The sequence below is a fragment of the Cyclobacterium roseum genome, assembly GCF_010119225.1.
Lineage (GTDB): Bacteria > Bacteroidota > Bacteroidia > Cytophagales > Cyclobacteriaceae > Cyclobacterium > Cyclobacterium roseum.
The window spans coordinates 1-57,671 of record NZ_WNKF01000002.1; the positions used below are offsets into that span (position 1 = coordinate 1).

43 protein-coding genes are annotated in these 57,671 nt (G+C 47.0%); 24 read left to right on the plus strand and 19 right to left on the minus strand.

Annotated features, from left to right (window positions below; all coding sequences use genetic code 11):
- Positions 1-389: 389 nt before the first annotated feature.
- The 4 genes from GJQ68_RS02770 to hmpA all read left to right on the plus strand — a co-directional run bounded on the left by GJQ68_RS02770 (position 390) and on the right by hmpA (position 6,093).
- Positions 390-1,535, plus strand: a complete 1,146-nt coding sequence (locus GJQ68_RS02770; RefSeq protein WP_162415797.1) for a Gfo/Idh/MocA family protein — start codon at positions 390-392, stop codon at positions 1,533-1,535.
- 78 nt (positions 1,536-1,613) lie between these two features.
- Positions 1,614-2,123 (plus strand): DUF2911 domain-containing protein, encoded by a 510-nt coding sequence (locus GJQ68_RS02775; RefSeq protein WP_162415798.1) that lies wholly within the window; start codon positions 1,614-1,616, stop codon positions 2,121-2,123.
- A gap of 78 nt (positions 2,124-2,201) precedes the next feature.
- Entirely contained in the window at positions 2,202-4,676 is a 2,475-nt protein-coding gene (hrpB, locus tag GJQ68_RS02780) for an ATP-dependent helicase HrpB (RefSeq protein ID WP_162415799.1), read from the plus strand.
- Between the two features lie 211 nt (positions 4,677-4,887).
- Positions 4,888-6,093 (plus strand): NO-inducible flavohemoprotein, encoded by a 1,206-nt coding sequence (gene hmpA, locus GJQ68_RS02785; protein WP_162415800.1) that lies wholly within the window; start codon positions 4,888-4,890, stop codon positions 6,091-6,093.
- 42 nt (positions 6,094-6,135) lie between these two features.
- Here hmpA and GJQ68_RS02790 read toward each other — a convergent pair whose 3' ends face one another.
- Positions 6,136-7,464: a Gfo/Idh/MocA family protein gene (locus GJQ68_RS02790; protein WP_162415801.1), complete on the minus strand. Its 1,329-nt coding sequence runs from the start codon at positions 7,462-7,464 to the stop codon at positions 6,136-6,138.
- 169 nt (positions 7,465-7,633) lie between these two features.
- Positions 7,634-9,748 carry a right-handed parallel beta-helix repeat-containing protein gene (locus GJQ68_RS02795; protein ID WP_162415802.1) on the minus strand — a complete coding sequence of 705 codons (2,115 nt, stop codon included), beginning with the start codon at positions 9,746-9,748 and terminating at the stop codon, positions 7,634-7,636.
- Between the two features lie 382 nt (positions 9,749-10,130).
- On the opposite strand from GJQ68_RS02795, the gene GJQ68_RS02800 reads away from it, so the two are divergent.
- Positions 10,131-10,370, plus strand: a complete 240-nt coding sequence (locus GJQ68_RS02800) for a hypothetical protein (RefSeq protein ID WP_162415803.1) — start codon at positions 10,131-10,133, stop codon at positions 10,368-10,370.
- A 55-nt stretch (positions 10,371-10,425) separates the two neighbouring features.
- Here the strand turns inward: GJQ68_RS02800 and GJQ68_RS02805 are convergent, their stop codons facing one another.
- Together GJQ68_RS02805 and GJQ68_RS02810 are read right to left on the minus strand one after the other, a co-directional pair.
- Positions 10,426-11,565: a BamA/TamA family outer membrane protein gene (locus tag GJQ68_RS02805; protein ID WP_162415804.1), complete on the minus strand. Its 1,140-nt coding sequence runs from the start codon at positions 11,563-11,565 to the stop codon at positions 10,426-10,428.
- Between the two features lie 41 nt (positions 11,566-11,606).
- On the minus strand, positions 11,607-12,467 hold the full coding sequence (locus GJQ68_RS02810) for an arylamine N-acetyltransferase family protein (protein ID WP_162415805.1): 861 nt from the start codon (positions 12,465-12,467) through the stop codon (positions 11,607-11,609).
- A 232-nt stretch (positions 12,468-12,699) separates the two neighbouring features.
- On the opposite strand from GJQ68_RS02810, the gene GJQ68_RS02815 reads away from it, so the two are divergent.
- Positions 12,700-14,271, plus strand: coding sequence for a hypothetical protein (locus GJQ68_RS02815; RefSeq protein ID WP_162415806.1), 1,572 nt, complete (start codon positions 12,700-12,702; stop codon positions 14,269-14,271).
- Between the two features lie 75 nt (positions 14,272-14,346).
- The gene (locus tag GJQ68_RS02820; protein ID WP_162415807.1) at positions 14,347-17,325 is read left to right on the plus strand and encodes a PVC-type heme-binding CxxCH protein; all 2,979 of its coding nucleotides are present in this window, start codon (positions 14,347-14,349) and stop codon (positions 17,323-17,325) included.
- Here the strand turns inward: GJQ68_RS02820 and GJQ68_RS02825 are convergent, their stop codons facing one another.
- Together GJQ68_RS02825 and GJQ68_RS02830 are read right to left on the minus strand one after the other, a co-directional pair.
- Positions 17,326-18,330, minus strand: coding sequence for a S41 family peptidase (locus GJQ68_RS02825; protein ID WP_162415808.1), 1,005 nt, complete (start codon positions 18,328-18,330; stop codon positions 17,326-17,328).
- Complete coding sequence (locus GJQ68_RS02830) at positions 18,324-19,112, minus strand: hypothetical protein (protein WP_162415809.1); 789 nt, start codon at positions 19,110-19,112, stop codon at positions 18,324-18,326. Before GJQ68_RS02830 ends, GJQ68_RS02825 begins: the two co-directional genes overlap by 7 nt.
- 131 nt (positions 19,113-19,243) lie before the next feature.
- Here GJQ68_RS02830 and GJQ68_RS02835 point away from each other — a divergent pair, with 131 nt between their 5' ends.
- A complete protein-coding gene (locus tag GJQ68_RS02835; protein WP_162415810.1) occupies positions 19,244-20,578 on the plus strand; it encodes a DUF5723 family protein in 1,335 nt (444 codons plus the stop codon).
- On the opposite strand, the gene GJQ68_RS02840 is transcribed toward GJQ68_RS02835, so the two are convergent.
- Positions 20,561-20,701 (minus strand): DUF2256 domain-containing protein, encoded by a 141-nt coding sequence (locus GJQ68_RS02840; RefSeq protein ID WP_162415811.1) that lies wholly within the window; start codon positions 20,699-20,701, stop codon positions 20,561-20,563. The genes GJQ68_RS02835 and GJQ68_RS02840 overlap by 18 nt on opposite strands.
- A 204-nt stretch (positions 20,702-20,905) precedes the next feature.
- Here GJQ68_RS02840 and GJQ68_RS02845 point away from each other — a divergent pair, with 204 nt between their 5' ends.
- The 5 genes from GJQ68_RS02845 (at position 20,906) to GJQ68_RS02865 (ending at position 27,932) form a co-directional block, all read left to right on the plus strand.
- Complete coding sequence (locus GJQ68_RS02845) at positions 20,906-22,423, plus strand: DUF4301 family protein (protein ID WP_162415812.1); 1,518 nt, start codon at positions 20,906-20,908, stop codon at positions 22,421-22,423.
- Between the two features lie 94 nt (positions 22,424-22,517).
- Complete coding sequence (locus GJQ68_RS02850) at positions 22,518-23,252, plus strand: 3-keto-disaccharide hydrolase (RefSeq protein ID WP_202927874.1); 735 nt, start codon at positions 22,518-22,520, stop codon at positions 23,250-23,252.
- 90 nt (positions 23,253-23,342) lie between these two features.
- A complete protein-coding gene (locus GJQ68_RS02855; RefSeq protein ID WP_162340614.1) occupies positions 23,343-23,531 on the plus strand; it encodes a hypothetical protein in 189 nt (62 codons plus the stop codon).
- 119 nt (positions 23,532-23,650) lie between these two features.
- Positions 23,651-26,737: a PVC-type heme-binding CxxCH protein gene (locus GJQ68_RS02860; RefSeq protein WP_162415813.1), complete on the plus strand. Its 3,087-nt coding sequence runs from the start codon at positions 23,651-23,653 to the stop codon at positions 26,735-26,737.
- Between the two features lies 1 nt (position 26,738).
- The gene (locus tag GJQ68_RS02865) at positions 26,739-27,932 is read left to right on the plus strand and encodes an FG-GAP repeat domain-containing protein (RefSeq protein WP_162415814.1); all 1,194 of its coding nucleotides are present in this window, start codon (positions 26,739-26,741) and stop codon (positions 27,930-27,932) included.
- Positions 27,933-28,241: 309 nt separating this feature from the next.
- On the opposite strand, the gene GJQ68_RS02870 is transcribed toward GJQ68_RS02865, so the two are convergent.
- The 4 genes from GJQ68_RS02870 to GJQ68_RS02885 all read right to left on the minus strand — a co-directional run bounded on the left by GJQ68_RS02870 (position 28,242) and on the right by GJQ68_RS02885 (position 34,065).
- Entirely contained in the window at positions 28,242-29,624 is a 1,383-nt protein-coding gene (locus GJQ68_RS02870) for an aminopeptidase P family protein (protein WP_162415815.1), read from the minus strand.
- Between the two features lie 88 nt (positions 29,625-29,712).
- A complete protein-coding gene (locus GJQ68_RS02875) occupies positions 29,713-30,630 on the minus strand; it encodes a dihydrodipicolinate synthase family protein (RefSeq protein ID WP_162415816.1) in 918 nt (305 codons plus the stop codon).
- Between the two features lie 85 nt (positions 30,631-30,715).
- Positions 30,716-32,944 (minus strand): S9 family peptidase, encoded by a 2,229-nt coding sequence (locus GJQ68_RS02880; protein WP_162415817.1) that lies wholly within the window; start codon positions 32,942-32,944, stop codon positions 30,716-30,718.
- Positions 32,945-33,189: 245 nt separating this feature from the next.
- Positions 33,190-34,065, minus strand: coding sequence for an AraC family transcriptional regulator (locus GJQ68_RS02885; RefSeq protein ID WP_162415818.1), 876 nt, complete (start codon positions 34,063-34,065; stop codon positions 33,190-33,192).
- A gap of 176 nt (positions 34,066-34,241) precedes the next feature.
- On the opposite strand from GJQ68_RS02885, the gene GJQ68_RS02890 reads away from it, so the two are divergent.
- Both GJQ68_RS02890 and GJQ68_RS02895 read left to right on the plus strand, forming a co-directional pair.
- Positions 34,242-35,810: an L-serine ammonia-lyase, iron-sulfur-dependent, subunit alpha gene (locus GJQ68_RS02890; protein WP_162415819.1), complete on the plus strand. Its 1,569-nt coding sequence runs from the start codon at positions 34,242-34,244 to the stop codon at positions 35,808-35,810.
- A gap of 154 nt (positions 35,811-35,964) precedes the next feature.
- The gene (locus tag GJQ68_RS02895) at positions 35,965-36,207 is read left to right on the plus strand and encodes a hypothetical protein (RefSeq protein WP_162415820.1); all 243 of its coding nucleotides are present in this window, start codon (positions 35,965-35,967) and stop codon (positions 36,205-36,207) included.
- Between the two features lie 8 nt (positions 36,208-36,215).
- Here the strand turns inward: GJQ68_RS02895 and GJQ68_RS02900 are convergent, their stop codons facing one another.
- A complete protein-coding gene (locus tag GJQ68_RS02900) occupies positions 36,216-36,470 on the minus strand; it encodes a DUF7218 family protein (protein ID WP_162415821.1) in 255 nt (84 codons plus the stop codon).
- A 12-nt stretch (positions 36,471-36,482) separates the two neighbouring features.
- The gene (locus GJQ68_RS02905; protein WP_162415822.1) at positions 36,483-36,707 is read right to left on the minus strand and encodes a hypothetical protein; all 225 of its coding nucleotides are present in this window, start codon (positions 36,705-36,707) and stop codon (positions 36,483-36,485) included.
- 170 nt (positions 36,708-36,877) lie between these two features.
- On the opposite strand from GJQ68_RS02905, the gene GJQ68_RS02910 reads away from it, so the two are divergent.
- From GJQ68_RS02910 to GJQ68_RS02935, 6 genes are all read left to right on the plus strand, one after another.
- On the plus strand, positions 36,878-38,143 hold the full coding sequence (locus GJQ68_RS02910; RefSeq protein ID WP_162415823.1) for a Gfo/Idh/MocA family oxidoreductase: 1,266 nt from the start codon (positions 36,878-36,880) through the stop codon (positions 38,141-38,143).
- Positions 38,144-38,172: 29 nt separating this feature from the next.
- The gene (locus tag GJQ68_RS02915) at positions 38,173-41,586 is read left to right on the plus strand and encodes a DUF1080 domain-containing protein (RefSeq protein WP_235941018.1); all 3,414 of its coding nucleotides are present in this window, start codon (positions 38,173-38,175) and stop codon (positions 41,584-41,586) included.
- Between the two features lie 620 nt (positions 41,587-42,206).
- The gene (locus GJQ68_RS02920) at positions 42,207-43,364 is read left to right on the plus strand and encodes a hypothetical protein (RefSeq protein WP_162415824.1); all 1,158 of its coding nucleotides are present in this window, start codon (positions 42,207-42,209) and stop codon (positions 43,362-43,364) included.
- 6 nt (positions 43,365-43,370) lie between these two features.
- Positions 43,371-45,266 (plus strand): OmpA family protein, encoded by a 1,896-nt coding sequence (locus GJQ68_RS02925; protein ID WP_162415825.1) that lies wholly within the window; start codon positions 43,371-43,373, stop codon positions 45,264-45,266.
- 19 nt (positions 45,267-45,285) lie between these two features.
- Positions 45,286-45,999, plus strand: a complete 714-nt coding sequence (locus tag GJQ68_RS02930) for an SIR2 family NAD-dependent protein deacylase (RefSeq protein ID WP_162415826.1) — start codon at positions 45,286-45,288, stop codon at positions 45,997-45,999.
- A 37-nt stretch (positions 46,000-46,036) separates the two neighbouring features.
- On the plus strand, positions 46,037-46,663 hold the full coding sequence (locus tag GJQ68_RS02935; protein ID WP_162415827.1) for a hypothetical protein: 627 nt from the start codon (positions 46,037-46,039) through the stop codon (positions 46,661-46,663).
- Between the two features lies 1 nt (position 46,664).
- Here the strand turns inward: GJQ68_RS02935 and GJQ68_RS02940 are convergent, their stop codons facing one another.
- The 3 genes from GJQ68_RS02940 to GJQ68_RS02950 form a co-directional block, all read right to left on the minus strand.
- On the minus strand, positions 46,665-47,462 hold the full coding sequence (locus tag GJQ68_RS02940; protein ID WP_162415828.1) for a hypothetical protein: 798 nt from the start codon (positions 47,460-47,462) through the stop codon (positions 46,665-46,667).
- Between the two features lie 182 nt (positions 47,463-47,644).
- Positions 47,645-48,664 carry an L-glyceraldehyde 3-phosphate reductase gene (mgrA, locus tag GJQ68_RS02945; protein WP_162415829.1) on the minus strand — a complete coding sequence of 340 codons (1,020 nt, stop codon included), beginning with the start codon at positions 48,662-48,664 and terminating at the stop codon, positions 47,645-47,647.
- A 45-nt stretch (positions 48,665-48,709) separates the two neighbouring features.
- The gene (locus GJQ68_RS02950; RefSeq protein WP_162415830.1) at positions 48,710-50,083 is read right to left on the minus strand and encodes an exonuclease domain-containing protein; all 1,374 of its coding nucleotides are present in this window, start codon (positions 50,081-50,083) and stop codon (positions 48,710-48,712) included.
- Positions 50,084-50,255: 172 nt separating this feature from the next.
- Here GJQ68_RS02950 and GJQ68_RS02955 point away from each other — a divergent pair, with 172 nt between their 5' ends.
- Positions 50,256-50,795 (plus strand): DinB family protein, encoded by a 540-nt coding sequence (locus GJQ68_RS02955; protein ID WP_162415831.1) that lies wholly within the window; start codon positions 50,256-50,258, stop codon positions 50,793-50,795.
- A complete protein-coding gene (locus tag GJQ68_RS02960; RefSeq protein WP_162415832.1) occupies positions 50,796-51,371 on the plus strand; it encodes a sugar O-acetyltransferase in 576 nt (191 codons plus the stop codon).
- Here GJQ68_RS02960 and GJQ68_RS02965 read toward each other — a convergent pair.
- Positions 51,368-53,050 carry an AMP-binding protein gene (locus GJQ68_RS02965; RefSeq protein WP_162416192.1) on the minus strand — a complete coding sequence of 561 codons (1,683 nt, stop codon included), beginning with the start codon at positions 53,048-53,050 and terminating at the stop codon, positions 51,368-51,370. The two genes, GJQ68_RS02960 and GJQ68_RS02965, sit on opposite strands and share 4 nt — an antisense overlap.
- A gap of 203 nt (positions 53,051-53,253) precedes the next feature.
- Here GJQ68_RS02965 and GJQ68_RS02970 point away from each other — a divergent pair, with 203 nt between their 5' ends.
- Complete coding sequence (locus tag GJQ68_RS02970; RefSeq protein ID WP_162415833.1) at positions 53,254-53,868, plus strand: DUF4230 domain-containing protein; 615 nt, start codon at positions 53,254-53,256, stop codon at positions 53,866-53,868.
- A gap of 531 nt (positions 53,869-54,399) precedes the next feature.
- On the opposite strand, the gene GJQ68_RS02975 is transcribed toward GJQ68_RS02970, so the two are convergent.
- Positions 54,400-55,317, minus strand: a complete 918-nt coding sequence (locus GJQ68_RS02975) for a DUF4249 domain-containing protein (RefSeq protein WP_162415834.1) — start codon at positions 55,315-55,317, stop codon at positions 54,400-54,402.
- A gap of 5 nt (positions 55,318-55,322) precedes the next feature.
- Entirely contained in the window at positions 55,323-57,671 is a 2,349-nt protein-coding gene (locus tag GJQ68_RS02980; protein WP_162415835.1) for a TonB-dependent receptor, read from the minus strand.

Genomic DNA, 57,671 nt, shown 5'->3' on the forward strand with positions numbered 1-57,671 from the left:
TTTTGGAGAAAAAAAACAACTAAATTAGAGGCTGCCCGACTTTTCGGACAGCCTCCTGGGGGGAGGTGATTTGATGCCATTCTTAAATTTATTTAATATGTTGACTTTTAGATAGTTAAAAATAAATACCGTCATCCCGATTTCTGCGTTTTTTAAATGTTAATTCTCGCAGTGACGGTACGATTCCCCAAATCACCACATCCTCACATCCCCACATCATCAATAACTGAGCCTGTCGAAGGGAGCAGCAGGTCCTGAAAAAGAATCTCTAATCCAACAGGTTCTCCCTCCTGCTTGCAGGCACCGCCAGCAGAAAAGGAAATTACCATTGAAAAATACAAAAGTACCTTCTATCTTTAAGGCTAATCTTTTAAAATAAACCTAACATCATGGAAAAAATTAACGTAGCGGTGGTCGGCACCGGATTCATTGGTCCTGCCCATATTGAAGCTCTGAGAAGAAACCCTAACATTGAAGTGGCTGCCCTTTGCGAGGTCAACGAGGAGCTAGCCAAAGCCAAGGCGACCCAATTGGGAATCGAGAAAGCCATGGTATTTGAGGACATGCTCAAAGATTCCTCGATTCAGGCGGTCCATATTTGTACCCCAAATTTCCTCCATTATGCCCAATCCAAGGCAGTGCTGGAAGCGGGTAAACATGTAGTCTGCGAAAAACCCCTGGCCACAAAGATAGAAGAGGCGGAGGAACTCGTCGCGCTGGCAAAAAAAACGGGCTTGGTGAACGCCGTACACTTTAACCTACGCTATTACCCCATGGTCCGGCAGATGAAAACCATGCGGGAAAGCGGAGAACTGGGAGACATTTACTCTATCATGGGATCCTATTTACAAGATTGGCTATTTTTACAAACCGACTACAATTGGAGACTGGAACCAGACAAGTCCGGTGATTCCCGGGCCATCGCTGACATCGGATCCCACCTATTGGACCTGACTGAATACGTAACCGGACTGAAGGTAACCGAAGTGATGGCGGATTTTTCTACCGTACACAAAACCCGGCTAAAGCCCCTCAAGGCCATCGAAACCTACAGTGGTAAAATGCTGAAAGAATCGGATTACGAAGAGGTACCCATCAATACCGAAGACCACGCTACGGTAATGCTGCGTTTTGATAATGGTAATAAGGGATCTGTAACGGTCAGCCAGGTAAACGCCGGAAGGAAAAACAGACTCAATATCGAAATTGCCGGCTCCAAGGCTAATTTTGAATGGTGTAGTGAAAAACCAAACGAGCTCTGGATCGGTAAGAGAGAAACGGCCAATCAGCAGTTGATGAAAGACCCTTCTCTATTCACTCCCGAGGCGGCGAAATTGATTGGTTTCCCCGGCGGCCATAATGAAGGATTCCCGGATACTTCCAAGCAGATGTTTAAGGAGGTATATGCAGCGATCAGCGAAGGCAAGCAACCCGAAAAACCAAGCTATCCTACTTTTGCGGATGGGTACAGGGAATTACTGATCTGTGAACGCATCATCGAAAGCCATAAAAAACAGGCCTGGGTGAAAATATAAAGGGTAGAATGTTAACCATTGTTTACCCTAACCCGTTATTTATAGCAAATCTTAACCAAAACCAAAACCAAAACCAAAATGAAAACATCAACCATTAAAATGTTGGGACTGTCAGGAATGCTGATGATGTCGGTCATCTTTTTATCCCATTCCCAGGAACGCGCCAGTCCACCAAAAACAGCCGAAGGAACGGTTAACGGAGCCACCATTACGGTCAATTACAGCAGTCCTGCTGTAAAAGGGCGTGAAATTTTCGGCGGATTGGTTCCCCTGGGAAAAGTTTGGCGAGCAGGTGCGAACGAAGCCACGATATTTGAAACCAGCAAAGATATAAAGGTGGAAGGCGAAACACTTCCTGCCGGAAAATACAGCTTCTTTATCATTCCGGGAGAATACAACAGCACCTTTATATTCAATAAACAAACCGGTCAGTGGGGAACTCAGTACGACGAAAGTCAGGATGCCCTTCGGGTAAGCGTTCCCTCTGGACAAACGCAATCCCTTATGGAAAACCTGACCTACGAAATCCACGATGATGGCATGGCAGTCATGTGGGAATACGGGCAGGCCAAAGCGGCTATAGAGTAATTTACAAATCAAGCAGCCGGGCTTCAGAGACCGGCTGCTTGGTTACTTTTTTAACGATACGATCATTCCCTGAATACCTTGAAGCCATTTCCCCAATTACCCATTCTGGAGGTTATCCCGCGGCTGAAGCAATTGCTTAGACAAGACCTTTTCCTGATGCTTCATGCCCCTCCCGGGGCTGGAAAAAGCACCCTTTTACCGCTAACCTTGCTAGAGGAACCATGGTTAGGGGACCAAAAGATATTGCTGTTGGAACCACGCAAGTTGGCGGCAAAAAGTATTGCCCAACGCATGGCTCAATTGCTGGGCGAACCCCTTGGAGAAAGAGTAGGCTACCGGGTCCGGTTTGACACCTGCGTCGGACAAAACACCCAAATCGAAGTCATCACCGAAGGTATTCTGACGCGAATGATGCAACAGGATAATGCCCTCACGGATGTAGGGCTGGTCATCTTTGATGAATTTCACGAAAGGAGCCTGCATGCCGATCTCGGCCTGGCCCTGGGAATGGAGGTCCGGGAGTTTCTCCGGCAAGACCTCAGGTTACTAATCATGTCTGCCACGCTGGATAGCCGCCTTTTAGCCGGTCAATTGCACATTCCCCTGGTAGAAAGCCAGGGAAAGCAATACCCGGTTGAACTGCATTATGGAGCCGGTGCGGACCTGTATTCCCTACCGGAAACCATCAGTGCGGTCATTGGAAACGCCCTTACGGCACATGCAGGAGACGTGCTTGCCTTTCTTCCCGGGCAGGGGGAAATTAAGAAAACCGAAAAAATACTGCGGGACCGGCACCCGGAAATGGCCGTTTACAGCCTCTATGGGCAAATGCCCTTTGGCAAGCAGCAGGCTGCCCTTTTGCCCCATCCGCAGGGTAAACGAAAAATGGTACTGGCAACGGCCATCGCAGAGACCAGCCTCACCATCGAAGGCATCCGGATCGTGGTGGATGGCGGTTTCATGCGAAGTTCCCAATACAACCCCAACACCGGACTGAATCGGCTTGTCACCCTTCCGGTCACCCAGGATACGGCCACCCAACGGGCCGGAAGAGCCGGTCGACTGGGACCGGGGGTCTGCTATCGGCTCTGGACAAAAGCAAGCCAGGACAAGCTGCTTCCCTTTCGAGAGCCTGAAATGCTGCAGGCCGACCTGGCTTCACTTGCCCTGGAACTGCATAAATGGGGCATTTCCGATCCCCGGGAATTGAGCTGGGTTACCCCGCCACCGCAGGGCCATTGGGAAGAGGCGGTTACCTTGCTGGAACACCTGGGAGCACTGGATGCAGGTAAAATCACGGCCCACGGCCAGGCCCTCCATGGCTTTCCCAGCCATCCCAGAATTGCCCACCTATTGGTCTACAGCAAGGATCTCAACCTGGAATCCCTGGCGACCGACCTGGCCGCAGTACTCGAAGAAAAAGATCCCTTACCCGCTGCTAGGGGGGTGGACATCAACTTACGCATAGAGGGCTTACGGAGGTTTCGGATGGCCAAAAAGGGTCCAAAAGAATTTGTAAAGATTGAAAAAGCAGCTCAATCCTTCCGAAAGCTGCTAGGCATACAGGCAGAAAACGGACCGGTAGATCCCTATCAGACGGGAATGTTGTTGGCCCAGGCCTTTCCCGAAAGAATTGCCTCCGCCAGACCGGGAAACCAGGCGCTTTTTCAATTGGCCAATGGGCGCATGGCTTCTATGGACAGAAAGGATGATTTGGCCCGTGAACCCTGGATTGCCATTGCACATGTGAATGAAGGAGAAAAAACGGGGCGGATTTTTTTAGCGGCACCACTTTCTCCGACTGACCTACGCCCCATGGTACGGATAGTACCCAGAATTTATTGGGATGCGCAGGAAGAATCGGTGCTGGCAGTCGAAGAATGGAAAATAGGTCAGATACGCTTGCAGAAAAAGAACCTGCCCACTCCCGATCCCGAGAAAGTGATGCTGGTGCTGTTGGAAACCATTAGCCAACTTGGTGAAAGATTTCTTCCATTTGATAAGAAGGTTGGCCAATGGCAAAACAGGGTGCTAAGCCTTCGAAACTGGAACCCGGGGGCGGGCTGGCCGGATGTCCGAACGGAGCAACTACTTTCCAATCCCAAACCCTGGCTTGCACCTTACCTGCAAGGAGTGAAATCGGGGGAGGACCTGAGTAAACTCCCCCTACTGGAAATTCTCCAACACAGCCTGGGTTTTGCACAACAGCAGGAACTGGACCAATTGGCGCCCGAGCACCTGCAGCTCCCTAGTGGATCCAAGGTTAAAATCGAATATGCCTCTTCAGGTGAACCGCCGGTGCTGGCAGCCAGGTTACAAGAGTTGTTTGGCTGGAGTCAAACCCCATGTATCAATGAGGGACAAGTGCCGGTGTTGATCCATTTGCTGTCCCCCGGATTTAAACCCGTTCAGGTGACCCAAGACCTGGAAAGTTTCTGGAATAAGACCTACCACGAAGTAAAAAAAGAACTGAAACGCCGGTACCCCAGGCACCACTGGCCGGAAGATCCCTGGAATGCGCAAGCGATCAGAGGGGTACCCCGGAAAAAATAAGTCCTTGTTAAAGCGGTCATTTTTCGGGTACCTATCGAACAAGCAGTTGGGTTTTTATCTTTATGAAAACCAAAAATAGCGGGTGAACATTCAAGTATAACATATTAAGATATTTTTACCTTTTATTCTTTTTTACTACCTTTGCAGCTTAGTAATGATTTTCAAATTTTCAGCGGACATCCTGTCGATGGCTGATCAATAATCCTACAAAATGAACGAGAACCAACGCAACATCATTTTATCAACGGTCCCGGTTTTAAAAGAGGGTGGGCTAGCATTAACCACCCATTTTTACAAACGCCTTTTTTTACACCACCCCGAGCTAAAAAACACCTTTAACATGGGAAACCAAAAATCCGGCAAACAGCAGCAAGCCCTGGCAATGGCAGTATTAGCCTATGCCGAACACATAGCCAACCCAGGCGTTTTGCTACCTGAATTGGAAAAAATTGGTCATAAACACGTAAGCCTGGACATTCGCCCCGAACACTATCCCATCGTGGGGAACCACCTGCTGGCCTCTATAAAGGAAGTTCTTGGGGATGCAGCGACACCGCAAATTCTCGAAGCCTGGGAGTTGGCATATCAGGAGCTGGCTGATTTGATGATAAACCTGGAGTCAAAAATGTACCAGACCCAAAGTGCGCTTCCCGGTGGATGGACTGGCTGGCGTCCATTTGTTGTATCAAAAACGGTAAACGAGTCGGAAGAAATAACTTCCTTTTACCTAAAGCCGTCGGATGGAGGCGAAGTGGTTCGCCACCTTCCCGGACAATTCATCAGCTTGAAGGTTTTTTTACCGGATTTGCAATTGAATCAAGCCAGGCAGTATAGCCTTTCCAACCTTCCCAATGATAAAGAATACCGAATTTCCGTAAAAAGAGAAAAAGATTCCCGTTTGAATATCAATGGGATGATAAGCAATCACCTACACGATCACATTGGGGAAGGTGCCATTGTGAATCTCAGTGCCCCCACAGGAGACTTTACCTTATCGGAACCTATGAATCGTCCCCTTACCCTTATCAGTGGTGGGGTAGGCATAACGCCCCTAATGAGTATGTTGGAAACGCTGGCCACAACCACATTAACCCATCCCCTTACCTGGGTGCATGCCTGCAGAAATAAATCGGTGCATGCCTTTAGGGAACCGGTACAGCAACTTGCCGCCAGCCATTCCCTGATTGAGAAACATGTTTTTTACGATCAGCTTGACACGCAAGATAGAAGAGAAGGCATTCACGCAGGTCCCATGGATTTGGAAAAATTACCTTCGCTTCGGGAAGACAGCAGATTTTATATTTGCGGACCGGCTGGGTTTATAAAAGCCCAGCACGCTACCCTATTGGAAATGGGTATTCCGAAGGAATCCATCTTTTTTGAAGAGTTTGGTCCCCAGACACTTCATTTAAATTAGCGATAAAAAAAGCGGCATCATTTAGATACCGCTTTTTCTGCATTACAACCTGTATCCAGCCCTATAGGGCCGGTGCAGGTGTTTTTCCGCCTCAGCATCATTAACAAACTGCTCCTTTTCGGGGTCCCAGTTCAGCGGTCTTCCCAAATCATAGGCGATATTCCCTAAGGTACAAGTCACGCAAGTGCTGTGGCCTATTTCTACCGGGGCGATGGGATCTTTTCTTCGCCGAACGGACTCGATAAAATCAACGTGATGAGCGCCTCCGCCGCCACCCTGAAGGCTTTCACCGTCTTCCAGTACCGGATACAAGGAAGGATCGGAGGCTTTATAATGGGATCGGGAAACCTCTATCCAGCCATCCCTACCAAAAAACTTGCAACCCCTGGTTTCATTTTCATCAAAAGGCTGCTCCGTAACCGTCACCCCATTGGCATACTTAAAAGTCAGGTGTTCGGTATCCTGATACCCGGCAGGAATGATCTCCACCGGCCCCTTCCGGTCCATTCCTATGGCCCACTGGGCGATGTCAAACATGTGCGCTCCCCAGTCGGTCGTCAGTCCCCCACCGGTTTCCTTGTACCAACGCCAGCCTCCCCACATTTTCTCGTTTTCAGGAGGATTTAGGGATATGGGCGGATTTAGCTCATTATTAAAATGAATGGGAGCATCCAAGGGACCTTGCCAAAGATCCCAGTTCAAATCCTCGGGGATGGTTTCCTTAGGCAGGTCAAAGGGTTTTGGAGGCCCTCCTACGCAGGCAAAAACCTTACTGACCGGACCAATGCGTCCTTTTTGAACCATGGTAACAGCCTGTTGGAAGTTGGCGTAGGAACGCTGCATGCTGCCCGTTGCCAGCACGGTATTATTGGAGCGGACCGCTTTCACGAGTTCCTGTCCTTCCTTAATCGTAAAGGTTAGCGGCTTCTCCAGGTATATATCCTTTCCTGCTTTGCAGGCATCGATGGCTATCAATGCATGCCAATGATCGGGAGTGGCAATGACTACCGCATCTACGTCCTTTCTGGCTAGCAGATCGTGGTAGTTTTCGTATACCTTTACGTCCACCTGCTGCTGATGCTCCTGATAGTAAGCTGCCGTGCGGTTCAAAAATCGTTGCCTTTTTGCCCCATAGACATCACAACCAGCGATCACTTCGATATCTGGCATGGAAATAAAGCTATTTAACAAGCCATTGGCCTGCCTGCCCAGTCCGATAAACCCCAAACGAAGGGTGCTGGCAGCAGCTTTCCTAAGCTTAGGTGCCTTCCCAAATCCACTTTGGGGCAACACTCCGATTCCGGCAGCTCCCAGTAGGCCCGTACCCATAAACTTCCGTCTGGAGAGTAGGTTCTTTTTTTTCTTGTTCATTTTTTTGAGTTATTGATTAAATGATTTGTGATGCAGTAATTCCGGATTATGGAAAAAACCATAAGATAAATAGGCCTGACAACGTTTGGACAGCCGAATTCACCTTTTTTTAAAGCAGGTACAAATAACAAAAAAAAACCGAAAGTCCCAGCTATGAACCAAACCATTATCAATCCCCTGATTCCTTTTTCGAAAGCTCCTCTACCAGGGCATCAAATTTTTTCTTTAACTCCGGATCAAAAGCGGCCAGCCTGACCCAATCATCCTCTCCATAGACCCCTGCCCTTTTCGGGTCAAAGGGCTCAAAACCTATCCACTCCGCAGCCGAAAGATCGACGAAGGAAAAATCAAAATTAGCGGCATCCCGGAAACCGGGATTTCGGATGATACCATGGCGATCATTTCCCTTTTGCTGCCATTCCTTCCAGTCCATGTCCCCAAATTTCGGCTCTCTTCCGCGCACATCCCAATACAAATTATGGTCGGAATTCAGGTTGATTTTGTCCCAATTACTGGAAAGCAAAGTGCCCTGCTTGTACAAGACGATATTGTTGGTGAAGGTAAAAGAGGTATGGGGTTCCACCCGGGTGGCTTGTAGCTGTGAAAGCCGGTTATAGGCAAAAATATTGTTTTGAATCCGGTTTTCCTTTCCATAATGCTGATGAAAACCAGCATTTTTGCAGGCATAAACCAGATTGTTTTCCATAAGGATTCCGGTAGAGCCTTCGTCCGTATACAGGCCCCAACCCCCATAGGTCATCGAGTAAACATGGTGAATGTGATTGTGGCTTACTTCCGTTCCTTCCGACTTTCCGAGCGTGTAGATCCCGCCCATATCACTCAAATCACCCCAGCCCAAATGGTGAATGTGGTTAAATTTGATGCTGTTCCGTTTGGAAAAACTATGGTCGTACCCCCAGACCCAACCTACCGAAACGCCCGAATACCGGAAATTAGCTATTTCATTATGAGTTAGTTCGTTGTCATGGGCATGAAACAGCATGGCTCCGACCGCACAGGGAAAAACCCAGCCTCCATCGCGAATAATATTGTTGTCCACCTGGTTAAATCCAGCTAGTTTTTGCTCCAGATCCTCCGAATTGCCGGCAGCCAAGGGGCCGATCTTTACCCCTCCGGCACCCAGGTCGTGCAGGTAATTTTGGTGAAGTGTACTATTCGTTACCCCGTTTCGTAACCAGATGGCACCTACACCCGTATGGGCAATTTCGCATTTTCGAAAATGTACGCGATCAGCCCAGTCTACCATGACTACAGCGGGTATTGGAGCGGCTGCCTGTGCTGGCTCATTTCCGGAAATCGGGGTACGGTAGCCGGTAAATAAAAACCGCAATCCCTCAAAGTGTACGTTTCGAACCTTTTCTTCCTGAGAATTACCCGAAATCACCAGTAATTGTTCCGTGACTGGAGCAAATACCTCCGCGGTTTCCATGGTCTCTCCTTCTTCGGGGATGTAATATAAGGAGCCATCGGGATCCAGAAACCACTCTCCGGGAGCATCCAGCGCTGATTTCATATTTTCCACATAATACCTCGCTGTCTCATTAATGGGATTCCAGGGCTTCATGCCCCCACCGCTGATCCAGAATTGATGGCTAGTCTGATTGTAATGTTGGATGTATTTTCGGGTATTGTCCCATTTGTGGTAAAAAACAGCAAGGGCTTTCGAGGGCCTTGCGTCGAGCTGGAGTTTGCTTGCTTCCAGAGAATCAATGGTGATTTCCTGAATGGCAAACGCCGGAACCCGCTCCTCTTCTCCGTCAAAGAGGGTCTCCTTTACGGATTGGACTTCAAAAAACGCTCCCTTGTTAGGCGTTCTTGCCCGCGTAGCCCGCTTACCATTGACGTACAATTGCTCAAAATCCTTTCCGCTCACATCAGCCCGGTAAACACCCCCGCCAATAGACTCAAACCCGCTGACCTGCCTGGACCCAATGAAATTAACGGTTGCGCCTTCCGCGGCCCGGTAGGTAATCGAATGGGCCTCCGTGCCGCTGTCCGCCATTCCGAAATGAACCGGGGAGGAAATAAAATAGTCACCCGGGTGAAAAATCACCTGGATATTTTGGGTAAACTTCCCTTCCGCTTTCAGCTTACGGATAAACCGCTTTGCTCCCTCCATGGATTTCAGGGGTTGGGCCTGGCTGCCCGGGCCGGAATCCGCTCCCCGGGGGGAAACGTGGATTTCCTGCCCAAAACCCGTCACCGATAGCATCAACAAGAAAATAAAAAAAATAGACCAGGAAAACCGATTCAAACCAAACATAAAATTGAAATTAGTGAAATAATTAATTAATCCTATTGATTAAAAGTAAACAGAAAACACCTGTAGCCCAAGTGAATTTGGGATAAAATCAAGCGTAAAAGGCGGAAATAGCCATTAAACCCCTTCCTTTATAGGATTTAGCGGAGACCCATTTTGGTACAATCATCAGAACAAACACGAAATACAAAAATAATACAACAAAATACTATTTTATATTTACAAAAAATTAATCATAAAAACAAGTATTTTTTATTAAAAATTGTAATTTAATTTTATTAATTTTGAAATGTTAATCAATAATTCGGAACCAAAAAATCTAAAAAGAACCTAATAACCAGCGTTCTTTAGAGAAAAGCTTTTTTAATGATCGGAAACTATGGAAATGTACATTCTAATATCTGTGGCAGTAGGAATCAGTTTGGGACTTTTATTCATCATTAAGGCAGTTATATCAGCGGAAGATGATCCTGAAACGTTTGAGGAATTTAAACATGAGGGGAAATATCAAAAACCGGCTAACTGGAAAGTGGGAAAATTACCGGAGAAGGATGAAAAAAAAAACGCTCCGAGAATTCATCTGATCGACTTCAAGCCTGATTACAATCTACTAAGTCAAAATTAATACAATCGTCCCAGACGATTGTATTCGAGAGCTTTGTAGGTTTGGGTGCGACGTCTTAGAAAGATTCCCCGATAAAAAGGTAGAAACCGGTCCCTTCCTCGGTAAAGGCAAAATCGAGGCGCGTATAGATGTCTTTTTTAGGAAAAAGGAGAAACCGCAAGCCGGCACCGGCAGACCATACGGTATTATCCCATTTTAGGGCTTTCACCTCGGGAAAAACCTGACTTGCCCCTGCAAAAACAGCCGCCCCGATTCGCTTGCTAAACCCCAGGGGAAGGGGCAAGAAACGCATTTCTACTTGTCCGGCCAATTGATTGCGATCCCGGTACCTACCGGTATAATAGCCTCTCATCAGACTTTCCCCGCCCATCAGTGACAATTGGTTGAAAGGAACTTCTCCTGTTTGAAACTGCCCAAATACCTGGGCCGCAAAAACGTTGCTTTTGCCGACAGGACGATAAAAACGAGTGTCGGACAAAAAGCTGGTGAAATTAAATTCGCTTTTCCAGAAGGGATTGTACCTCATAACGGCCAATTCGGAAAAAAACCCGTCTCGTACATTCAGCACATTGTGCCGGTCATCGTAGACCAGTCCCAGTCCTAATCCCAGATTGGAACTTCCCCGATATCCAGCCGGTAGCACAATTGATTCCATTGATTCGGACGGCACAAATCGAACCTGGCTTAACCGCTGCCAATCCATTTCAAGACCAAAAAACAAATTTTTCCGAACCTTTTTTAAGACCCGCTCTTTGATCCAAATCTGATTGGCATCTACCCGGGCCAAGAAATCCGGAGGACTTTCGCTTCCTATACCATAATACAATAAGGGGAAACTTTGCAGCCGTATACGTCCCAAAAAAAACCATTTATCGCCCGGAGAATAATTGGCATGATCAATCCACAAACCGTATTGATTTTCAAGGGTAAAAAAGGTAAACCCGTTGATTTCACTTAATCGATGGGTGGTATCCCTATTGGCATAATAGACGTACAAAGCACTGAAACCAATCTCCCAGCTTGTCTCGGGCGCATAGGCCAGCGTAGGATACATTAGAAACTGTGGACGGGAAATATCACTGGTATCATTCAAAATCGAATTCAGATACCGCTTGACAAAACCCTGTGCATCCGCTTCTCCAAACAAAAGAAAGCTTCCCATAAGGAAAGCCGTAAACCAGCATTTATTAACCATGATTTTGCGCGTTCATAAAAATACCAAACTGGTAAAGTAACCTAATCTTCCGAGACCAATTGTTTAAGCTTTTCCATCATGCTTTCGTGTGATGGTAACTGAATCAAAAATAGTTCTTCCAGTAGTTCTTTTAACTCTCTCGGACTGGTTAAGGTTCGTTTCTGGCTTTCTTCATTTTTGCGGTGGATGGTAAAGCGGTTATTATGCAGGGCGTACCTGCCCCAGGGCATGCAGCGAGCTGCCATCAGTTCCTGCACAAATACGGATTGGGGGTGGGTGCACAAGTACCAGCTCACTACCTCGTAATCCGGCAGTAGTTGAGATTCCATTCCAAATCGATACAACAGTCGCCACTGTTCTTTCACCCAAATCTCCAGGTAATGGAAATCCCCTTTTTTTTGCAGACGGTAGCGTTCCAGCGGTGTTTCCTGCTCCTCCGTCTGATCCAGGGATAAGGGAGCCGTAAACGAAGCACCGCCAAAGCCGACATCCGCTATGTACTTCCTTCCATCCACCTGCACCAATAATAACATGTGGTCCCTGGGCTTAATTTGTCCATTCGGAACCTCCCAGAATACCCGCGCAGAAAGCCCTTTTACCAGAAACCCCATGGAATGCAGCACCTGCCCAAACAACAGGTTTTGTTCAAAACAATATCCTCCCCTCCCTTCCAAAACTAACTTTTGCAGCAAATCCGGCAATTCCAAGGTAAGTGGAATCCCTAAAAAGGGATTGATGTTTTCAAAGGGAATGGCCTGAGGATGCAAGTAATGCAATTCCTTCAGCGCATCAAGCGTTGGCTCTCCGTCTCCCCGATACCCGACCCGGCTGAAATAGGCCTGCAAGGAACGCTCGTCCAGCCGGTCATTAAAAAGTCGTAAATCATTTAGGTTTTCGCACATTCTTCACTGATTTTTCAAATAAAAATACGCTTTCCAAGCCAATTCAAATAATTTCATTCGATAAAATTAGCTCCAAGCGGAGGGTAGAAAGCGCAGCGGAGGTAAAATTAAAATCAAGAAACTGGGATTACCAATCATTTCCTGTATCTTAAAAACAAAAATAAAGGTGAAAAGCGTGTGCAACCGTCTGGATTCCAAAAAAAAAATTGCAAACCCAAAGCCGTTACAACACATGGAAAAGAAATATGACCCTTCCCGGAGGAAATTTCTAGTTACTACAACACTGGCTGCCGCCTCGATGGGATTTAATCCACCGCTCTGGGCAGCAAGCCAATCCCAATCGGTAGAAACGGATGAAGGCCCCGTAAAAGCCGCCTTTGCCGAAGGAGACATATCTCCGGAAATTGGCATGGAGCAACCGGGCAACTACGGCAAGCAGTACCACCAGTCCTTCCACGATCCCTGTAAGGTTCGCATTGCCGCCTTTCAGTCCGGCTCCAATAAGGCACTGATTATCTCCATGGACGCCCTGGCCGTATACCAGCCCTGGGTGGATGAAATCAAACACCATATACAGGAAAAAGCTAAAATTAAGGACGGTGACATCTTGATCGCCGCTTCCCACTCCCATTCCTCCGGCCCCACGGCCATGGTCCAACCGGGACAATACGATCATGCCCCTGCCTTTATTCGGGAGTTGGCCTATGAGAAATCCTCCTGTGCCGACCCGGCTTACTTGGAAGTCGTTAAGGAGGTAACCCTTAGCACTGCCCTCCATGCCTTGGATAAGCTTACGGAAGTCAACATAGGAATGGGAAGTGGCGTAGCAGAAAAAGTAGCCTTTAATCGAAGGTTTTTGATGAAAAATGGCAGGACTTACACCCATCCCGGGCAATTGAACCCAGACATTTTGCAGGTAGCCGGGCCCATAGACCCGGAAGTCGGAGTGATCGGGACCTGGGATTCGGAGGGCAAACTAATCGGCTGTCTGGTAAATTATGCCTGCCATACCACTACCAACCCCGGCGGCATTTCAGCTAACTGGGTGTATTATATGGAGCAAACGATTCGGGGTGCCTTTGGGCAGGATTGTGTCGTTGTGTTTTTGCAAGGAGCCAGTGGTGATGTGACCCAGGTAAATAACCGAAACCCGGACATTCATCCCTCCGGCGAAGATTGGGCCCGACTAGTGGGTGCCAGCGTAGGGGCAGAAGCTGTAAAAACCCTCCTGCAAATTCCCAAATCAAACCGTATGAAAATTCGCTCCCATGCCACCATCTTGTCCTTAAAAAGAAGAATGCCCACTGAGGCAGTGGTCCGGGAAGCCATGAAAATGGTAAAAAAGACTCCGGAACAGGTTGGCAGGACTGCCTGGATTTTTGCCAAGGAAACCGTCTTGCTGGACAGCTGGGGAAGACAAAACCCCGTTCATAAACTTCCCTTGCAGGCCATTCAAATCGGGCCTGCAGTACTGACAGCCAATCCGGCAGAGTTCTTCTGCGAATTGGGTCTCGAACTAAAATCAAAAAGTGTCTTTCCATTCACCTTTCCGGTGACCATGGCAAACGATTGCGTGGGATACGTACCTACTACCAAAGCCTTCGAGCCGGATGGTGGTGGGTATGAAACCCGGCTGACTTCCTATAGCAACCTGGAGGTGAATGCCGGAACCAAAATCGTCGCTTCCAGCCTGGAACTCATCCGCCAATTGAATCCTGATCCGCTTCCTCAGCATCCCAAAGCGCCGCCCTTTAGCGGGAAGCCCTGGAATTATGGCAATGTGCCCCCGGAAACAGGTCGGTAATTTTAACACTACCCTATACTGATGTCGATGATCTTACGCTGCATTAACTCCCTTCTTTTTGGTATCCTTATACCCATGCTCCTTTTTTCCTGCCAGAAGGGCAGTGATGAAAAAGAAATTCAGCCTGTCTTTGAACGGCAGGAAAACCCCGTTAATTCCTTTCTTTACACGTATCCCGATTCTGCCGAACTCAAAGCCGCCCTGGCGGCTTTCCAACTGGAACCTGGCTTACAAATTGACCTGATTGCGGCAGAGCCCCTGGTTGCCGACCCTGCTGCATTTGCTTTTGACGAGCGGGGGGTAATGTATGTGGCCGAGAATACCGGTTACCCGGATCCGATGGATGGATCTGCAGCCGAGAACCTGGGTAAAATAGCCCGGCTGGAAGACCGGGACGGGGATGGGAAATACGATTACCGGACGGTATTTGCGGATGATCTTGGGTATCCCAACGGCATCCTGCCTTGGAAAGGCGGAGTGTTTGTCACCTGCGCCCCCCATCTGTATTACCTGAAAGATACCAATGGAAATGGCAAAGCGGATGTTCGTGAAATTGTCCTGACGGGATTTGACACCAGCCGAACGGCGCAAATCCGCGTCAGCCACCCTATTTTGGGATTGGATGGGTGGATTTACCTTACCTCAGGCCTAACGGGAGGAGATGTTTATGCGCCCTCCCGACCCGATACCAAACCATTGATCTTCACCTCCTCGGACAGCCGCTTTCATCCCGAAACCTTGGACGTTGAACTTACCGGTGGAAAGAGCCAGTTTGGGTTGGCTTTTGATGCCTTTGGCCGAAGATTTGGCACCAGCAACCGCCATCCCCTGCAGCACATTGTCCTGGAAACCGAACAACTGGATCAGAATCCTAATCTTTTGCGTACGTCCACTATACAGAACGTTTCTCCGGTAGAGTCGGAAGCACTGGTTTTCCCCATTAGTTCCTCCGTGACCACGGCAGCCTATATTCCCAAGCTAATGGGCCGTTCACATGACGGCACTTTTACCTCCGCATGCGGCACCTTGATTTATCAAAGCATGGGCCTTTCAAAAATGCATCAAGGGAACGCCTTTATCTGTGAACCCGCTCAAAACCTGGTTCAACGACAGAAGCTGGAAAAAGAAGGAGCCAGTTTCTCTTCTTCCAGGGTTCATGATGGCTGGGAATTTTTATCCTCCACGGACACCTGGTTTAACCCGGTTTTTCTCGCTCATGGGCCGCGCGGTGCGCTGTATCTGGCCGATATGTACCGGAAAATCATCGATCATCCCTCCTATGTGCCGGAGGAGGCCAGGGAGAAATTGGATTTTTCCAGCGGCAAAAACAAAGGAAGGATCTACCGGGTTAGCAACCAGTCTTTCCACTACCAGGAACTTGATTTCGTTTTTCCCAAAAAGGATCCGGTAAGTCTGCCTGAAACCCTACAAGCCTTAACCTCCACGGATGCCTGGTCCAGGGAAACGGCATTCAGATTATTACTGGAAGCCAAACCAAAAGAAATCAGCCCTGAGTTAAAATCGCTTGCTACGGGTGCTTCCCTGCCCGAAACTCGCGTCAGGGCGCTCTGGCTGCTGCAACATTTGACGGCCTTGGAGGAAAGTACGCTCCTAGCGGCATTGAAAGACCCAGATCCGGGTGTCAGGGAGCAGGCACTCCAACTAGCCCAACTCCACCAGCTAACCGCATCATCCCTACAAAATCAACTGTTTCTGATGGCTGAAGATTCGGACCCAAGAGTCCGCTTTGTGGCCGCCCTGGTAATAGGTGGCCAACCCGGCAGTTCAAAATTACTCCCGCTGGCCCAGATAGCCGTCCGGGATGCCGCGGACCCCTGGTTACGAACCGCTGTGCTTTCAGGCCTGAGCGATCAATCGCTGCAATTCTTACCGATCCTGGATAGCCTGGCAGCAAAATCCACTGGAAACGGTTTAAAAACCCTTTTTGGTGATCTTGGAGAGCTGCTGGGCGGTTCCCTTTCCTTTATCGATTCCAAAAAGCTGGTTTCCGGGTATTTGGAAAGAAAAAACACCGCCAATGGTTTGTTTTTCCTGGCAGGAATGTTTCAAGGGCTGGATAAAAATCCAGAATCTCCAGAGGCGTATTTAAATTCACTGCCGTTACCTGAAAAGGTGCAGCAAGAATGGATAGCAGAACTTTCCGAAACGGTAACCTTGGAAACGCTTCCTCTCGATCAGCGTGTTCAGGCCACAGCTTTACTGGGGTATTTTCCGAAAGGACCATCTGAAACAATCCTGGCTGGCCTGCTCGCACCCTATCAGCCTATCGAAATTCAACTGGCTGCCGTGCGTGCGCTTTCGAGACTAAATCCAACTCAGGCGGGTAAAGTACTTACTCAGGCTGAAAAATGGAAAAGCTATACCCCTCAGGTGAAGGCGGCTGTTTTGAATGAGCTACTTCAGGATCCGGTATTACTGGAACAGCTCATTGTAGCATTGGAAGCAGGCGACATCGCTCCCTCAGCCATCCCTTCTACCACCCGGCAAAGCCTGATGAAATCTAAAAATGAACGGGTAAGAATAGCAGCAAATAAGCTATTTGACCCCATGGAAGAAGGTGGCAGGATGCAGGTCTATGAACAATACAGCGGGGTATTGGAAATGGAAGGAAATGGTCTGAATGGAAAACCGGTATTTATGACCCACTGCTCCGTTTGCCACAGCCATTCGGGTGAAGGTGGGCAGGTAGGTCCCGATTTAACAGGTATCAACAACCAACCCGCTTCTGCCCTGTTATTGCATACACTGGTACCCAATTATGAAATACTACCCGACTACCAAACCGTGCTGGTGGAAACGGTAGCCGGCAAGCAGCTTACCGGCAGAATTATGGCCGAATCTGCCCATTCTTTGAGCCTAAAAACAACTTTTGGAACCGATGAAACCCTGCCCCGCGACCGAATTGCCAACATAGAAACAACCGGGACCTCCCTGATGCCAGATGGACTGGAACAAAATATGAGTAGACAGGATCTCGCTGACTTGATAGCCTTTCTTAAGCAAAAAAACAGGCCCGAAGCAGTCAGCCCCTAATCAACGCCGAAGCAGCGAAATAGCTGCTTCTATCAGGTTATCTTCTCCTCTTTGCATGGCTGCCGGATCCAGGTCAAGTCTTAAATCTACCAGAACTCCATCTTCCAGTTGACGGTTTTCCAGGTCCACGGTTTGGGTCGCTGAAAACCGGTACGTCCAGCCGTTTGGCAGTTCTCCAAAAACCGGGGTACCTCCTCCCCCGCCGGTTTGATCACCCAAGAGGAGTGCATTGGGAAGTGTGTTCATCATCTGAGCAAAAAAACTCGTGGCACTGTAGGACCTTCGATTGGTCAGGACGATTACCAAACCTGTAAAGGTATCTTCCTCCCAGGGGCTAAGGATCATCGGCTCCCAGGGCCCAAACTCCTCCGGCCCCGGTCCCGATTTAATTCGTTGCCGGGCATATTCCATTTCTTCCTCAGCAAAGGCGGATGCCAATAATACTGCATTGCTCAGATTACCCCCTCCATTGTTTCTTACATCGATGATGACACCCCGGCTTCTTTTGGCTCTTTCTACTACCACCTGAAGGTTGGATTCAGAAATCCGCTGAGCAAAAGAACGGTAATTAACATACAGCACCTCATCCAACACCTGGTGAAGCAGGGGGCCGCTGATCCAGTAGTCCGCACCTAAATATTCCTGTTCGATCAGGTTTTCATCGTAATTGACCGGAAACTCCTGATACCATTCCCAGTTTCGGCTTCGGTTAAAACCGGTACTTAAATTCACATGTCCATCCCGGAGCTCGAATAACATGTCAGCCAATAGCTCATACAATTCCAATTGCCCCATGTCATCCGATACCCTGGCCCGGTACCTTTCCCTTATCTGTTCCCAATCAATTCCCTTGTGGGAAAAGAAAGAATACCTGTCGTTGACATCTTCCCATAAACGATCAAATACCTCAATAGCATCCGGTGAAGGGTCCGTGGGAAGAACCCATTGTTCACAAGAAAACAGAAAAAAGACCAAAATCCAGAAATAGCGTGCTTGCTTTACCATAAACGTATCGTTACCATTACCAAAACTGCATGTCCCAGTCGTTGCACCGGCTGACCTCCTCCCAGGGTAGAAATTTCAGGTCGGTACCTTATGGCCAGGCTATTGCCGGTGGGTAAGGTCCATACCAAGCTGGATTCCAGTCCCATACTCCAATCTTTTCCGGCAAAAAAAGGATTTACCGCTCGAAGTAAATTTCCAAACCCGGTCTCCTCTTCGGAAAGGCCTTCAGGGTCAGCCCCTATATAGCCCGATTTAACTTGAAACCCCACTACCTGCCAATGCGCCACTGTTTGCCACTTGAAGGATTGACCTTTCCACTCAAATGGATATATATAGCGCAGTGCAGGACCAACAGCGGTAAAATAATCGTACCGCAGGCTATAATTTGTAAAGCCATTATGCCTTCGGATGTTAAAAACATTTTGATTGGCCCATCCCCAATGAAAGCCCCTTTCCGCTGGGGACGCTTTATGATAAAAGGTGTAATTCAATACCCCCGCAGATAATGAATTCAGGGAATTTCCAAAGCGGTTGGTCAAGGGGCCATAACCAAATTCGAATTGGAAAGTCTCTGTTTTATGGGGAGATTCAATCCCAAAGGTAGCCAGGCTAAAACTTCGGTTACCACTGTAGATCATCGGCGAAAACCCCCGGTCCCGGCCCGACTGGAGCTGCAAACCGGTGGCCAGCCAGAGGTTTCCTTTCGTTTGAGAAAAGGCAGCTGTAGCCGCACCAAAGGCCAGTAGAAATGGGAGAATGAAATTAGGGGAGAAAAATCGCATTATCTTTTATTCTTTTGTTTGCCAAAGCAATTGCTAAAAGTAATAAAATCTGGAAATATTCCTGTTTGCCGGGTAGAATTCAACCGATATTTTTCTAATTTCATGTCTGGAAATTTTTAAAATAAATCGTCATGAAATTCACTCTATTCTTTTCTTTTATCCTTTTTTTTACCTGGAACCTCAGCATGGCGCAGGAAAGCTTTTTAGGCATACAAAACAGCCAGCGTAAAGGCATGATCAATGCATTGATGAATCCTGCGGAGTTAAATAATCTCACCAAAAAAGTGGAAGTATCCTTTTTTGCAGTGGGAGAAGCAATGGATAACAACATGCTCTCTTTTCAGGATATCATCTCAGACCCTGGCCAATGGGAAAACCTGTTTCAATCTGTTTCGGATCCGGTAAATCTACGTACTGATTTCGCTGTTTTAGGTCCTTCCGCAGGCATCCGGTTTGATAAATGGTCCCTTGGACTCACCTCTCAGCTGAGGGGCAAGATAGATGTTATTGATTTTAATCCGGATTTAGGGGATGCCATTGTAAGCGAAAGTACCTCCGGTACCACCAATCAGGCACAGTTGGACATTCCCTATAATCAACGTATCAATGCCGTTGGATGGATGGAATTGGGTTTAATGGCCGGGACCTCGATTTGGGAGACCGAAACCCAATCCCTCTCGTTAGGAGGACATTTTAAACTTTTATTTCCTGGTACCTATGCCAATTTCGGTATGGATGAAATTCAGGCTACGCTGCTGTCGGGACCTGATCAGATCCGGCTGACAGATTCCCGGGGTAACCTAAACCTATCCTACGATGATCGCTGGGATACTGGAAACGGGCTAGCCTTCGATACGGATTTATGGAGGGGTTTTGCTCCAAAAGGTTTTGCTATGGATCTGGGCTTGAATTACCTGCTGAAGCGGGGAGATAAACCCTTTGTCAACCTGGGTTTGTCCCTGAAAAATCTAGGAGGGATGACGACTACAGAAAACCAAACCACGCGAAATTATACCATGAATATTCCGGAAAATGAATCCTTTCGCATCGATAATCTACAGGGTTCGGCGGCGGAAATTGAACAGCAATTGGTTGATAGCGGCTATTTTACCATTTCCAATGACATTTCGCAAAACCGCATACAGTTGCCCCAATTTTTGGCCGCCTATGTTGAGTTTAGCCCGGTGAGGCAATTCCAGATTTCCCTATATGGACAAAAGAGAATGCAGGATGAAAATAGAAACAGCCAGCTAAGTTCGTCAGATCTGCTGGTATTGACCCCCCGGTTCATTGCCGGAAAGCTAGAAGTGTATTCCCCCTGGATGCAGCATCAGGTGTCGGGACTGACGGGTGGGTTGGGCTTACAGTATGGGGGCTTCTTTCTTGGCAGCCAGTCCATTCTAACCGGTCTGATGGGGGACAGTAACCGATTGGATGTCCATTTTGGCTTATCCTGGGGCTTTTGAGCGGTTACTGCGGCAGCGGTCCGAACAATACAGAACTTGTTCCCAATTTTTTTCCCATTTTTTTCTCCAGGTAAACGGCCTCCCGCATACCGGGCAAATTTTCTGTGGAAACGGTCTTTGCATCTGTTCAGGGCAAGGGTGAATTTATTTAATGATTTCCCTGATATTTTGTTCAGACAAATCGGAAAAAGATTTTCCGCTCCTGTTAAAGAAAAAATACTGTTTCGTAGCCGCCCCGGGCCACATTTCTGTAAATAATTGGTCCTTTCACAATTGGAATTGCTATATTGGATTGTCAATAGAAACCGTTTAACCCAACGAATATTCATGTTATCCAACGAGCAAAAGAAACAAATTGAAATCCAGGGAATGCCCCTTGATACCGTAGAAGAACAGCTAAGAAACTTTGAAAAAGGCTTTCCATTTTTAGAAATCCAGAATCCCGCAAAAATCGGGGAAGGAATTCGGGTGCTGAATGAGCAAGCGTTGAAAAAAGCAATGGAAGATTACGAGGCTGCTGCTCCTTCGAAGGTACTGGTAAAGTTTGTTCCGGCCAGCGGTGCGGCCAGCCGGATGTTTAAAAATCTATTCGGGTTCCTGGAACAAGAGAACCCCTCACTGGAAAAAGACTCCTTTGTCCGGCAATTTTTTGATTCCCTCAAATCATTTGCGTTTTACGAGGATTTGGATAATGAATTGAAAAAAGCAGGCAGCAGTGTGGATGCGGCCTTAAAAGAAAAGAACTATAAAAGCATCTTACGCATGCTTCTGGAGGATGAAGGACTTGGATACGGAAATTTACCCAAAGGCCTGTTAAAATTCCATGCCTACGGAAATGAAAACAGGACTCCCGTAGAGGAGCACTTCGTGGAAGGAGCTCAGTATGGAGCCGGCAAAGAGCATACGGTACGATTACATTTTACCGTTTCCCCGGAGCACCAAGAGAAATTTGAGCAAAAGGTAGCGGAGGTGAAACCGGCTATGGAAAAGAATTTTGGAGTGAAATTTGAGATCGAATTTTCTCAGCAACAAAAGGCTACCGACACCATAGCTGTAGACCTGGACAACCAACCGTTTGCAGAAGAAGGTGGGGAAATCCTCTTTCGCCCTGCTGGCCATGGCGCCTTGCTGGCAAACCTGAATGAAATTGAGGCCGATCTGGTATTTATTAAAAATATTGACAACGTGGTACCAGACCGGTTAAAAGACACCACTACCCGGTATAAAAAAGCCATTGGAGGAGTCTTGCTGCAAGCGCAGTCCAGCACCTTTCAGGCCTTAAAAGACCTGGATGAGGAAGTAAGCGAAGCCTCCGTGGCGAATGCCCGAAAGGTATTTACCGAAACGATTGGAGGCAAGCTACCCGATTCTTTTTCATCCATGGGCCTGGAAGAAAAAGCACGCTATCTTCGGGAAAAACTCAATCGTCCTATCCGGGTATGCGGAATGGTTGAAAATACCGGCGAGCCCGGTGGAGGGCCTTTTTGGGTAAAAGAAGCGGATGGGTCGCTTTCCCTGCAAATTGGAGAAACCGCCCAGCTAAATCTGGACGATCCGGATCAGCAGGCCAAATTACAAGCGGCAACCCATTTTAATCCGACCGACCTGGTCTGTGGGATTCGGGATTACCAGGGAAAGGCCTTTGACTTGATGGCGTTTAGGGACCCGAAAACCGGCTTCATCACTCAAAAATCCAAAAGCGGAAGGGACTTAAAAGCCCAGGAGCTTCCAGGCCTCTGGAATGGCTCCATGGCCCACTGGAACTCGATTTTCGTGGAAGTACCCCTGATCACTTTCAACCCGGTCAAAACCATTAATGATCTATTACGTGATGTACATCAATAAATCGATAACCTATCCAACCAACTATTCATCCATGCACTACATACATTTTATTTCCAGAAGAATCCTTGCTATCGTTTTCTTTAGCTTGTTATCGATGATATTGATATCCTCTCCCGCATTGGCGCAGATTGGCGTGGGCGCAGAGCCCCCAAAAGAGGCCGAACTGCTTTTTAATGGCAAAAAAAGCTCCCTCCATAAAAACTGGACCTACTGGGAAGGGCCCAGGCTAGCTGCCAAATTACCCATAAAATGGGAGATTGTGCCGGATCCGGTAGATAAAGGCACCGCGGTTAGTGCCAATGATCCTGCCGGAGCTGGTGGAAAATATGGGGCTGCCGATATTGTCACCAAACAAAAATTTACCGATTTTCGCTTGCATGTGGAATTCCTGATAAAAGAGGAAGGGGGCAATAGCGGTGTCTACCTGCAAAACCGGTACGAGATACAGATATTGGATGGAGATAGCACCGATCATGGCATGGCCGCAGTGATTAACGAAAAGGCGGCTCCTTACCGGGTTTACAAGGGACTGGGCCAGTGGAATGCTTATGACATACAGTTTCGCGCCGCCCGGTTTGATGAAAGTGGAAAGGTAACCGACAAGGCGATGACCACCATCTATTTTAATGGTGAAAAGATACACGAAAACGTACCCATTCAACAGGTCTGGGGAGGAGCAAATTCAGGTCTGGATGGGGGTAGAGATGGAGGAAAGGGCATCACCGACCGTCCGGGAGGAATTAAGCTTCAGGCCGAAGGTCACGAGGTATTGTTCCGAAATATATGGGTGCAACGCCTGGCCCTTGATGAACCGGATACGAATTTCTAACTCCCGCCGCAGTCCACAGGATTAAATGCGATTCCAAATTGCATTTTTCATTCTGGCAAAATTTTTGATCATTCGCTATTTAAAAATACTATGAACTTTAAACGCATATTTGGCCCCTTGCTTACATTGATAGGATTGGGTGGTCTTATTTATGGAGCGTATCTTTTTTTGGTTCCGGAGGATGGAGATTGGAAAACGATACTGGTGCTGTTAGTTTTGGGCCTGATTTTTTTTAGTTCCGGATTGGGCCTATTAAAAACGACCAAAGACCGAAGTTAAGGCCTGTACATCCCCGTATCCGGACTCCGTTCGTAAAATGGAAATAGGGCAAGGTTGTAAGTTTCAGGAATAAAGATTATGTTAAGGGGTGGATTATCACCATTATCTTTATTAAATTAATGAAAACCCAACACCTTACCGCAGGATTGGCACTGCTGATCCTCCATTCCTGTCAGCAACCCAGGCAAGTTACCAGCAAGGTTGACCTTCCCGATCCCCGGGCTTCTACCTATGTGGAAGCAGATCCCGATCCCATCTATGCTGCCCATGTCCGGACGACTCCCTTTCAAACTCCGGAAGAAGAAATGGCGGATTTCGTTCTTCCCCCCGGATTTGAGGTGAGTTTGTTTGCCTCCGAACCGGACATTACCAAACCCATCAACATGGCCTTTGATGAAAAAGGGAGGTTATGGGTAAGTCAATCGTCAGAATACCCTATCAAAGCAGGTGCAGGGCAGGGAACGGATCGAATTAGCATTCTGGAAGATACCGATAAGGATGGAAAAGCAGATAAAATCACGCATTTTGCAGAAGATCTGAATATCCCCATTGGGGTGCAGCCGGTAAAAGGAGGTGCCGTGGGATTTAGCATTCCAAACCTCTACCGTTTTTACGATACGGATGGGGACGATAAAGCCGATAAGCGGGAAGTGCTGCTCGGTCCCTTCGAAACCCGGGACACCCACGGCATGGTCAATAACCTTTTCCGAGGGTTTGACGGATGGATACATGCCTCCCATGGCTTCAGTAATGTTTCTACCGTAGCAGGAAAAGACGGGGATTCCATTAAAATGGTCTCCGGCAATACATTCCGCTTAAAATTAGACGGCAGCCGGGCAGAAAAAACCAGTGATGGCAGAATCAACCCCTTTGGTTCGGACCTTGATGCACTGGGATACCACTATTCAGCCGATTGTCATACCCTTCCCATTTATCAGCTCATCCGAAACGGAAATTACACCCAATGGGGGAAAAAGGAACCCAATAGAGGCTTCGCTCCTACCATGATGGATTACGGGCTTAATTCTACCGCTCTTTCAGGCCTGGTTTATTACACGGACACGCAATTTCCCGAAGCGTATCAAAACAGTTTTTATTCCGGTGATGTGGTTACCTGCCGCATCAGTAGAAGCACCATGAATTTTACCGGATCCACGCCGCAGGCGACCAGGCAGGCCGATTTTCTGGTTAGTAAAGATCCCTGGTTCCGACCCGTAGACATCAAGGTGGGGCCAGATGGTGCGCTGTACGTAGCCGATTTTTACAACCCCATTATCGGGCACTATGAGGTGCCCCTGGATCATCCGGAACGAGACCGTACCAGCGGCCGTATTTGGAAAATCACCTACCAGGGCCAGGAAAGACCCGTGACGGACTGGTCCAGGGCAAGCATGGCGCGGCTGATAGAAGCCCTTGAAGATCCGGTCCTACAGACCCGCTTGCTCGCCACCGATGAATTGGTGGACCGGTATCAGGCAGAGGCCGTTCCTTCACTTGAGAAAATCGTAAACCATAAACGCAGCCCCTCCCGGCAACTGGTGCAGGCCTTGTGGGCACTCTACCGGATGGATGCGCTATCTGAGGCTAAGCTGGGGAAAATGTTGAATCATCCGGACCCTTTAGTGAGGGTGCATGCCCATCGAGTTTTAGGGGAACATGTGGTATTTAATGACACGCAGTTTCAGTGGACGCTGGAGGGACTGAAAGACAGTAGCCCACATGTACAGCGCGTAGCCGCAGAAAACCTGATCCTTCATCAGGATGTGAAAATGATTCGCCCTCTGATGCAAACCTATATGGAAACACCGGAAGTCGACAGCCACCTACGTTATGCCCTGCAACATGCTTTTTATAACCACGCTAAACAAGCGGAAATCGCAATGGCCATCGCCAGCGGTTCCTGGAATGAAGCGGAAGCCGAGCAAGTAGCCCTGGTATTTTCAGACGTTCATTCTCGCATCGCCGGAGAATATTTACTGGACTATCTACAAAATAACACGGTGTCAGAAAACCGGTTTTTGCCCTATTTGACATCCATCGCCCGAACCCTTCCCGCATCCAGAATGGCTGTGTTGGTACAAGTAGCCAGGCAAAAGGGAGGCGAAATCGCCCCGTATCGAAAAGCCCTTGCCATCAATGAAGGCTTGGTACAGCAGGGCATGGACTGGCCCGCAGAAATTAAGAACTGGAACCTTTCACTTAGCAAACAGATTCTGGATCAGCTTTCGGCCAAATCCACCCTGAGTGAAGAAGAATCGGAGTGCTTGCAGTTCGCCGCCGAAATGTCCGAAACTCTGAAAGTTCGCGAGCACCTCCCCCACCTACGACAGATGCTTGGCAATCCTTATTTAAAAGAAGACCTGCGGATAATGGCGGCAAATGCCCTGGTAGAAACCGATCCGGTGGCACAAGTGAATCATTTACAAAAATGGTTGACCGACCCGGAGCATCCACTGAGTTTTCGACGAAAAATCGCCGGTTCCATGGCCAGATTCAGTTCCAGTCAGACGTTAGACCTACTATCAACCGGCATGCGCAATGCTCCTATGGAGCTACAGGAATCCATCGCTGCCTTACTGGCCTCTGAAAATGCCGGAAAAGATAAGTTAATTTCCCTGATCAGGGAAGGTCAGGCACCCGCCAGAATATTGAAAAACCGAACGGTAGAAGAAAACTTCCTTTCAGGGGCTCGAGAAATCCAAAAAGAGGCATTTACTTCCCTCACTGAAAACCTCCTGCCGGTCAGCGAAGAACGGGAAAGGTTAATTGCAGAACGCGTGGATCATTTTGAGCAGAGCGAAGCGCAGGTGGTATCCGGCAGAACATTATACGAACAGCATTGCAGCATGTGCCATCGTATCGAAGAAGGCGGAGGCATGATTGGGCCCCAACTGGACGGTATTGGTAATTGGGGACTTTCCGCCCTGGCCACCAAAGTACTGGACCCCAACCGAAACATTTCCGAAAACTTCCGTACCTATACGCTGAAACTCAAAAATGGGCAAACCCGTTCCGGGCTCTTCCGGCGGGAAGAAGGACAGGTAATCGTGATGGCAGACCAGAGTGGACAGGAATTTTCCGTTCCCAAAACCGATATTATTGAACAAACCGCCTCTACCATTACGCTGATGCCGGATTATTTCAGCACCACCTTGAACCAGGAACAGTTCAACGATTTGATGAATTACCTACTTAACCTTAGATAAGATGTTATACCGATTCGCCTTTAATGCCAAATTTCCGACTGCTCTCATCGTCCTGATGGGAAGCCTGTGGTCATTTGCCTGCCTGGCGCAGCAAAACCAATCCGGCACACCTGCTAAAGCTATTTCCTTCAAGAAACATACCCTCAGCACCACCTTTCTGGCAGAGGGAGTAGCCATCGGGGATGTCAACCAGGATGGCTTGATGGACGTGATGGCCGGGGCTTATTGGTTTGAAGCACCGGATTGGACGGCCCACGAACTGGAAGAACCGCAAACATTTCATTACGACAAGGGCTACAGCAATGCCTTTATTAGCTACGGCATGGATGTCAATCAAGACGGATGGGTAGATTTTGTCCGAATTGGTTTTCCCGGGAAGGAGGTACAATGGTTTGAAAATCCCAAAAACCAGCCCGGACACTGGAAGGTCCACCTGATTCACCAATCGCTTGGCAACGAGTCGGCAGGCTTTTTTGATGTAGACCGGGACGGTATCAAGGATATCGTAGGCAGCATTCCGGAAACGGGAGAAATGGTCTGGTTCAAAGCACCTGCCGGCCCAGACAATCTGGAATGGACAAAATACCCGATCAGTGAAAAAGAAAGTCCGGGCACGGCGCAGTTTGCCCACGGTATGGGCATGGGGGACATCAACGGGGATGGAAGGGAGGACCTGCTCATCACAGCGGGTTGGTGGGAAGCCCCCGAAGACCCTACCAAAGGCCCCTGGGAATTTCACGCCGCCAATCTGGGCGAACCAGCAGCACAAATGTACGTGCAGGATTTCAATGCAGACGGTCTGCCGGATGTGGTTTCATCCTCTGCCCATCAATTGGGTATCTGGTGGCACGAACAGAAAAAATCCGGGCAGTGGGAAACCCACCTGATCGACGATTCCTTTACGCAAACGCATGGAATGGAATTGGTGGATATCAATGGAGACGGGCATCCGGACCTGGTTACCGGTAAACGGTATTTTGCCCATATGGGAAACGACCCCGGAGAATACGACACCCCCTATTTGTCCTGGTACGAATTTGTTCCGGGGCCTGACCCTGAGTGGATCCAGCATGTGATCGATACCGATTCCGGTGTGGGGGTTCATGTGATTACAGAAGACTTTAACGGCAACGGGCTGGTGGATATCGTGGTAGCCAATAAAAAGGGAGTATTTGTATTTGAGCAACTGAGATGAGGTCCCAATGCTAAAGTCGGGGTATTGGCTGAGCTGCTGAATTGCGGTACCTGCGCGGTATTTCCAGGCCCCAATACCTGATAAGGAACCATATTCAGAGATTTCTTTGTCCTCATCTAATCGGGCAAGTCCAGCGGATACAGCTAATACGCCCGCACGCGGTCCTTGTGGATACCAATCCTTTTTATGGTGGCTCAATTGATCTCCAATACTGTACAAGAAAACCAGCTTATAAGGACGGCAAAGCTACAAGCGTATACCCCATTTGTCGGAAATCGTTAACTACTATTTTTTTCTTCAATCCGCATCCTAGCGAAGCGATTCCACTTCTCGGGGAGAAGTTTCCAGCGGCTCGCCAAGTATCCTTGATCCATCGGCCGTAATCAAAAAATCATCCTCGATGCGGATACCACCAAACGTGCGGTATTTTTCCAACTTCTCATAATCAATAAAGTCCTTGCACCGGTTTTGGGCCTGCCAGGAATCCATGAGCTGGGGTATAAAATAAATTCCCGGTTCTACGGTAAGTACTTGTCCCTTTGCTAATTCTTTTCCCAATCGCAGGGATTTAAGGCCAAATTGACTGCTTTTTTTCAGTTCATCGGTATAGCCCACAATGGCTTCCCCCAGATCTTCCATATCGTGAACGTCCAGGCCCATCAGGTGTCCAAGTCCACAGGGAAAAAACAAGGCATGCGCTCCCTGCTGAACAGCTTCCTCCACGTCGCCTTTCATCAGTCCGAGGGTTTTAAGTCCCTCCACTAACTGCTTACAGGCCAGTAGGTGAATATCCAAAAACCGAACCCCCGGCTTCAGTGCTTCAATTGCCGCCCTATGGGCATTCCAAACTACTTCGTATATTTCTCTTTGGGATGCCGAAAACTGCTTCCCCACCGGAAAGGTACGGGTAATATCTCCTGCATAGTGCATGGCCGACTCGGTGCCAAAATCAGCCAGTAATAACCTCCCCTCCTCCAGTTTGTTCCCATAATGGTGGTTATGAAGGGTCTGCCCATTGATAGTAATAATGGGAGGAAAGGAAAGCCCTCCTCCTCCGGCAAGTGCTTCTCCGTTCACCAAACCGAGTAATTCGTATTCGTACATACCCGGTCGAGCCAGTTGCATGACTTTCCGGTGTAGTTGTACCGTTTGATTCACCGCTTTGGTTATTTCCACCATTTCTTCCTCAGACTTAATGGATCGTAACCTCGCAACGGCTTTGATAAATTCTTCAGAAACCTGCAGGGGAAGCTGATCTATATGAAGATGAAACCAATGCATGAGTTTCAGGCAATTTTCCGGTCGGTAAGGAGGCAGGTAATGGATCTTCCTGTGAGAGGCTTTGGCCAGGTAGGTTGCTGCTTCTTTCCAGGGCAAGGTTTGAGCAACTCCGACAGCCCGGGCCAAATCCGCCAATTTGGGTTGATCCCCATGCCAAACCAGTTGTTCCGTAGTTAGCTCGTCTCCGAAGATGATTTCCTTATCTTCGTCAATATCTATAACCGCCGCTAATCCGGGTACATCCAGTCCAAAAAAATACAAGAAAGAACTATCCTGCCGGAATGGATACCAGTTATCTTTAAAATTACTGCTACTTTCCTCGTTTCCTAAAAACAACAAGACACCCCCTTTCATGATTTTTTTGAGGTTTTTTCTTCTTTCAATGTACGTTTCTGTCGAAAATAAATGCATTGCGGTTAAAATCAGTTGGTATCCTTACGAGTTAAAATGGCCGTCTACACGCTAAACTTCTGCAAAATAGTTGGAATTTACAGGTTTATTAGAGTGAAATTCTCTCCCAGGTTGGTAAGGTGGGTCTCAAGGCCAGGGAATCCTCTATAATTTTGACTACCCGTTCGCGTTCTTTTCCTGCAAGCATCAGTCGGGGTGCCCGTACGTATTCGGTTCCCAATCCAGTGGCTACTTCAGCCAGTTTGATATATTGCACCAATTTGGGATGGATATCAAGTTCCAGGAGTGGGAAAAACCACCGGTAAATTTCCAGGGCTTCCTCCATTCTTCCCTCTTTTACCAGGCGATATATGGCGACCGTTTCGTAGGGAAAGGCGCAAACCAACCCTGCTACCCAACCTTCCGCGCCCAAGGCCAGACTTTCTAAAGCCAGGGGGTCTACCCCACCCAGAATTTTAAACCGATCGCCAAAGCGATTGATCATTTTAGTTATCAGGGTTAGGTCTCTGGATGATTCTTTGATGGCCTGTATGTTTTTGCAGGATTCCAGTTCCTCAAACATGTCTGGGGTCACCAGAATTTTGTAATCTATAGGATTATTGTAAACCATGATAGGCAGGTCGGTAGCACCGGCAATCTCCTTAAAAAAGGTTACCGTCTCACGGTCGTCTGCGTAATACCTCATCGGAGGAAGAACCATCAAACCTTCGATACCACTGTCATTGGCCGCTTCAACGGCCTCCACGGCCTTTTTAGTGGATTGTTCGGCGATGGTTAATACTACGGGTATTTTTCCCGATATCATTTCTACGGTCGATTTGACAAGAGTCTCCTTTTCCCGGTCGGTCAAGGTGCTGGCCTCCCCCAAACTACCTCCTAAAATAATACCATCGACACCTGCTTTTTGCTGAACCTTTATATTGGCAAGAAAAGCGTTTAAGTCTAGCTGGTCATCAGATGTGAATTTGGTGGTAATTGCCGGAAATACTCCTTTCCATTTTATCATAGCTTTGTTATTAAGTGTGTTAACGTAGTACTGAGCATTTTCTGATTATTAAAAAAACAATGTTTACCCTTTTCTGATCCGCTGCTTACCTTCCACCAGGAGTTAAGTTCTCCATCCAGAATTTTTCCATGGTCCTTCGAAGATGGAGTGATGTATTTTCTCTTTCATTGATCCCGTGCGCACGCATGGGATATACCATCATGGAAAACAGCTTGTTGTGCTGAATTAACCGGTCTGCTAACATCTCAAAGCTTTGGTAATGCACGTTATCATCGGCTGTTCCGTGCATGATCAGCAGGTTTCCTTCCAGGTTTTCAGCATGATTAATGGGCGAACCTTCGAAATATCCCTTAGGGTTGTCCTCCAGCAATCCCATATACCTTTCCTGATAGGTGGCATCGTAAAGTCGCTGATCCGAAACAAAGGAAACGGCAATGCCGGTTTTATATAACTCGGGGTATCGGAAAAGGCAGTTTAGGGTCATTTGCCCTCCCCCACTCCATCCCCAGATACCCACACGGGACGCATCGATGAAATCATAGGTGGAAAGGATTTTTTGCGCGGCGGCATATTGGTCCTTTGAGGCCAGAATCCCTATTTGTCCATAGATGGATTTCCGCCAATCCCTTCCTCTGGGGGTCTTTGTTCCCCTATTGTCGATGCTCATAACGATGTATCCCTTTTGCGCCAGGTATTGGTGCCAGAGATCACCATTCATCCAGCCGTCCTGCACGGTCGACCCCGCCGGTTCGCCATAAACATAAATGATTAGCGGGTATTTTTTGGACGGATCAAAGTCGACAGGCTTAATCATAAACGCATCGAATGTGACTTCTCCAATATCAATTTTCACAAATTCCTTTGGTCTGAGGCCCAACGCATCGTATTTTTCTTTCAACGCTCCATTATCTTCCAGCACCCGCAATTCCTTGTGCCCGGGAAGCTCAATCAGGGAAATCGTCGGGGGCGTAACGGCATTGTGATAGGTATGAATGGCAAACTGCGAATTTCCTGACAACTGGTAGGCATGTTGACCCGGGATGCCAGCCGGTGTAATCCGTTCCGCCTTCCCTGTTTCATGAATCGGACTTCGGTATAAATACCGTTGGGTGAAATTTTCAGGGGAGGCAATGTAGTATACAAAGCCTCCTTCCGGGTCTATATGGCTCACCCTTTCCACATCGAAGGCTCCCTGCGTCAGCAGCGTCATGGAGGCTCCATTTCGGGAAACTTTATAAAGATGGCGCCAGCCATCCCTTTCGCTGGTCCAGGTAAAAAACTGTTGATCATCCATCCAGATCAGGTTATCATGGATATCCAGAAAAGTCTCCTCATTTTCTTCCAGAATTTCGGTCAGTTCCATAGTCCTGGTATCCCCTATCCAAACGGTGTTTTTGTTTTGGGGCCGGTTAAGTTGCTGAATCAACACCTCCTGAGAATTCGGGATAAAATCCATTCTGGCCAGGTAATTACTTTGGGGATCACCGGGAATGTCAAACCATTTGGTAGCCCCCCCTTCCGCAGAAATAACCCCGATTTTTACGGAAGAAAGCCTTTCCCCAACCTTGGGATAGGGCAAGGGAATGGGCTGTGAATAAATAGAATCGATGTTGTTTATCAGGTAAAACGTACCTATATCCTGTGTATCGGAATGCCAATAGGCAATTTTTTCACCATCCGGACTCCATCTAAAACCATCTCTGCAACCCAACTCCTCCTCGTACACCCAATCAAAGGTGCCATTAATAATGTTTTCGTCGCCATCCTCCGTTAGCTGAGTGATTTCCTTACTAACCAAGGATTCAACGAATAGATTATGCTCACTTACATAGGCAATTTTAGAGGCATCCGGAGAGAATTTTGCAAACATCAGGCTGGAAGAAGAAAGCCCGACTCCCAGTTGCGTTAATTGCTTCTGATCCCTATCCAGTACCCAGTAATCTCCCCGGGTATGGTACCTCCATACTTTTCGGGTATTGGTAAAAAGCAATACTTTACTGTTATCCTCCGACCACTGGTAATCGGCCACCTCCAAAGGTTCCGTGGCACCAGCCGGAATTAACTCCTCCGCCGAAATGAGCACCGAACGATCCCCGCTGACCGCCTCATAACGGACAATATCATGCCCATCCAAGCTGGGGTTCTTTTCAATGCTGGAATAACTTTCCGAATCCTTCATCCAGCGGATGGGGCCGAATCGCTTCTGAGTAAACGCATTATCCCTGTAAATTCCCTCCAAACTAAGTGGTGCTTGGGAAAAAACCGGACCGGCAACCGTGAAAAAATAAAAAACAACTAAAACAATCTTTTTCATTAAATAATTCGTCTAATATTTACGCTAAACCCATACCGCTGACCTGCTAAATCAGCCGTTGGGATTTCAATTAACTACAGGCATAAAGATAGAGCCTTCGGAAGCATTAAGCATTCCATCATTTTATCCAAAAGATATGGTATTTTAACGAAAATGAAATTTTGATGCTTGAGGCTACTAAATTATTGAGTCAATATTCCATTTCCTTGATAATGGGCGTACGCTACTAGAAAAAAAAAATTTGGCTAATTTGCCTTTTTCAAGACATTATTTCGGTACTCAAGGGGAGTCATCCCCATGACACTTTTGAAATGCTTATGAAAATTGGATAAATTATTGTACCCGGAACTGTAACAACATTCTGAGGTATTGAAATCATCCTGATAAAGCATGCGGCAGGCATTGGCGATCCTTACTTCAATCAAAAACCTGGAAAAAGTCTTTTGACTTTTGTATTTAAAATACCTGCAAAAAGCAGTGGGAGACATGTTGACCATTTCCGCCACTTGCTTGAGACTGATTTTCTCACTGAAATTATTTCGAACATAATCAAACACCCGGTTAATTTTAGGCAGGTTTTCCTGAACGGAATGAATAGGTATCCCCAGCGAGGAAATGAAATTCAAATTATTATCCTTCGAAATCGATTCCAGAATATCCAGCAAACCCAAAAACCTTTCAAAGGAATTTTTTCCTGGCAACAGGTTTAATTTCTCACTGATTTGTGCCTGCATAACCGTAGAAATCTTAACCCCATACACGGAAAAATCAATCAACCGCTGTATCGCATAGGCTTCCGGTATATCGCACAAGGCATTTTTGAGTACATCCTGATTAAAAAATACCGAAATGGCCCTCGCTTTATGATGCATGTCACCCGCAAAGGAAAAATCTTTGTTACGGAAAACATGAGGTAAATTTTTACCAAATAGGTAAATTTCTCCCTTTTTGAAAGGAATGACACTTTCTGCAACAAACAACGATCCCTCCCCCTCCAAAATCAGCGTAATCTGAAATTCTTCATGGTAGTGTATGGGCTCAAAGAAATTATCCAAATCCCAACATTCCACCCGTATGGTTTCTTCTTTTAATCGAGGTACTTTAAAATGTAGCGGCTGCATGATTAGAATACGATTGGTTACCGAGTGCATTAATTTAGACTAGTTGCAGATAAAAAGCAAAAAAGCATACAAATAAAGACGAAATTGCTAAGATAGTATACACAAAAGCTAATATTTGAAAATAGTACCCGCTTAAAATCCACTACATTTAACTAATAACCAATACTAATTAGACGATGAATTTTCCAAGTATATTTAATGATGTAGTAGGCCCTGTCATGAGAGGCCCTTCCAGTTCCCATTGTGCCGCTTCCCTGCGGATCGGCAGGATAGGCCATGACCTGATGAAAGGGAGTATTTCTTCAATCGAAATCGATTTTGATCCGGAGGGTTCCCTGGCAACCACGCACAAAGAACAGGGATCGGATATGGGATTATTCGGTGGATTTTTGGGCTGGGAAGCCTTCGATGAACGCCTGGTCCGGGCCGAGCAACACCTGGGAGCGGCGGGCATTCAGGTGAAGATCAACATCCGGGACATTCAAGCCGATCATCCAAACACCTATAAAATCACCTTGACCAACCCCTGGGAGACCCACCAACTCACAGCCATTTCCACCGGGGGAGGAATGATCGAAGTGATCGAAATAGACCAGGCTCCTGTATCTTTTGCAGGGGACTGCTTTTTGACATTGGTGTACACTACCCATCCGGAACAGGTCATGGACTACCTGCAACATGAATTGAGCTACGATAGCCTGGAATTGCGTTCCGGAAACCAGCCCTATATCGAAATCAAAGCCCAACAATTTCCGGATGCGGCACTTATTCAAGAGTTGGAACAGATGGAGGCGGTATCCGGGATAAAACAGATCCGGCCTGTATTACCCGTATTGACTGCCAAAAACCAGAAAGTGCCTTTTATAACCTGCGACGAAATGCTGGCCTATAATGAGGACAAAGGGCTATCACTATGGGAACTGGCTGTTCGGTATGAAAGCATCCGGGGAAACATTTCGGAGGCGGAGGTATTGGCCAAAATGGATACCATTCGAAAAATACTTAAAGACGCTATCAGCACAGGCATCAAAGGAACCAACTACGAGGACCGAATCCTGGGGCCCCAATCTGTAAAATTTAAATCCCTGATGGAAAGTAAAAAATTAGTAGATGGGGACGTGCTCAACCGCATCATTATGTATGTTTCTGCAATCATGGAGGTAAAAAGCTCTATGGGAGTGATCGTGGCTGCTCCTACGGCCGGATCCTGCGGCGCAATGCCCGGTGCCGTTTTGGGTGTTTCGGATGCCTTGGGTTTGTCGGAGGAGGAAACGGTAAAAGCCTTGTTGATTGCTGGCCTGATCGGCGTGTTTATTGCGGCACATTCTACTTTTGCCGCCGAAGTTGGTGGTTGTCAAGCCGAATGTGGTTCCGGTTCATCCATGGGGGCGGCAGCATTGGTATACCTGGCGGGGGGCACGCTTACCCAAAGCATTTCTGCGGCCTCCATGGCACTTCAAAGTTCGCTGGGCATGATCTGTGATCCCATAGGAAATCGGGTTGAAGCTCCCTGTCTTAATAAAAACGTCATGGCTGCCTCCAATGCCCTTTCTTGTGCAAACATGGCACTTGCAGATTACGATCACCTGATCCCATTGGACGAAGTAATCGAAACCATGTATGAAGTAGGTAAAAGCATCCCAAATACCCTTAGATGTACCAATCTGGGTGGACTGTCCATAACCAAAACCGCAAAAGAAATCGAACGCAAATTGGGAAAAGGGCAATTTTATAAAAGTTGTTAATCGGGTCTCAATTTCCAAGTTACCGATTATGAAGGGTGGGCTAGCAGGTAGCTAGGTAGGATGACTGACCTGGTATATTTGTCTACTTCCCTTCCGTAGCTACAATTCCTTCTTTTTCTTCAGATTTTGGCTTGTTATTTGTGCTTATTAGGGTATGAAACAGTTACTAAATTTTCTAAAACCCCACCTATTGACCTCCTTCATTTTATTCCTTTCCGGATTTCAGGCTTATGCTCAGGTTCAACCCGGAATTCCCAAACCACGGGGTCCAGTAGATTTGAGCGACACCAGTAACTTGGTGATCTTTATCATTCTTCCGATTCTAGTCATTATTGGCTATTTTTTCTGGAGAAAAGCCATGAAGAAAAGGAAAGAGGAAGAAGATAAGCAGCAGTAGCGAGAGGATCAGTGGTTCCTCAACCTTTCTATTAACTCCTTTTTGCGAAGTTTACTAATACCAGACAGGCCTATTTCGCGGGCTTTGTCGTACAATTCGTCCCGCGTCCATTCTTCGTAAGCCGGAGCTTTTCCTCCTTTTCTACCTGCTACCTGATCGGGGGTGTTGGCAATACGGGCGGATTTTTCCTTACTATACCCTTGATCCCGTAACGCTTCATACTGATCTTCATTTTTTATTTGGGGGATTTTTTTGTCAGGCATGGCTGTTTTGGTTTAGGCATTATCTCTTCGGAACCGATCGCTTTCACTGCTCCATTCTTTGTCAGCTTCCTTGGCGCGCATCAGATCATCCTTTGCTTTTTCTTCTTTCGATTTTTTCTTTTTCTTCGAATCGGCAGATTTGGGTCCCTTTCCATCACGGGCTTCTTCCTGCGCCTCGTCAAAGCTGTTGTCTTTAAAATTTTCAGGCTGTTTATCTTGATTTTTTTCGGTGCTCATGGTTTGATTATTTTGGTTTCTTTGATGCTAATCAGAACCAAAATCATTCCAAAAAGGCTGAAATTGTTTTATTCACAGCAAAATTTTACCTGAAGTCCCATTTTATTTGTTTATCCTTCCGCAAGGAAATATATTCACGTACTAATAGTTCAGAAAAATTTTATAGAAATATGAGCAATAATTCAAAAAAATCCAGAAGAAGCTTTGTGAAGGGAAGCCTTCTGGCCTTGGGGGGCATCAGCCTTGTACCCCGACACGTGCTAGGAAAAGGTTACCTTGCACCAAGTGATCACCTTACCAAGGGGGTTATTGGTGTTGGCGGCATGGGAAGAGGTCACTTTAAATATGCCGGAACCAAGACCGTAGCTATTTGCGATGTGGACACGCGCCATATCGGTATTGCCCAGGAAACCTTGGGTCAGGGAGTCAAGACCTTTTCCGATTACCGGGAATTGATTCAGCTTCCCGAAGTAGACATCGTCCACATTGCTACACCGCCTCATTGGCATGGAATTATGGCTGTGGATGCGGCCCGTGAGGGAAAGGATATCTGGTGTGAAAAACCGATGACCCGGACCATAGGCGAAGGGAAAAAAGTAGTGGAAGCAGTCAAACAACACGGCAATATCTTCCGACTGAATACCTGGTTTCGCTTCGATGCCAATTTTTACGGAATGAATACGGAAGTGAAGAACATCAAAAAACTGGTTGATTCCGGCATGTTGGGTTGGCCGCTAAAGGTCACCGTTGGAAAACTGACTGGATTTGATTGGAAGTTCTACTGGGTAGGCCGAACCGGTCTGGACACCATGTCCGTTCCTCGGGAATTGGACTACGAGCGCTGGCTGGGTCCTGCTCCTTATAAGCCCTACCACGAACACCGTACCCACGGCACCTTCAGGGGTTACTGGGATTATGACGGAGGTGGATTGGGCGATATGGGACAACATTACATGGATCCCATCCAGTATTTTCTGGGAAAAGACCAAACCAACCCGGTGAAGGTAGAAATTGATGCGCCGCAGCAACACCCGGATGCGGTAGGTACCTGGCGAAAAATCACCTATACCTACGACGATGGTTGTCAGATAATTTTAGATGGGGAAGGTACCACAGAAGCTCCTTATATCGAAGGGCCGGAGGGGAAGCTTTATCGGGGATTCAAGTCAGACATTCCCAATATGGAGCGCAAATTAGCCCAGTTTCCGGATCCTGCACCCCAGGTCACTGACTTTGTAGAGGCAGTAAAAACCCGGCAGAAATTTGCCCTAAATGAACAAAACGGACATCGCTCCTGCACGCTGGTCAACATGGGTCTGGTAGCCCTTCGACTGGGCAGAGACCTGGAATTTGACCCGGTAAAACAAGTGTTTATCAACGATGAAGGAGCCAATAGGCTTATTGATCAACCCATGCGGGCACCCTACACCATATAGATCCAACTAATTTTAAAGGAATTATTAGAATGATGCAAAGATATTCATTACTTAAAGTAGCATTGGTGCTGTGCCTGGCCATTGGACAGGTATTTTTCAGCCAGGCACAAAACCAACTCGATGATGGACGGACAACCGCCACCAAGATAGCCGACCTGCTCAACCGCTTTCCGGCGGCCGACGCTCAAGCCCTGCAAAATGCCATGCGCCAAATGGAAGACCTGGGCCAAGATGGCATAACCCAACTGGCGTTAATGTTAAAACCAGGAACATCAAATGAACAACTGGAATACGCCTTGGCGGGTTTTGCCTTTTATGCCAGTCACCCGTCTCGCGAAAACCTGGCACGCATGGCCGTTCAAGCCTACGGAAAAGCACTTGATCAGCTGGAAGACCCCGAAGCAAAAAATTTCCTATTGACCCAGTTTAAGTGGATTGGAAAGGAAGATGCCGTGCCCTATGTGGAAGCTTTTTTGCAGGATGACCGGCTTTCAGGAACCGCCGCTCGCGTAATGGCCAACATCGGCTCGGAATCGGCCGAAAGAGCCCTGATTCTGGCCTTGGGTGCTTCTGATCAGGATGACAAAAAAGCCAGTTACATCGAGGCTCTGGGCAGTTTCGACAGCTCCGAAGCGGTGGAAGAACTTACGAACTATGCCGCTTCAGTCAATCCGGAATTGAAAAAAGTGGCCCTCTTTGCCCTGTCAAGCCAGGCAGATCCGGGAAGTGCCAAAACCCTTTATGCCGCAGCAGAAATGGCTGATTTCACCTATGATCCCAGCAACGCCTCCGGATTATACATACGATACATCGCCAACCTGGAGGAAAAAGGAGAAGCCAAAAAAGCCTATAAACTAGCTAAAAAAGTTTATAAAAAAACGGAAACTACCAATCAGTACCACACCAAAGCTGCTGCCCTGGGGCTAATGGTCCAAATGCAACCTGAAAAAAGCCAAAAGCTATTAATGAAAGCAGCGTTGGATGATCATCCCCGATTTAGAGGATCAGCGTTGAAAGGGCTATCAGACGAGGCACTTATTGCTAACCTGGATGACTGGAAATCAAATCTGGATAAGGGATCGGCAGCAGCAAAAGCAGCCATTATCCGAAGGATGGGAAATGTAAAAAATCCAGCCGTGGCGCAGGCCATTTTGCCCTACCTTGAGAGCACTGATCTGGAGGTACGGATGGCAAGCATCGCTTCCGTCGTGACCGCCGGCGATAACCTCGCCCTGGATGCGCTGTTGGACAGATTGGAAACTACCAGCAATGAAAGCGAAACAGAAGCACTGGTAACGGCCCTAAAAACCATGAAAGGATCGCAGGTACCGGCAGCTATCGCCGGAAAAATACCAGGAGCAGCTCCAGATAAAAAAACAGTGCTGATAAACCTGCTGGCCTCACGGGCAGCCGAGGATCAGATCGAGACGGTTTTTGACGCTGCTACCGACAATGAACCTGCGGTCAAAGAAGCGGCTTTAACAGCGCTTTCGGAAATGGCCACTCCCCGGAACCTGGACCGGCTGGTAGCCTTGTTACGAGAGGAACAATCTCCTGACAACCTGAACAAAATACAGGAAGCCATTATTGTGGCCAACGCCCAAAAAGACGATCAGTCGGCCGAAACCCGATGGGCCATGGATTTATTGCCGCAGCTTCCGGATTCCAAGCAAGCCTACCTTTATAAAGTGTTGGCCAAGACAGGTGGAGAGGTAGCGTTGGAAAAGCTCAAGGATCTTTACGAAAGTGGAAACGCTGGACGGCAACAGGCCGTGGTTACCGCCCTGAACCAGGCTGAAGATCCATTGGCAACAGGAGCCTTGTTGGACATCGCCAGGCAAGCAAGCAGCGATGCCCTGAGAGAGAATGCCCTGATGGGTTTTATCCGCCTGGTGCCTACCATGGAAGAAACCGATAACCAAAAAGTACTGATGCTGCGCAATGCCCTGGAACTGGCTGAATCCGATGAAACAGTATTGGCTGCTCTCGGCCAACTGGGAAACTACCCTACTTTTCAAGCGCTGTTGGTAGCGGGCGAATACCAGGAAGCAGCCGCTTATCAGCAAGCTGCTGCCAGGGCCGTTATGAACATCGTTCTAAATAACGAAGCCATTTATGGAGAAAAGGTGCGAAATATGGTAGAAAAAACCATCAATGTCATCAGCGGGCAGGACAGCCAATATTACAAAACCTCCCTACGGAAATACCTGGATGAAATGCCGGAAGGAAAAGGATACTATTCCTTATTCAACGGGGAAAACCTGGACGGTTGGAAAGGGGTATTCAGCAACCCCATCGAACGATCAGAAATGAACGAGCGAACCCTTTCAAGAGAGCAGGCCAAAGCGGATGAAATCATGGAAACGGGCTGGAAAGCCGAAGACGGCCTGCTGATATTCACCGGAGAGGGGCAAAACATTGCCACCACAAAAGACTTTGGCGACTTCGAACTGTTTGTTGACTGGAAAATCACCGCTGATGGAGATGCCGGTCTTTACCTGCGCGGCACCCCGCAGGTACAAATCTGGGATACCGCCCGAACCGATGTGGGGGCAGAAGTTGGTTCTGGTGGCTTGTACAACAACCAAACGTACCCAAGCAAACCGCTTAAAGTAGCGGATAACCCGGTGGGAGAATGGAACACCTTCCACATCCGCATGCAGGGAGAAAAGGTGACGGTCTACCTCAACGGGGAATTGGTCGTGGACGAGGTGCCCTTAGAAAATTATTGGGACCGGGAGCAATCCATCTTTCCGGAAGGACAAATTGAATTGCAGGCACACGGTACCTATGTAGCCTACCGGGACATCTATATTCGGGAATTGACCGGTGCTCCTAAGTTTGAGTTGAGCAAGGAAGAAATAGACGCTGGATTTGAGGTGTTATTTGATGGTACCGACCTGGACAAATGGACCGGAAACAAAACAGACTACGTTGTGGACAACGGGGTATTGGCCATATACCCGGACAGAGGTGGGCAGGGCAATCTGATGACAGAAAAGGAATACAGCGATTTTGCCTTCCGATTTGAATTCAAACTTACACCGGGAGCCAATAACGGTCTCGGAATTCGCGCCCCACTGGAAGGGGATGCGGCCTATGCAGGGATGGAATTGCAGATTTTGGACGACACGGCTGAAATTTACAGCGAATTAAAAGAGTACCAGTACCACGGTTCCTTGTATGGTGTTGCTGCTGCCACCAAGGGTCATCAAAACCCCGTGGGCGAATGGAACTATCAGGAAGTGATTGTAAAGGGAGACCGGATTCAGGTAATCCTGAACGGTACCGAAATATTGGATGTAAACATTGCCGAAGCAAAAGAAAATGGTACGCTTGACGGACGGGAGCATCCAGGACTTTTCCGGGAAAAAGGACACATCGGTTTCCTCGGACACGGAGACGTGGTGTTTTTCAAAAACATCCGTGTGAAAGAACTATAAAATACGCCCTTCAAAACGAAAACAAGGTTGCCTCTATGGGGCAACCTTTTTTGTTTCTACAGCCTACTTATCTGGACTTATTGCCTCCCATTTGTAACCGCTTCGGTTTATGGATAATTTACCTTTCCAATTTCTGGTCGGGATGGATTAAAAAACAAGAATCCCCAAGCACCCGGAGTTCGACCTTATAACTGAAAAAAACTTCATTATCCTCACTGGGAACCTTTACATCCAGCTTCCTGGGCGGGAAAAGTTTTGGCAGTCCCTCAACATTTCAGATTACCCTGGCTTCCGCTGCCCGAATCTAGCCAAGCGATGAGGTTTTTTTACCTCTTTTACACCCCGAACTCAGGTTATGGGTTTTTCTTCTTTCACCGAAAATGCCAAAGAATGCTGATTATATCGCCAAATTAAAGTTTCATCGACGTTTTTAAGCCGAAAATCGAATTCAGAAAAAAACACCCGTCTTAACTTCCCGGCAAAACCAAATAAAAGTTCAATAGAAGAATAATTTGGCTTAGTTTTTGCCTATTTTATTAAGCTATTTGATGCTTATTCGATTTTTTTTATCCGGGTAGGCTTTTACAAACCTCTAAAAAATCACTATTCTAATCATGCATATGAAAAAATATTTATGGATCGTTGTCTTAGTTCTCCTATCGGTTTCGGTGCAGGCGCAGCATCAATCGATTGTATTTTCGACGGAAAAAAATCAACTGAACGGTGGCTTACCCCTGCCCTCTGAAGCTCCTTTTTATGTAGAGGGGAATTTACCAACCGGTATCAAACGAGTGGAGCTCAAGATCTTCAAGAGTAAAAAGAATGAAAACCAGGCAGACTTTTATTTCTGGAAGGCCCCTTATCAAAGTAGCCCCCAGAATTATGAAATTTTTGTTGCCTACCCCTTACGCAGCAGTGATAATTATACCCTGAAATTTTACTTTTACAGCGAGTCAGATGCCGGGGAAACCCTCTCCCTGAGGGAAGCCTTGCATGAAAATCTGGAAAGCTACGTTCAGGCCACCATTCTGGCCGGGAAGCGAGGCACACAATCCATGAGTCGGCCGAATACCATGATTGACCACCTGAATGAGATTGTACGACAGGGCTTAAAAAACTACCTGCATCCGCTAGATCAGGAATTTGAGGGATTTTCAGATGTTGTTAAGCAAAAAATAGATCAGATAGCTGGTGTTAAGCTTAATAAGGCACGATTTAATTTACTTTCTAAAAAAACGGATCCGAATATACAGGATCAGGCCCTCTTTACGAATCAGTTAAAACAAGAGTTAATTAACCTTCTTAAGTCAGAGACGAGTCAATACCTGCGTAATCAAATGTTGATGCTGGTAGATGTTCGGGTAATTGAAAATTACCCTACGGAAAACAAACCCTATTACCTCCCTTTGAGCATTGGGTATGCGGGAACCTATTTCAGCGGAGATTTTAATAACCTGGATTATGGGACCTCCGCCTTTGGAGGTATCTCTGTCCCTCTTGGGAACAAAAATTTCACCAAGATATTGGGCAATGCCTCCCTTTCAACCGGCGTGTTTTTCAGCAATATGAGGGATAGCAATCAGAAGGAGATCAGCGGTCCTATCATCGGAAGGCCCGTATATGTAGGGCTGGGTTACAGTTTATTCCGGGTATTGAGATTCAACGCCGGTGCCGTCCTCACCGCTACGGACGTAAATTCCAATATTGAGAACATCACATTATACCCCTTTGTTGGCTTCAGTGCTGAATTCAGCCTTTGGTTGGGATTACGAAAATAAAAACAGATGATGATCAGAAGCAGTATCTTGCTTTTCCTTACGTACTTTCTTCTACAAACAGAAGTTTTTCCCCAGCAATATCGTTGGCGTTTGGGTGTTGCTACGGGTTATACCAATTACTATGGTCAACTGAGTACCTATCGGTTGCAACAACTTGCGGATATACCGGAAGCATTCCGTACATCTTTCCCCTTAGTGCCGGAATCAAATTGGAATATGAGCCTGGAGAAACGTCTGAGGGCTGGACTGGGGCTTTCCATTCATGGCGGTAGGCAGGCTTTTGCGGGTAATGGTGTGCCGTTTTCAAACGGATCCCCCAAGCAATACCATTCCACTCATTACGAGTCTAGCCTTTGGAATATTGGTTCGGCATTGATCTTTCGGATGGACAACGGCAAGATACTTCCGGAAACATCCCTCCTGGCACCCTATGGGCTTATAGGAATGGGTTGGCGTACCTGGGAAAGCCAAACCCTCAAGCCTGTTGCAGGTAGTCCCTTGCAGGATTCTTCTGGAGGAGAAAAAGCATTAGTAACCGGGCAAGATCAGTCCGGGGAGCGAACGTACCTGGACATGGGCCTGGGACTGAGGCTAAGGGTAAGCCGACAATTTGAATTGTTTATCCAGTCCAATGCGCAAACGAATGGTGCGCAACTTTTCACAGCACCCGGAGCTTTTTTTTCCCCGGCCGGTATCCGAAATCAACCGGTTCAGCGGGGTCCTGAAAGGGAGTGGTTATTTCAGCATCAACTGGGCATAAAATTCAGCTTTGCACCTAACCGTGCTAGCTTTAAAGCCAGTATTATTAGTCCTTCCGCTACGACCTACCGGGAAGCGCCTCGCTCCGAAACCTCCCCTAGTAGTGGGATAAATCCATCCCTGCCCGACACCATTCAGAATACGGCTGCTCCGGAGTTGTTTATACCCGCTGATCCTTCCGGTGAAAACCCGGGTACGATGGATTCACTTGAATCACCGATAGCCGACTATTATTTTCAAGGTGCCGTGGCATCAGAAAAGAAAATTCCTGCATTAGATAGCGTCGAAAACCGTTATTTCCAGATAGAGTCCAGAGCCTATTATCCTGAATTCGATTATTCAAATGATGAAATGGAGCAACCCCTCACTCCTACTACCTTCTATCGGGCTTACCCTGACTACCCTGAACCGTATTCGAATTTCCAGGTTTATCCTGAAAGCTATGCTGATTTCAGAAAAAGAAACCAGCAGGAGCAACGAATCCGATCCCTTCCTTCCGAAAGGTATTCCAATACCAAACAAAACCAATCCTCCAGCAGGGTATTTGTACCCGTCATTGCTCCCTTGGTTCGGAGGCCAGCAGCAGAAGCTGCAGATCCAGACGTTACGGAGAGGGCTTCGGACCTACCATTGGTGTCTCCGGCTAGCCCCGATAGCCTGTCTATAAAAACCGGGCTTCGGCTAAATCCAGCGGTGCCCATTCGGTCGGAGCCATTTCCCCTACCGGGTAGCAAGTTGCCGGAAATCGTAATCCTGAACGAAACAAGAGACACCATCACCACGGAATTAAGCCTGCCTGCCCTTTATACGGACATTTATTTTGAAATAAATCAAAGTGAGCTATCCGAAGCTGCGTTGACAAAATTAGAGGAGGTAGCCCATACCCTACGGCGTTTTCCGGATGCCATGGTATCCCTAAAGGGCTATGCAGATCACACCGGAAGCATTACATTTAACCTTAATCTGGTCGAAAAACGCACCCTCTCGGTAGCAGGGGCCCTGGAGGAGGAATTTGGGATCGCTAATGATCGAATTCAGCGCCAACCCGGTGCACAATTGGTCAGAACCCGGGTTCCTTCTGCGCAACCTGAAGACAGAAAGGTAGAAGTTCAGATTTTATTTTTAAATTCAGGGGTTGACTAAATAAAAACAGGCTTTTACGATGGACAAACAAGAGAAAAAACACCTGGTGGTTTTAACCGGTGCGGGAGTCTCTGCGGAAAGTGGTATCCGTACGTTTCGGGATGATAATGGATTGTGGGAAGGTCATGATGTGATGGAGGTGGCTACTCCCCAGGGATGGCAAAAAAATCAGGAACTGGTGTTGGACTTTTACAACCAACGTCGAAAGGCCTGCAAAGATGCACAACCAAATCCTGCACATTTAAAGCTTGCGGAAATGGAAAAAATGTTCGACCTGACCATCATTACACAAAATGTAGACGACCTCCATGAGCGGGCCGGTTCCTCGCGGGTGATTCATTTACATGGCGAACTGTTCAAAGCGCAAAGCAGTTTGGATCCAAGTCTTGTATACCCGGTAGAGGGATTTGAAATTAACCCGGGTGATACCTGTGAAAAAGGCTCCCAATTACGGCCCTTTGTTGTCTGGTTTGGCGAACCCGTGCCCATGATGGAAGCGGCCATTTCAGCAGTAAAAGGTGCCGATGCTTTTGCTGTTATCGGCACCTCACTAATGGTTTACCCGGCCGCCGGCTTATTGGACGAGGCCGCTTCGGAAATACCAAAGTTCATCATCGATCCCAAAATGCCTTCCTATTACCCTGCGAAGCATTTAATACCCATTGAGGAAAAAGCGGGCAAGGGCGTATTACTCATGGAGGAGCATTTGAAAAAATGGTTTTTTCCAGACTAACTCTTTTTTACTATTTTTGCGGACAAAACAGCTACTATTGAAAACAGCTATTAAAATTTCGCCCAAAACGGAAACCGGTAAAATACTGGCCAAAAGCCTGCTGAAACTTATCCTTGCCGGTTTTTTTATCGGTATTTTTCATTCTTTCGATGCCTGGGTTGGCTTGGTCTTGGCTTTATACCTGGTATATACCCTGGTAAAAAAGTGGCGGCTTCATGCAGATGATAAATACGTATTCGCAACCGGTGCCCTAATAGGGGGAGTTTTGGGGGTTTGCTGTGAAGGATGGGGAATCTATTTTAATCATTGGGAATACCATGACCTGGGGCAACGGAGCTTTCCCTATTGGCTTCCTTTCGCCTGGGCATTGGCCTTTACGTTTGTCTACCAATTAGAAAAAGACCTCTTCCGCTCTCTAGGCCTACAAAGAGCCGGAGAAAAGATTATCCTTACCCTTTTAGTGGCCATGATTTTCCCCACGATTGGTGAAATAATCACCATCCAATTAGGGGTATGGACCTACGCCTGGCCTTATCAGGTTTTTGGTGTCCCTTTATTGGCCATATTTTTATTGGTCGTTTTCCATACCGGTGTCAATTACCTGATGGTTTTGACCTGCAGGCAGATGGGTTGGAAAAACGAGGTTTTTAATCCCTCAAACTGAATTAGCGCACCACCGTTTCCAATGTGGCCAGGTAAACCCATTTCTGATCTCGTGAGTTTAGGCCTTCTTCTACCGCTTCTTGCTGCTCCTCGGTGATTTCCATATCCTCGTATTCCATGGAATTAAAGAATTGCAAATAATCGGAATACACATTCATGGTCAGGTGGGTAGATTTCGCCTCGCTGCCCGTGGGAAGGGCTGTTCTTAGAAAGCACCAGTTTTCCATCAGGTCTGCTTGTATCTTTTTTTCATGGATGGGAAGGAATACTTCCTTTTCGGCTTTTTCGTAATCCTGAAATTTGCCTTCAACTGCTTTCATCAAATCAAAGGAAGCTAATATTCCCGGCTTGAATTCAAAATCATCCGAGGTCCGTGCCACCTCTACCATGTAACTTCTTACGGCAAGGTCGCGCATGTCCAGGGCATCGCCTATCCGTTTTCGAACGGCTTCTTCATCCATGTCCGGAAAGGCTTCAAGCGCATTGCTTACCCACATATCCACGTTGTTTCCATCCATCATTTTTACGGGATCTTCGTAGTAGGTAACGGTTACGTACTGGAAATTTTCTCCTTCCAGATCGGACCCGGACTGCAGCGACCATAAATCCCAGCCTTTGATATGACCATTATCTTTGGAAACCTGATGAACCTGGGCCAAAAAATCCTTGTATTCCAGGTAATCCAACACCCGGTCGGGTTCTACTTTGATAAATTCAAAGACCACATACTGCTGTTGTTGCGCCGAAAGGCTGATGCTTGCGAATAGGGCTACAATAGCCACAAATAGCTGCTTTTTCATAACTTGGTTAATTGGGTTCTCAGTCAATATACAAATATTAAAACAAAATAAACACCGATTATCCGTATTTTTTACCACAAATAAGAAATAAGAAATCCTGCATGAAAAAAGATTCACACAGGATTTTTCTATCAAACGTAAATTAGGGAGTCAAAAAAAGCGTTGGATCAAATCGCCTTCATTCAAGACTTGAGCAGTTGCTCAATTTTTGCCAGTTCTTCCTTGGAAAAATCCAGCACCTTCAGGCTATTCACATTGTCTGTGATCTGGGAAGCCTTGCTCACTCCTACTAATACGGAAGTAATGCGCCGGTCCTTTAGCAGCCAGGCAATGGCCATTTGCGCCAAACTCTGTCCCCTATTTTTCGCCAAATCATTCAGTTGCTCTACTTTAACCAACAGCTCGGGAGTTAGTTTTTCTGTTTGAAGGTACCGGCCGTCTTTAACAGCCCTCGAATCCTCCGGAAAACCGTCCAGGTATTTATTCGTCAAAACCCCTTGTTCCAGTGGAGAAAACGCAATAGCGCCTATTCCTTCTGATTCCAGCACATCGAGCAAACCGTCCTCTACCCATCGGTCCATCATGCTGTAACGCGGCTGATGAATCAAGCAGGGAGTGCCCATCTCCTTTAATAGTTTCGAAGCCTTTGCCGTATCTTCTGCACTGTATTGGGAAATTCCGACATACAAGGCTTTCCCCTGCTTTACGATCAAATCCAATGCGGCCATGGTCTCCTCCAGAGGGGTGTCCGGATCGGGTCGGTGATGATAGAAGATATCCACATAGTCCAATCCCATCCGCTTCAAGCTTTGGTCCAGGCTCGCCACCAGGTATTTCTTTGAGCCAAAATTACCGTAGGGTCCCGGCCACATGTCCCAGCCTGCCTTGGATGAAATAATCAGCTCATCCCGAAGGGATTTGAAGTCTTTTTGAAAGATTCTCCCAAAATTTTCTTCGGCCGCTCCATAAGGAGGACCGTAATTATTGGCCAGGTCAAAATGGGTGATTCCCATGTCAAAGGCAGTCCGCAGTATATTTCTGCCGTTTTTGAAATCATCGCTATGCCCGAAATTATGCCAAAGACCCAGCGAAATCAAGGGAAGGTCCAGACCACTCCTGCCACACCTTCTATACTTCATGGATTCGTACCGTTTCGAATCAGGTTGATAGGGCAATAGCGGATCTTGATCGTTAATTTTCATAGTTATTTTATTTGGTTATTTTCTAAAGGTACGTTTCTGCTTACTTTATTGCATCCCGTTCAAAGGAATAATCCGGTTTGCCGGGAGTTTAGTGAGGTAAGTTTGAAGCAATGCCTGTGTCTCTACCACTCTTTTTACTGGCTTTAGAAAACGCATTACTTCACCAATTTCCTGACATTGGGCCGTTTGATCGATGTATCCGAACGCCGCCAAAAACCCGTCCTCCACAAGCAATACGGCTTCTTCCTCCCGGTTCCTTCCCTGATCTTTGATCAGAAATCGTTCTCCTTGTTGGCTTGAGGTGCCACTGCATAATAGGGCTGCTTTTTGATTGTAGGCTTCTGGCGATTCCTCCCCGCAGCAGGCACCGGCACATTTTCCCAACTGATAGTCATAGCAGGCTCCGGAGGTTTTCTGAATACCGGATAATTTGGGGCAAAGCACTAGTTCCTCCGTTTTGTCCGAAACGAGTTTCCAGGCCTCCGTGTGGCTGGTAAAGGTCATCAGCGGTTTTACTCCCGGAAAAATCTTACTCACCTGAAAACGCTGGTATCCTTGCTGGTCCTGGTAGGCAAATATCCCCCATGAAGTGGCTTTTACCTTCAGGGAGCGGTTGTATTTGGGCCAAAGTCGCTTTATTTCCATGGCTTCCAGCAGCAATGCCAGCAGCTCACTACCCGTCAGTTCGTAGCTGATATCGCAAATCTCGGATTTTAGGCTGATTTTCGATTTCCCCGAAAAATGGCTGTCAAATCTGCTTTTGATATTAACTGCCTTTCCTACGTATATTACCTTTCCATTCCTATCATGAAAATAATACACCCCTGTAGCGCAAGGAATTTGGCGGTACTGCTCGTGGCTAATGTTCGGCGGGAGTGTAAGTGCCTTTTCTTTCCCTTTTATTGACCTGGCAATCTCCCCGGTACGATCTTCCCGTAGCAGTTGCCCAAACAGCAAGGCCGTTGCCCAGGCATCTCCCAACGCACGATGCCTATCAGTCACCGTGATTCCCCGGGATTCGCACAGACGGCCCAAACTATAACTTCTCAAGCCGGGAAAAATTTTCCTACTCAGCCTTACCGTACACAAGCGCTTGGGCTTGTACGATTTCTTTTCCTCTTCAAATGCCTGTCTGACAAAGTTATAATCAAAACTTACATTATGGGCGACAAAAATTTTCCCCTCCAATAATGTCCACAACTCATCCGCTACCTGTGCAAAATCAGGGGCTTCTGACAGCATGTGGGCATCTATACCGGTAAGCCCCGTAATAAAAGAGGGAATACTTCTACGAGGATTGAGCAGCCGCTCGTAATGTCCGGTGATTTTTTCTCCGTCATGGAACACCACCGCAATCTCAATGATCCGGTTCTGAGCCGAGAATCCCCCGGTAGTTTCAATATCTACGATCGCATACATAAGTGAAATATAAAATAAAACCAATTGGCCGGAGAATCAAAAGGAATTGTTTTTATTTCTTTCTTGAATTCCAGTCTCCAATTGGTTAATATTAAGTTTTGGTGATGGGAAACTGCCATTGGAAGGCACCCGGGCATCAGGAAAATCAATCCAGCTTTAGAAATAAAACCCTATGAACGAACAAGCCGATACCTGGCAAATGGAACTGACTCAGCTTACCTGGGAGTTTGACAAACTAGTAAAAGCCTACGACCTTACTACCCTGAACCAAAAGCCCAATCCGGAAAAATGGAGCCCTATGGAAATCCTGCAGCATCTGCTGCGCGTAAATGAATCCTATTTCCCTGTCTTTGATCAAATTATTGACGGGCATTACAAAAGCCCGCTACTGGGAAAATTGCCATTTTACGGCCAGAAAATGGGTAAGCTCATCCTTTCTGCCAATAAAAAGCCTGTAAAAATCAAAACCTTTGCGCGCTGGGAACCAACGGCTGGCATACACAACCAGGACCTGTTAAACAGGTTTTTTGAAGTACAACACCAACTTTCGGGGTACATTCAAAAACTAGACCCCTATTTTAATCAGAAAATAATGATCGCCTCGCCCGCTAACAAATGGATTGTCTATCCACTGGATGCCACCATCGAAATCATGCTCACGCATGAGCAACGGCATCTTACTCAATTAAAGGCCCTGTTATTATCCGAATAAATGAAGACCGAAAAAGAAAAAATGCTGGCCGGCGAATTGTACCTGGCTTCGGACAGGGAGCTTTCCCAGGAAAGGTTGCATGCCCGCATGCTGCTAAAAAAACTCAACGACAGTGCCCCGGATGAGCTCCTACTGCGACACCAAATCATGGAACAACTATTCCGTGCCGTAGGCAAGGATTTTGGGATCGAACCCCCATTTTTCTGTGATTATGGCTACAATATACAGGTAGGAGATCAGGTATTTTTTAATTTCAATTGTACGCTATTGGATGTCTGTCCGATTACCATCGGAAACCGCTGCTTGTTTGGTCCAAATGTACAAATCTATGCTGCCACTCATCCCATAGAATCTTCTACCAGAGGTTCTTTGTTGGAGTTTGGCCAGCCAGTCCGTATCGGTGACGACGTGTGGGTTGGCGGTGGAGCTATTATTTGCCCGGGTGTGCATATTGGTTCCCGTAGCATCATCGCCGCAGGAGCGGTAGTGACCAAAGAGGTGCCTTCGGATGTGCTGGTGGGTGGCAATCCAGCCAGAATCATCAAAAACCTGGATCAGCCAGGCCAGCAGGCCTAAGCCTGCTGTTTTTTCTCATGATTTTCCCGGATGACTCTTCGGAGAATTTTACCCACATTGGACTTGGGTAGTTCCTTTACAAAATAGATCTCTTTAGGAACCTTGTAGCTGGTCAGGCTTTCACGGGAAAAAGTGATCAACTCTTCTTCGGTTAGCGATGGGTTGGTGCTCACCACGTAGGCAATCACCCTTTCGGTAGACTTTTCATCAGGAATACCGATGACACCCACCTCATCTACCTGCTCGTGACCGGCAAGGGCATCTTCTACTTCATTGGGGTACACGTTAAAGCCGGAAACCAGAATCATTTCCTTCTTCCGGTCTACGATCTTAAGAAACCCATCTTCATCCTGCATGGCGATGTCACCGGTTTTAAACCAATCTTCGTAGAAAGCCGTTTTCGTTTCCTCCGGTCGCTGCCAATATCCCGGCATTACCTGTGGTCCTTTGACACATAACTCGCCCCGCTCGCCGATGGGAAGCTCCTTGCCTTCGTCGTCTACAATTTTTACCTCGGTATTGGGTAGGGGCACCCCTATGGTTCCCAGCCTTTCGGTACCATCAATGGGATTGCAGGAGACCACGGGCGAGGTCTCGGTAAGTCCGTAACCTTCTGCCAATGGCGTTCCCGTGACTTTTTGCCAGCGCCTGGCCACGGATTGCTGTACGGCCATGCCGCCTCCTACGGCAATTTTTAGCGAACTAAAGTCCAGTGAACGAAAGGATTCTTGGTTTAACAAGCCGTTGAAAAGGGTATTGACGCCTGTAAAAACGCTAAAAGGGTGTTTTTTCAATTCCTTGCAAAAAGCGGGCATGTCCCTGGGATTGGTGATGAGTACGTTATGCGCCCCGATCTTCATCATGGCCAGGCAATTAACCGTCAGCGCAAAAATATGGTACAAGGGAAGGGCCGTTATGACCGTTTCTTCCCGTTCTTTCAGCTTTGGTTTCATCCAGGCGGAAATCTGCTGCATATTGGCCACAATGTTACGGTGGGTCAGCATCGCTCCTTTGGATACACCGGTAGTCCCTCCTGTGTATTGCAGGTAAGCCAAATCGGCTCCCTGCAAGGTTTGCTTCTCAAAAGCCGCCGGATTTCCTGCTGCCATTGCCTTCTTGAACGTCCAGGCTCCCGACAGGGAATAGGCCGGTACCATCTTTTTAATATATTTCACCACCAGGTTTACAATCATTCCCTTCAATCCTCCCAAAAGGTCCCCAATCTCGGTCACGACCACATGCTGCACACCCGATTCTTCCCTGATCTTTTCCAGATTGTGTGCAAAATTCGCCAAAATGACCACTACCTTAACACCTGAATCGGTGTATTGATGCTTCATTTCAGATGCGGTATACAGGGGGTTGGTATTTACCACCACCAACCCGGCCCTTAACGCTCCGAACATCACCACGGGATACTGTAGCAGGTTGGGCATTTGAATGCCAATGCGGTCACCCTTCTTCAACTCCAGCTTCTGCTGTAAAAAAGCAGCAAACTGCTTCGACAATTCATCCAATTCGTTGAAGGAAATGGTTTTTCCCATGCATTCATAGGCTATTGCGTCACCAAATTTATGAATGCTTTCTTCAAATAAATCGACAACGCTACCGAACTCTTCGGGATCAATGACGGTAGGCACTGCTTTTGGGTAAAATTTAAACCAGGGAGATTCCTGCATGGTTGGCTTTTTTTTGGTTAATGACTTGGGGTTTTTTACTAAGATATTCAATGTACTGCTTTTTTAAAATGATTTGGCTAATTTAATTCTCGAACCGACCCTATAAAATAAATGCTACCGTTCAGCGGATCCTTTGTTGGACCTTCTCCTAATTCTCCTTTCTTTTACAGTATCATAGATGTGATTTAAAAAAACACCGAGAGATGTATCGATTTTTGGCTGGAATAGTTACCGCATTGTTGCTTTACGGGGCGATTCAATTCATTATCCGTCAAAATAATGAACAGCAGGAAATCCAACAAAATACGGCCTTGCTCGAGCAACAAATCCAACAAGTGGGCAAGTTGTTGGTCACCGAGGGGCATTTCTCTCAGGTATTGAGTTATAAAAACACCCGGAAAAATTATTTTGATATTTTTTCAGCTAATAAAAAAGCCCTGGTCATTATCAATGCAAAAGTTACGGTTGCCTACGATCTGAGACAACTTAAAACCGAAATAGACCAGGAGGCAAAGCAGGTTCGTATCATTAGTATCCCGGAACCGGAAATTAATATTTACCCGGATTTACAATATTACGATGTCAGTCAAGATTACTTCAATAAATTCGACGCAGCGGATTACAATAAAATAAAAGGCAGCGTTTACCAGATTCTGGAGGAGAAAATCCAACAGTCAGATTTAAAGGCAGACGCCAGGGAACGCTTGCTCACCGAATTGTCCAAAATCTACCTGCTTACGGGTACGATGGGCTGGAGTTTGCATTTTGAGGAAACCAGCATCAATTCTCCCGAAGAGCTGAAGGGTTTGGCGTTTTGACCTTGTACCAGAATACGCTATAATTCCAATTTGTTTACGAAAGCAGGATTGCAAATCCTGTTTATCTATATTACACTCCGCTCCTCGGAATTTGTAATTCCGTGGTTCAGATAAGGGGGATTTGCAATCCCCGAAACCCTCTCTGGGTGTAGTTGGCTGTCTCTGGGTGAGATTGCATCTACATCCCAGCTATCCGATGCGTTAGGCAAACGATGCATTTGCAATGCCGGAAATCAAAGAAAATAGTTCTTTAAAACACACCCGGATTGCCATTACAAATGGCTTTTTGGCCGTTCTTATCTGTTTATGACACCGAAAATAGCTGGGTGAAGCGACATACTTCATCCAGTACTAGTAAGGTATTGGGTTTGGAAAACCAGGATTACGGAAATGTTAATTCGGTGCATTTGCGAAAAAATCCCCCTTCGCCCCCTTAAAAGGGGGAATTGTCCTTTTTCAGAATTGACAGTATGTTCCTGCTTCTGAGTTTAGCCATCCGTATTAAAGCGTAAATTTATTGCTCTCAGCCCATTACTCATCCATTCTCTTTACGGAAATACTCTCCCCCATGACGATACCTATCCCATTCGAGATATTGGAATACACCTGCACCGGCTGAGCAAAGGGATCCCCTTCATTCCACCATTGCAAGCCGTACGTGGAATGAAAGAGGTAATAGTTTCGGGTAACGGATTTCAAGGTAAATTTAATTTCACCCTCCATATCATCCGAAAAATAACTACCATTAAGAAACAGATCAATGACGGCTTCTCTTCCCTCAAAAAGTTTATCGTCAATCAGTAATTCCCCATCGGTATTGTAGTCCTTTTCGTAGGTTGGGTTTTTGGGCTCCAGGTAAAGTGGGTAGTTGTCTTCATAATACACCGTATTTCCATTCTCATCCGTATAGGTATACTGCCTGTAAAATTCTGCAGAAATCTCATAATAATTTTCTCCTTCCGGGTCATCAAAGATAAGCGTCACATCGTCATTGGAGGACCAGGCATCCACCTGCACCGTCCCCTGGTAAATCAAATCTTTTATGGGAACAGAAATGGGGATAATCTCTGACGCACGCACGGTTTCATATCCTTCCACATCTACTTCAACCGTATATTCATTTCCCTGGGTCAGCAGTCTGTTTAGATTTGTATATTCGCCTGTTTCTTCAACGAATGAAAGTGGGAGTGTCTCTCCTTCATGAATCAGCCTTACGGCTGCATCCTTGATGGGAACAAACTCCCAGTTATTATCCAGAATGTGCTTGCTGTAGCTAAGCCTTACGCTGGGAAAGGTATTGTGTCGGAGACTGGAGTTCAGGGTGATCTGCGGCTTTTCGAAAGGTATGTCGATATCCACGGTGGTCTCGCAGGCAAAAAGCAAAAACGCAAACCCAACGAGCTTTAGCGGGCCGGGAAAAATCGCAGTCAACAGTTTGTTCTTTTTCATCAAAATTAGAATTTAAACCCATAAGAAAAGGAGGGGATAATGGGGAAAAGGCTGTATTGCATTACCTTTCTGTTTCCCTGCCGGTCATTACCCAGATCCATAAAGAACGGATTCATCCGATTGTACACATTGTAAATTCCCAGTGTCCATTTCCGTTCGCCCCATTTTTTGGTTTTCCACCAGCTAAAGCTCAAATCCAGTCGATGGTAGTCCCTGTTTCTGAAATTATTTCGGCTTTCATAGTAATTTATATTCGGTCTGGAAAATCCCCCGTAACGGTTCACTTCCATTCCCTCATAGCGTTGCGTCGGTAAGGATACTGCATTTCCGGTTCCGTACACCCAGGCCAGAGAAAAATCCTTGTTGTCTTTCCATTCGTGGGTCAGTGCCAGACTGATATCATGCCTTCGGTCGTACTTATACGGAAACCAATCGCCAAAATTAATCTCATCAAATCTTCGTTCTGTATTGGATAAGGTATATCCCAACCAGCCGGAAATTTTTCCTACTTTTCGTTGCACCAGGAATTCGGCACCATAACTCTTTCCCTCCCCGACGGCCACTTTATCCTGCCAGTCCTCATCCAAATTGAGGTAAGTGGCTCCGTCTTTGTACTCAATCAGTCCATCCATGGTCTTGTAGTAGGCTTCCAGACTGATCTCAAAACCTTTGAAATTACGTACTCCTCCGAAAGCAACCTGCATGGCTTCCTGAGGTCCGATAGTTGGTGTCGCCGGTACCCAAAGGTCGGTGGGTAGCCCCAGTCCCGCATTGGTCAGGAGGTGAATAAACTGGGTCATGGTTACAAAGGAAGCCTTTAAAGAGGTGCTGGAATTGAGCAGGTACCGGGCGGCAATCCTCGGCTGTAGGCTATTGTAATCTTGATCTTCGGTAAGGAAACCCGAGTAATGCAGGCCCAGGTTGGCCTTCAGGCGGGAGCTGAGATTAATATCGTCCTCTACATACACGGCATACTCCATCGAATTCAATTCATCGGCCCCCAACCTCAAATCGTTTTCGGATTCGCTGCTTTTGCTCGCATATACTCCTGGAGAAAATTTATGAAAAATCACCTGCCCTCCAAACCGAAGGTAATGATCCGGATTGGGAATGAATTCAAAATCGGATTTGTAAGCCCAGTCTCTGATCCCAGAAAAGTATCGCTCCGAATAGACATTGGTTTCGTCCACTCCAAATCCTGATATTTTTTCTTCGTAATTGCTGAAAAGATCAAATTTATATCGGCTGTGGGTGAAGGTGTGGTTGCTAAATAAGCGATTGTTGATGACATTATTCCAACGAAGAGCTGTAATAAAATTACCCCATTTCAGGCCAAATTCTTCATCATAATCCGTCCGTTCGTTTTCATAAACATAGTAGTCGTTATACCTGGAGTAAGCTTTGTCATCGCCTGAGTAAACACTTAGATAAATCCGATTTTTATCGTTGATTTTATGGTTGATTTTGCCATTCAGATCGTAAAAGTAGTACCCTATATTTTCACTACCACCAGTAGATGCCTTGATAAGGGGCCTTGCCAATAGATCCAGGTACGTTCTCCGGGCGGAAAAAATAAAAGAGGTCTGATCTTTCTTAATGGGCCCTTCTACGGTCACTTTAGATGCTATTAAGCCAATCGAGCCTTCCCCCTTTATCTCCTGCATGTTGCCCTCTTTCATGCTGATATCAATTACCGAAGACAATCGCCCCCCGTACCGGGAGGGAAAACCTCCCTTGATCAGCTCAACGTTATTGATGGCATCCGCATTGAAAATGGAAAAGAACCCGAATAGATGGGAGGCATTGTAAACCGGCACCCCATCTAGCAAAATCAGGTTTTGGTCAGGACCTCCTCCCCTAACATATAAGCCGCTTCCTCCCTCGGTACCCGATTGCACGCCCGGAAGCAATTGTAGTACCTTAAACACGTCCACCTCTCCCATCAAAGCCGGCAATTCTTTGATTTGTTTGAGGGGAACGTTAATCGAACTCATCCGGCTGACCTCCTGGATCTTGTCCATATCGCTGGCCGATACCACCACCTCTTCCAGGTTGCCATCCGGGACCAGCTCCACATTTATGACCGTGTCTCCCTGTACGTTCAACTGAAGCCGTTTGGTCTGAAACCCTACAAAACTAACATAGAGATCCAGGCTGTCGCTGCTACTGGAATAACTGTAAAATCCAAACTGATTGGCCACTGCTCCCTTTTCGGCAACCCTATCAAAAACATTGGCTCCTATCAGATGCTCGCCCGTTCCTGCCTCTGTAATCGTCCCACTTACAACTACTTTCTGAGCATAACCGCTTAAACTGAATAAAAGTAAAAAACAACTAAAAATTTGATTTTTCAT

Bases quoted from the DNA above. Each gene is read 5' to 3' on its own strand.
- GJQ68_RS02770 (WP_162415797.1), top strand. From the start codon at position 390: ATGGAAAAAATTAACGTAGCGGTGGTCGGCACCGGATTCATTGGTCCT.
- GJQ68_RS02775 (WP_162415798.1), top strand. From the start codon at position 1,614: ATGAAAACATCAACCATTAAAATGTTGGGACTGTCAGGAATGCTGATG.
- hmpA (WP_162415800.1), top strand. From the start codon at position 4,888: ATGAACGAGAACCAACGCAACATCATTTTATCAACGGTCCCGGTTTTA.
- GJQ68_RS02790 (WP_162415801.1), bottom strand. From the start codon at position 7,464: ATGAACAAGAAAAAAAAGAACCTACTCTCCAGACGGAAGTTTATGGGT.
- GJQ68_RS02795 (WP_162415802.1), bottom strand. From the start codon at position 9,748: ATGTTTGGTTTGAATCGGTTTTCCTGGTCTATTTTTTTTATTTTCTTG.
- GJQ68_RS02800 (WP_162415803.1), top strand. From the start codon at position 10,131: ATGTACATTCTAATATCTGTGGCAGTAGGAATCAGTTTGGGACTTTTA.
- GJQ68_RS02805 (WP_162415804.1), bottom strand. From the start codon at position 11,565: ATGGTTAATAAATGCTGGTTTACGGCTTTCCTTATGGGAAGCTTTCTT.
- GJQ68_RS02810 (WP_162415805.1), bottom strand. From the start codon at position 12,467: ATGTGCGAAAACCTAAATGATTTACGACTTTTTAATGACCGGCTGGAC.
- GJQ68_RS02815 (WP_162415806.1), top strand. From the start codon at position 12,700: ATGGAAAAGAAATATGACCCTTCCCGGAGGAAATTTCTAGTTACTACA.
- GJQ68_RS02820 (WP_162415807.1), top strand. From the start codon at position 14,347: ATGCTCCTTTTTTCCTGCCAGAAGGGCAGTGATGAAAAAGAAATTCAG.
- GJQ68_RS02825 (WP_162415808.1), bottom strand. From the start codon at position 18,330: ATGGTAAAGCAAGCACGCTATTTCTGGATTTTGGTCTTTTTTCTGTTT.
- GJQ68_RS02830 (WP_162415809.1), bottom strand. From the start codon at position 19,112: ATGCGATTTTTCTCCCCTAATTTCATTCTCCCATTTCTACTGGCCTTT.
- GJQ68_RS02835 (WP_162415810.1), top strand. From the start codon at position 19,244: ATGAAATTCACTCTATTCTTTTCTTTTATCCTTTTTTTTACCTGGAAC.
- GJQ68_RS02840 (WP_162415811.1), bottom strand. From the start codon at position 20,701: ATGCAAAGACCGTTTCCACAGAAAATTTGCCCGGTATGCGGGAGGCCG.
- GJQ68_RS02845 (WP_162415812.1), top strand. From the start codon at position 20,906: ATGTTATCCAACGAGCAAAAGAAACAAATTGAAATCCAGGGAATGCCC.
- GJQ68_RS02850 (WP_202927874.1), top strand. From the start codon at position 22,518: ATGATATTGATATCCTCTCCCGCATTGGCGCAGATTGGCGTGGGCGCA.
- GJQ68_RS02855 (WP_162340614.1), top strand. From the start codon at position 23,343: ATGAACTTTAAACGCATATTTGGCCCCTTGCTTACATTGATAGGATTG.
- GJQ68_RS02860 (WP_162415813.1), top strand. From the start codon at position 23,651: ATGAAAACCCAACACCTTACCGCAGGATTGGCACTGCTGATCCTCCAT.
- GJQ68_RS02865 (WP_162415814.1), top strand. From the start codon at position 26,739: ATGTTATACCGATTCGCCTTTAATGCCAAATTTCCGACTGCTCTCATC.
- GJQ68_RS02870 (WP_162415815.1), bottom strand. From the start codon at position 29,624: ATGCATTTATTTTCGACAGAAACGTACATTGAAAGAAGAAAAAACCTC.
- GJQ68_RS02875 (WP_162415816.1), bottom strand. From the start codon at position 30,630: ATGATAAAATGGAAAGGAGTATTTCCGGCAATTACCACCAAATTCACA.
- GJQ68_RS02880 (WP_162415817.1), bottom strand. From the start codon at position 32,944: ATGAAAAAGATTGTTTTAGTTGTTTTTTATTTTTTCACGGTTGCCGGT.
- GJQ68_RS02885 (WP_162415818.1), bottom strand. From the start codon at position 34,065: ATGCAGCCGCTACATTTTAAAGTACCTCGATTAAAAGAAGAAACCATA.
- GJQ68_RS02890 (WP_162415819.1), top strand. From the start codon at position 34,242: ATGAATTTTCCAAGTATATTTAATGATGTAGTAGGCCCTGTCATGAGA.
- GJQ68_RS02895 (WP_162415820.1), top strand. From the start codon at position 35,965: ATGAAACAGTTACTAAATTTTCTAAAACCCCACCTATTGACCTCCTTC.
- GJQ68_RS02900 (WP_162415821.1), bottom strand. From the start codon at position 36,470: ATGCCTGACAAAAAAATCCCCCAAATAAAAAATGAAGATCAGTATGAA.
- GJQ68_RS02905 (WP_162415822.1), bottom strand. From the start codon at position 36,707: ATGAGCACCGAAAAAAATCAAGATAAACAGCCTGAAAATTTTAAAGAC.
- GJQ68_RS02910 (WP_162415823.1), top strand. From the start codon at position 36,878: ATGAGCAATAATTCAAAAAAATCCAGAAGAAGCTTTGTGAAGGGAAGC.
- GJQ68_RS02915 (WP_235941018.1), top strand. From the start codon at position 38,173: ATGATGCAAAGATATTCATTACTTAAAGTAGCATTGGTGCTGTGCCTG.
- GJQ68_RS02920 (WP_162415824.1), top strand. From the start codon at position 42,207: ATGAAAAAATATTTATGGATCGTTGTCTTAGTTCTCCTATCGGTTTCG.
- GJQ68_RS02925 (WP_162415825.1), top strand. From the start codon at position 43,371: ATGATGATCAGAAGCAGTATCTTGCTTTTCCTTACGTACTTTCTTCTA.
- GJQ68_RS02930 (WP_162415826.1), top strand. From the start codon at position 45,286: ATGGACAAACAAGAGAAAAAACACCTGGTGGTTTTAACCGGTGCGGGA.
- GJQ68_RS02940 (WP_162415828.1), bottom strand. From the start codon at position 47,462: ATGAAAAAGCAGCTATTTGTGGCTATTGTAGCCCTATTCGCAAGCATC.
- mgrA (WP_162415829.1), bottom strand. From the start codon at position 48,664: ATGAAAATTAACGATCAAGATCCGCTATTGCCCTATCAACCTGATTCG.
- GJQ68_RS02950 (WP_162415830.1), bottom strand. From the start codon at position 50,083: ATGTATGCGATCGTAGATATTGAAACTACCGGGGGATTCTCGGCTCAG.
- GJQ68_RS02955 (WP_162415831.1), top strand. From the start codon at position 50,256: ATGAACGAACAAGCCGATACCTGGCAAATGGAACTGACTCAGCTTACC.
- GJQ68_RS02960 (WP_162415832.1), top strand. From the start codon at position 50,796: ATGAAGACCGAAAAAGAAAAAATGCTGGCCGGCGAATTGTACCTGGCT.
- GJQ68_RS02965 (WP_162416192.1), bottom strand. From the start codon at position 53,050: ATGCAGGAATCTCCCTGGTTTAAATTTTACCCAAAAGCAGTGCCTACC.
- GJQ68_RS02970 (WP_162415833.1), top strand. From the start codon at position 53,254: ATGTATCGATTTTTGGCTGGAATAGTTACCGCATTGTTGCTTTACGGG.
- GJQ68_RS02975 (WP_162415834.1), bottom strand. From the start codon at position 55,317: ATGAAAAAGAACAAACTGTTGACTGCGATTTTTCCCGGCCCGCTAAAG.
- GJQ68_RS02980 (WP_162415835.1), bottom strand. From the start codon at position 57,671: ATGAAAAATCAAATTTTTAGTTGTTTTTTACTTTTATTCAGTTTAAGC.